The following is a 57671-nucleotide window of genomic DNA, read 5'->3' as shown; positions in this document are numbered from 1 at the left end:
GACGAGCTCGAGGAGCACCTGAACGACCCCGTACGCGTCGTAATCGCGGGTCTTCGCACCACGTACACGTTCGGCGCGGGGAGCAAGGCGGCCGAGCTGACCCCGGGGCAGCTACTCGAACGGATGGGATTTTCGGCGGCGCAACTGTCGACGCCCGTGAAGGATCTGTCCGGCGGGCAGAAGCGACGGCTGCAACTGCTGCTGATCCTGCTCGAGCAGCCCAACGTCCTGATTCTCGATGAGCCCACGAACGACCTCGACACCGACATGCTCGCCGCGATGGAAGACCTGCTCGACACGTGGCCCGGCACACTCTTGGTGGTCTCGCACGACAGATACTTCCTCGAGCGGGTCACCGACCAACAGTTCGCCATCCTGTCAGGACACGTCCGTCATCTCCCCGGTGGCGTCGACGAGTATCTGCGCCTCCGAGAGCGTGAACGGTCAGCCGATGCTGCGCCGCCGCGCGACGATGCGTCACCTGGTCCGCGGTCGACGTCCACTCTTGCCGGCGCCGATTTGCGCGCGGCGCAGAAAGAGCTCGCATCCTTGGAGCGACGACTGGAGAAGCTCGAACAGCAGATCGCCGCGGCGCGCATCGCGCTGGCAGATCATGATCAGTCCGACTACGTCGGACTCGGTGCCGAGATGGCGCGCATCGGCGAGCTCGAATCTGAGCGTGACGGCGTGGAAGAACGCTGGTTCGTGGTGGGGGAGCAGGTGGGCTGAGCCGCTGAGCCGTGATGCTCAGGCGTCGAAGCCGACGCTCAGCTTGCGCAGCAGCGCCGCAAGTCGTTCACTCTCGGCCCGAGAGAGGGCATCGAGGATGAGTGCCTCAGCATCGACGAGCCGGGTGATGGCGGCATCCACCCGCGTGCGACCCTCGTCGGTCATCGTCACCAGGACGCTGCGGCCGTCACCCGGGTCGGCTTCGCGCCGCACCAAACGGCGTCCCACGAGACGGTCGATGCGGTTGGTCATGGTGCCGCTGGAGACGAGCGTCTGCTGCAGCAACTGTTTCGGGCTGAGCTGAAACGGCTCGCCCGCGCGGCGAAGCGCGGACAGGACGTCCCACTCCCAGGGCTCGAGTTCGCTCCGGCGGAACGCGTCGCGACGTGCGCGATCGAGGTGCCGTGACAGCCGGTCGACGCGAGACAACACCCCCAGGGGCGAGAAGTCGAGGTCGGGGCGCTGGGAACCCCACGCCTCGACGATCCGGTCGACTTCGTCTGCTTCTGGCCGCATGCGTCCATTATCGGCGTTGGCATGGCGGCCGCGTCACGGGGACCCCGGTGGGATCTGGCAGACTAAGAGGCGGTCACCGTTCGGTGGCGGTCCGCCGTAGTGTAATGGCAGCACGACAGCCTTTGGAGCTGTGAAGTCTAGGTTCGAGTCCTGGCGGCGGAGCATGACTGGTACGCCGCTTGCCGTGATTGTCCTCGCTGCCGGACAGGGCACGCGCATGAAGTCGACGTTGCCGAAGATGCTGCATCAGATCGGCGGACGACCGCTGATCGGCCATGTGCTCGCCACCGCAGGCGAACTTTCGCCCGAGAGCATCACCGTGGTCGTGCGTCACGAGCGCGATCTCGTGGCGGCGTCGGTTGTCGCAGCGGTGCCCGACGCCCGCGTGGTGGATCAGGATGACATCCCCGGCACCGGTCGCGCCGTCCAGGTCGCCCTCGACGCCCTCGGCGCATTCGAGGGCGACGTACTGGTGCTCAGTGGAGACGTCCCCCTGCTCGAGACTGATGCACTGCACGATCTCCTCGCCACGCATCGACAGACGGCGGCCGGAGCGACGCTCCTCAGCGCGCTGCTCGACGACGCGACCGGATATGGCCGGGTGGTTCGGGGCGAGGATGGATCCGTTTCCCGCATTGTCGAACAGAAGGATGCCACACCAGACGAGGCTGCTGTTCGCGAAATCAACGCGGGCGTCTACGTCTTCCACGCGCCCGCTCTGCGCGCGCACTTGGCACAAGTGGGCACGAACAACGCACAGGGTGAGATGTACCTCACCGATGTCGTCGGGCTGATGCGTGAGGCATCGCTGACGGTGAGTGCGACGCTCGCGCCCGATGCATCGACGGCGCTCGGCGTCAACGATCGCGTCCAGTTGGCTGAGGCCGCACGCATCCTCAACGCGCGCATTGTGCGTCACTGGCAGCTCGAGGGAGCCACGATTCTCGATCCGGCGACGACGTGGATCGATGCGGACGCGAGCCTCGCCGCAGACGTGACGGTGTTGCCGGGTAGCCACATTCTGCGTGCTACCACCGTGGCATCCGGCGCAATCATCGGCCCCGACACGAGCCTGGTCGACTGTGAAGTCGGCGAAGGCGCCACCGTTCGACGCACGGACGCCACGCTCGCCGTCATCGGGGCGGGCGCCACGGTCGGGCCGTTCGCCTACCTGCGACCGGGAACCGAATTGGGTGCCGCGGGCAAGATCGGGACGTTCGTCGAAACCAAGAACTCGGTGATCGGCGAGCGCAGTAAGGTGCCGCACTTGTCGTACATCGGAGACACGACCATCGGCACCGGCGTGAATCTCGGAGCCGGTGCGATCACCGCGAACTACGACGACGTGACCAAGCACCGCACTGTGATCGGGGACGAGGTGCACTCGGGATCCCACAACGTGTTCGTTGCTCCCGTTAGGATTGGTGACGGCGCGAAGACCGGCGCGGGGGCGGTCATCCGTAAAGATGTCCCCCCTGGTGCGTTGGCCATCAGCGTGGCTCCTCAGCGAAACGTCGAGGGGTGGGTCGAGCAGAACAGACCGGGAACCGGGGCGGCAGCAGCCGTAGCCAAGGCTCGGTCCGCACAGAAAGCGGACGATGGCGCGCAAGAAGAAGAAGACCGTTGACCTCGATCGCGACAACGACATCGCTCCTGGCCTCGAGGCCAAGACGAAGAAGCGGCTCGTTGTCGCACGCGGAAGCTCGCACCCTGAGCTCGCTTCTGAGGTAGCGAACGCGCTCGGCACCGAACTCGTCCCCACGGAATACCGCACCTTCGCGTCGGGCGAGATTCTGACGCGCTTCGAGGTTTCGATCCGCGGGTGCGACCTGTTTCTGATCCAGAGCTTCGGGCCCCCCGTCAACGAGTGGCTCATGGAGACACTGATCATGCTCGATGCCGCCAAGCGCGCGTCGGCGAAGCGAATCACGGTCGTGGCGCCCTACTACCCGTATTCCCGGCAGGACAAGAAGGGCCGTGGTCGTGAGCCGATCAGCGCCCGCCTGGTTGCTGATCTGCTGAAGACCGCCGGTGCAGACCGGGTCATGAGCGTCGATCTGCACGCTGCGCAGATCCAGGGATTCTTCGACGGCCCCGTGGACCACCTTTTTGCCAAGCCCGTGCTGTTGGAGTACTTCCAGCGCACGCTCAGCGCGGACGACCGGGCGGCTCTCACCGTGGTGTCGCCCGACACCGGTCGCGTCCGAGTGGCCGACACCTGGTCGGACAGCCTCGGAGCACCGCTGGCGATCATCCACAAGCGGCGCGACCCGAACGTGGCCAACCAGATCACCGTCAACGAGATCGTCGGTGACGTCGACGGTCGTGTATGTCTGCTCGTCGACGACATGATCGACACGGGCGGAACGATTGTGAAGGCGGCCGAAGCGCTCAAGAAGAACGGCGCCAAGCGGGTCATCGTCGCCGCCACCCACGCGATCTTCAGCCACCCGGCTGCCGAGCGTTTGCAGAGCGAGGCGATCGACGAGGTCGTCGTGACCGACAGCGTGCCGATTCCCGACGAGAAGCGCTTCCCGGCGCTGACGATCCTGCCGATCGCACCCCTTCTCGCACGCGCCATCGAAGAGGTCTTCCAAGATGGCTCGGTCACCAGCATGTTCGACGGGGCCGCGTGACCGCGCGGACTGCCGCGGCGTTCGCTGCCATTGCGGGAGTTGCCGTGCTCGCGGGGTGCGGGGCCACCGACAGTTCAACCGAGTCGGTGGGGACGGACACAGGGTCGAGCACGTCGGATTCGACGAGCTCGGGGAGCGGTTCGTACGTTGACGGCACGTACACGGCGGAGGGCTCGTACGCGACACCCGAATCCGTCGAGACGATCGAGGTGACGGTGACGCTCGTCGACGACGTGGTCACCGACGTCGCTGTCACGGGGGACCCGCAGAAGCGCGAGTCCGAGCAGTACCAGGCGGAGTTCATCGGCGGGATCGCCGACGTCGTGGTCGGGCAAGACATCGACGAACTCTCGGTGAGTCGGGTCGCCGGTTCATCCCTGACCAGCGCGGGCTTCAACCAGGCGATCGAGGCCATCAAGTCCGACGCGGCGCAGTGAGCGCAGAGGTCTGGTAACTCGAGCTGAGAACACATGGGTCTTCGACGCGATCGGAACCCGCTGGACGATCGACAGTGATGTTCGGGTCTCTGACAGTAACCGCGCGCACATCCTGGCGCTCATCGACGACTTCGACCTGACGTGGTCTCGCTTCCGCGACGACTCGGTCGTCTCGGCTCTCTCGCGCGCCGCCGGGCAGTTGCGTGCCGGGGAGGACGTCGACGCGATGTTCACGGCTTACACAGCGCTGTCGGCCGCGACGAACGGGGCGGTGAATCCGCTCGTCGGTGAGAGTATCGCTCGCCGCGGGTACGACGCGGTGCTGTCCTTTGTCGACAGGGGAGCAATACCGGCACCGCATGATTGGGGCAATCTGCTGTCGTGGTGCGACGGAGTGCTTCGAGCGACTCAGCCCGTGAGCGTCGACGTGGGCGCCCTCGGCAAGGGTCGCCTGGTTGATCTCGTCAGTGCTGCGCTTGCGCGGCATCCGGGCGCGGTCACTGTCGACGCCAGTGGCGACGTGCGCGTTCGTGGGTGCGCCGAGCGCATCGCTCTCGAGCATCCGTATGACGCCGGGCGCGCGATCGGAGTGTGGACGGTAGCGGATGCCGCGCTGTGCGCGTCCGCGGTGAACCGCCGCGCGTGGGGTCACGGCTTGCATCACGTTCTTGATGCACGCACGGGTGAGCCGGTGGATAAAGTGGCAGCTACATGGGCGATGGGCCGCGACGCGATGCACGCGGACGGGGCCGCGACGGCGCTGTTCTTCGACGGCGGGCCGGCACTCGCCCACGAGTGGGGGATTTCGTGGGTGAGGATGCTGACGGACGGGCGTCTTCAGTGGTCGCCCGGGTGTGATGCCGAACTCTTCATTCGGGCCTGACGCATTCATCCAGCGCTAGCGTGGGAGGGTGACCCACACGCATGCCTCGACCCTCGGATCTTCTCGACCGCTTGCGTCGATGAGCGTGCGGAGAAACATCTGATGCTGAGCACACTGACAGCACTCTGGTCGCGCGTGTTCGGACTGCTCGGCCGAGTGTCGATGTACCGCCTGGTCTACACACTTCTCGCCTCTCTTGCAGTGATCGCCTTCCTGCTCTCGTTCGCGGGTTTGGTCGTACCTGAACCGCTCGAACTGGTTGTGACTTTGGCGGTGCTGTGCGCCGTGTGCGCGGGGGTGGATGCCGCGTCTCAGCGTCTTCTCGGCTTGCCGTGGCGCATCGAGTCGTCGCTCATCACCGCCCACATTCTGCTGTTCATCCTGCGCCCGACTCTCGATGTTGTCGCGCTGGTGGGTATCGCGATCGCTGCGGTGGCGGCATCCGCTTCGAAGTATCTCTTGGCCTGGCGCGGTCGCCACATCTTCAACCCGGCGGCGGTCGGGGCGACCGTGCTGACGTTGCTCTCCATCTTGTGGCCAGCTCTGGGTGCCACCTCGTGGTGGGTGGGCACGCCAGCCCTCGCCGTCCCTGTCATCGCGTTCGGACTTGCCGTGTTGTGGCGCACGGAGAAGATACGAGTGGTATCGCTGTTCCTCGCCATCGCGGTGGTCGTGGCGACTGTGAGAACGGTGCTGCAGTATCAGGCGGCCGGACTCGACGTCGAGCTCGGCACGATCATTCCCGCGATGCTCTGGTCGTCGCCGTTCCTGTTCCTGGGAGCGTTCATGCTCTCCGAGCCGCTGACGCTGCCGCCTCGACGCTGGCAGCAACTCGTGGTTGCCGCGGTCGTCGGCGTTCTCGCGGGCTGGCCAATCGACGTCGGGGCGATCTCGCTCGGACAAGAGCGCGCCCTCCTGGTGGGCAACGCCGTCGCATTTGCGCTGGCCGTGCGCACGGCCGTGACACTGACCTTGGATTCGCGCGCGCGCCTCACGCCCACCGTGACCCAGGTGACTTTTCGTGCGCGGCACGAGTTCCGGTTCACCGCGGGGCAGTACCTTGAACTCGAAGTTCCGCACCGGCATCCCGATGCTCGCGGTACGCGACGGGAGTTTTCGATCGTCTCTTCGCCCGAGGAGTTGCCGGCCGTGCGCGTCGCATTCAAAGAGGGATCGCAGAGTTCGTACAAGCGTGCCCTCGCCCAGGTCGAACCGGGGACGGCTCTGCCGGTGACCGGGGTGTGGGGCGACTTTGTGCTGCCGGGCCACCGGGATGCCCCCATTTTGCTTGTCGCGGCAGGCATCGGCGTGACGCCTTTCGTATCGCAACTGAACCACCTTCGGCGCAGTGGAGACGAGCGGGACATCGTGCTCGTCTATGTGGCATCGGAAGCGGCAGAACTGGCGTTTCGAGACGAGATCGAGGCTGCGGGCGTTCGTGTCGTCGTTTTCACGCGCGACGAACCCGCCGGCCTCACGCCGCAATGGACGTGGGCCGACGGGGTGCGGCTGGACGCCGAGGGGCTGCTGCGGGTTGTTCCCGACATCGCGCGCCGTCACGCATACGCGTCGGGGCCGCCGGGATTGATCGCCGACCTCGCGCCCGCACTCGAGCGCGCAGCGTCGATCACGACCGACGCGTTCAGCGGCTACTGAGTGCTGTCCTCGGCGCGGGGACCGTCGCCCTCGGTGCGCGGCGGTTGTGCGGGCAGCGTGACTTCGAAGGTCGTGTCGCCGGGGCGGCTGTCCACGTGGATGCGCCCGTGATGCGCATCCACGATGGCTCGCACGATCGACAGCCCGAGGCCCGTCCCACCGGTTTGGCGAGCGCGTGATCGGTCTGCGCGGGCAAATCGCTCGAACAGCTCATCGCGAAGCGACGGATCAACGCCGGGCCCGTCATCGTGCACGCGCAGGGTTGCGCCCTTCTCGTCGCTCTCGACGCTGAGCGTCACGGTGGTGCCAGCGGGCGTGTGGGTGCGCGCGTTCGCGAGCAGGTTCGCCACAACCTGATGGAGCCGCGCTGCGTCGCCGGTGATGGAGACGGGTTCGTCGGGCACGTCGACATGCCACGTGTGGTCCGGCCCCGCTGGGCGTGCATCACCGACGGCTTCGAGGGCGAGTCGCGTGAGATCGACAGAGCCGTTTACGAGCTCTTGGCCTTCGTCGAGACGCGCGAGAAGCAGAAGATCTTCGACGAGCGCCGTCATCCGCAGAGACTGTGCCTGAATGCGATCGAGTGATTGCATGGTCGTTTCCGTTGCCCACGAAGGGTCGGCCGGCTGCGGATGCGTGAGCGCGCGCAACGACAGTTCGGAGTACCCGCGAATCGACGCGAGCGGCGTCCGCAACTCGTGACTGGCATCGGCGACGAATCGTCGCATCCGCTCTTCGTTCTGCTGGCGCGCGGTCAGCGAGTCATCCACATGGTCGAGGAGGACGTTGAGGGATGCACCGACGCGCCCGATCTCGGTGCGGGGGTCGGACTGCTCGCTGGGCACACGTTCGGTGATGCGAACTTCGCCCTGATCGAGGGGGAGCGTAGCCACACGCTCTGCGGTGTCGGCCACTGAGCGCAAGGGAGCAAGGCCCGCGCGAATCGTCCAGGCCGTGGCGGCAGCGAGCAGGATCAACCCGCCGGCCGTGAGCAGCCCGATCGTGATGAGCATCTGTCCCATCGTCGCGGTCACGTCCGACCGTGAAAGGCCGACCAACACCACAGATTGGCCGACCGGTACGCCCTTGACTCGGTACGTGTCGAGACCTTCGATGTCGATGACGAGCGGTCCGTCGCCGCGGAGACCTTCCACCAGCTCGTCGATCTGCTCATCGTTCAGCGAGACGACCACGCCATCGGCGTCCATCACTGCCGCAGAGGCCCCGCCGACGGGTGTCTCGACCGCCAGCAGGAGTCCGGGCTGCGAGGGCATCTGGGTCAGGATCTCGGCTGCCGACTGGCCGGTGAACAGCATGGGCTGAATTCGGCTGGCGGTCTGTTGCGTCGTCGCATCGAGCTGGCTGTTCAGCCGCCCCTCGAGCACTTGCCCGAGAATCGCGCTCATCGTGATTGCGACGAACACCAGGATCATCGAAACGATCGAGACAATTGTGACGATCAAGCGCCGCTGTAGCGTCCACGGCGGCCGCCCTCGCGTCTCGGGCGGGTTGGCAACAGCCTCCGCCGACGCGCGTGCCATCACTGCGGCGCCTTGATCATGTATCCGACGCCGCGCACGGTGTGGATGAGGGGCTCGTTGCCGTGATCGATCTTCTTTCGCAGGTATGAGATGTACAGCTCTACGACGCTGGACTTGCCGCCGAAGTCGTAATCCCACACGCGATCCAGAATCTGTGCCTTCGAGACCACCCGTCGCTGATTGCGCATGAGAAACCGCAGCAGTTCAAACTCGGTGGCTGTCAGCTCGATCTCGGTCTGGCCGCGCGTGACTTCGTGGCTGTCCTCGTCCAGCGTGAGGTCTGCAACCCGAAGAATGTGATCGGTGCCGCTCATTTGCGCGGTGCCGGCCCGCCGCATGAGGCCCCGCAGTCGCGCGACGACCTCTTCGAGACTGAAGGGCTTCGTGACGTAGTCATCACCACCGGCTGTCAGGCCCGCGACACGGTCGGACACCGAGTCCTTGGCTGTGAGAAAGAGCACGGGCACATCGTCGCCGGATTGGCGCAGCCGGTGCAGGACAGACATGCCATCGAGGTCGGGCATCATGATGTCGAGCACCATCGCGTCGGGCGCGAACTCTCGAGCAGCCTGGAGCGCTTCGAAGCCCGAGCTCGCCGTTTTCACGACCCATCCCTCCATGCGCAACGCCATGGATAGTAGATCCGTCAGCATCGCCTCGTCGTCGACGACGAGAACGCGCAGGGGTGAGCCATCGGCACGGGTGAGGGACGCAGCGGGGGTGGTCATAAGGCCATTCTGTGCAAGTTTCTATGAACTTTCTATGGTGCTGTCTATGTGGCACCTGTGAATCGGCTTTCCCTCGTGAGGAGAAGCATTCATAGGGTCCTCATAACCGGTTCTTCGCGTTCCCATCATCGGAGTTCGTACCGTCTGCCTGACGGCGATTCACGCCCATCAGGAGGAAGTATGTACGGCACCTATCTCCGGCGAGAACTCGCCGGACGCAAGAAACAGACAGCGATCGTGGCTGCGGGACTCGCGGTCGCCATCGCGCTGGTCATCATCGTCAATTCCCTGTCAGCGGGGGTGAAGGATGCCCAAGCCCAGGCACTCGAGTCGGTGTACGGGGTCGGTACCGACCTGACGGTGACAGGTGCAACTGCCGAGCCTGGCGAGGGCGGCGGACCGCGGTTTGAGTTCGACGACGAGGCTGGCGAGACAACCGATGGCACGACGTCGATCAGTCAGTCCCGGCTTTCTGCGGACTTTCTCCGCGGAACGCTGAGCTCGAGCGTCGTCGACAGTGTGGCCGCCACAGATGGAGTCGCGGCGACATCTGCTGCCCTGTCACTGACGAACACCACCTTCTCCGGCGAGATGCCCGACCGGTCGCAGATGCAACAGGGGGAACCGGGCGAGGGGCAGGCCCCACCCACCGGCGGCCCAGACGGCGCGGGGGGCAGTGCCTTCGATCTCGATTCGTTCACCGTCTTGGGTGTGGACACGACCACGACGGCCGTGGGCCCGTTGTCGGCTGTCGAGGTCACTGATGGTCGACTCTTGGATGCAAGCGATGCTGGCCAGCTCGTCGCTGTCGTCGACGCGACGTACGCGTCGACCGCGGAGCTCTCCGTCGGCGACTCGATCGACGTCGGGGGATCCACTGTCGAGGTCGTCGGCATCGTCGGTTCCACCTCGAACGAAGCCGACACCGCGGCCAACGTTTACCTTCCTCTCGATAGCGCACAGAACCTTGCAGGGCTCGAGGACGCCGTGTCGACTATCTACGTCCAGGCAGAGTCCGCTGACCAGATCGCCACGGTCCAGCAGGCGATCCAGGACGAGGTGCCGGATGCCACGGTCAGCTCGCAGTCGGATCTCGCCTCGACCGTGTCCGGATCGCTGTCTTCGGCATCCGCCCTCATCACCAACCTGGGCACGTGGCTGTCGATCATCGTCCTCGCCGTAGCGCTGGTGCTGGCGGTGCTGTTCACTATCTCGGGTGTGTCACGCCGTACTCGCGAATTCGGCACGCTCAAGGCCATCGGCTGGTCGAATTCGCGCGTGGTCGGACAGGTCGCCGGCGAGTCCGCAGCACAGGGCCTGATCGGTGGCGCGCTCGGTCTGCTTCTGGGCGTTGTGGGCATCGTCCTCATCAACGCACTGGCTCCCACGATCTCGGTCGCCCAGACGGCGAGTGAGATGCCCGCAGGGCCGGGCGGACAGTCAGGTCCCGGGGGAGGGGCTTTCGGTCAGGCTCTCGCCGAGAGCAGCTCCGACATCGTGCTCAGCGCGCCGTTCACTCCGGCCGTGATTGTGCTGGCCATAGGAATCGCCGTCGCAGGCGGTGCGCTCGCCGGCGTATTCGGCGGGTGGCGAGCGGCACGACTCAGTCCGGCCGAAGCACTGCGTTCGGTGGGCTGAGCGATGAACTCCGACACGCCCACCGCGACACCTCTCGCTACACCTGAAACAGGAGAAGACGACATGACCCTGCTCGCTGCAGATGAGTATCCGAAAGCGGATGCCGCGCCCGCGGCGCTTTACCGACTGAGCGGGGTCTCCCGCACCTACCAGCAGAAGGCGAGGGTGGTGAAGGCGCTCGCCGGAGTCGATCTTGAGATCGAGCAAGGCGATTTCGTCACCATCCAGGGGCCGACGGGTGGAGGTAAGTCCACCTTCCTTCAGCTATTGGGTGCGCTCGACCGCCCGACGAGCGGCTCGGTCATGCTGGGTGACACCGACCTCGCACGCGCCTCCAACGCACAGCTCACCCGCGTTCGGGCGGACGAGATCGGGTTCGTGTTTCAGGGTTTCAACCTGATCCCTACCCTGACAGCCGCGGAGAACGTGGACATGGCGCTCGAGCCGTTGTCGCTGCACCGTGATGAGCGGCGGCAGCGGGTCACGGAGGCGCTGGATCGCGTGGGTCTCGCTGAGCGGGCTGACCACCGACCGAGCGAACTATCCGGCGGTCAACAGCAGCGCGTGGCGATTGCGCGAGCGATCGTGAAGCGCCCGCGCGTTCTGCTCGCGGATGAACCCACGGGCAACCTGGACGAAAGCATGCGGGACGAGATCCTGGTGGTGCTCGAAGCACTGTGTGCGGAGGGACTGACGCTGATCGTCGTGACGCATGATTCGGCGGTTGCAAAACGTGCGAAGCGCCGCCTCCGGTTGGATCGCGGAAAGGTGACCGATATCACCCGCTGACCCTGAACCTGCGGCGTCGTGCGGCACCCTGTGCTCAGCGATGAGAACCCGCCCAAGTGACGGGGGCTCATCTTCTACTGCGAACCTCACATGAGGTCAGTGCGTGTCTTCTGCTTCGATCTCGGTGCGGTCGCCGGACCACAGTGTGTGGAACGTGCCTTCCTTGTCGATGCGCTTGTAGGTGTGAGCGCCAAAGAAATCACGCTGACCCTGCACGAGAGCCGCGGGGAGCCGTTCGGCGCGCAAGCCGTCGTAGTAGGCAAGCGACGATGCGAACGCGGGGGCAGGGATGCCCGAGCCAGCAGCGAGCTGCACGATACGACGCCACGACGCCTGAGCGCGGCCGAGAGCCTCGACGAAGTACGGCGCGGTGAGCAGGACGGGAAGGTCCGGGGTCTCGGCGTACGCATCGGCGATGCGGTTCAGGAACTGCGCACGGATGATGCAGCCGCCGCGCCAGATCTTCGACACCGCACCCAGATCGATCTGCCAGTCGTACTGTGCAGCACCGGCGCGGATCTCGTCGAAGCCCTGGCTGTATGCGACGATCTTCGATGCGTAGAGAGCCAGGCGAACGTCTTCGATGAACGCATCTGCATCGTCAACCGAAAGCTCGTCGGCCGGGCCCGGCAGTCCGCCGGATACGGCACGCTGTTCAGGGTGGCTCGATAGCGAGCGGGCGAAGACAGCCTCGGCGATGCCTGACACCGGAACCCCGAGGTCGAGTGCTGTCTGCACCGTCCACGCGCCCGTGCCCTTTGCGCCCGCCTGGTCGAGGATGACATCGACGAGCGGCTTGCCGGTCTCGGCATCCGTCTGACGCAGGACCTCTGCGGTGATCTCGATCAAGTAGCTGTCGAGCTCGCCGCTGTTCCACTCTGCGAAGACATCCGCGATTTCCGCGGGCGACTTTCCCGTCGCGCGGCGGATGAGGTCGTACGCCTCGGCGATGAGCTGCATGTCTGCGTACTCGATGCCGTTGTGCACCATTTTGACGAAGTGACCGGCGCCGTTGTGGCCCACGTGCGTGACACAGGGCTCGCCCTCGGCGACAGCGGCGATCGACTTGAGAATGGGGCCGAGGGTCACCCACGACTCATCCGAGCCGCCGGGCATGATCGACGGGCCCAGCAGTGCGCCTTCTTCACCGCCGGAGATACCGGCGCCAACGAAGTTGATACCCGTCTCGCGTACGGCCTTCTCGCGGCGGATGGTGTCGGTGAACAGCGCGTTCCCGCCATCGACGATGATGTCGCCGGGTTCGAATACCTCGACGAGGGAGTTGATCACGGCGTCGGTTGGTCCACCCGCCTTGACCATGATGATGGCGGTGCGCGGCTTCTGCAGGCTCGCGGCGAACTCGTCGTACGAGAACGCGGGAACGAATTCCGCTTCGGGGTGGTCGGCGACCAGCTCGTCGGTCTTCGACCGGGAGCGGTTGTACACCGCCACCGTGTTGCCCTCACGTGATGCGAGGTTGCGGGCGAGGTTCGACCCCATCACCGCGAGCCCCACCACGCCGATATTTGCTGCCTGCTCGGTCACTCAAACTCCTGTCGTCGGTCTGTTCCAGCCTAGAGTCTGGTGCGCTTGTGTTACACCGGATGGCGTGCTGCTCACGTGCCCGGGTATGACGATGTGAGGCGCAGAGGGCGCTCTAGTCGTTGCGATAGGCCTGGCGTCCAAGCGACCAGAAGGCCAACACCGTGCCGACCGCGCCGAGCGCGGCGACTCCGCCGATGATCCAGGTGAGTGCGTGCGTCCAGAAGCCGTAGTCCATGTGAATCCTCCGTGGCGGTAGCGGGCCGTCTCAATCGTAGCGGGGCGCCTGATAGACTCGGGTCTTGTACTTCGGCGAGGGATGCCGCTTGTCGGCCTTTCGAGGCGACGAGAGCATCCGTTATCGACGCGGTGAACGAGGCCCTTGGCTTTCCTCACGCGTTTGCGTTCGAGTCGAAACAGACCCCACACACCTGGGCCGTTCACCGGCCCGACATCAATCGGGCCTCGCGCCCGCAAGGAGCAATTATGTCGACTGAGCCCGACCACAAGGTCATTGCCGAGGTCCGCGAGAACTTCGGCAAGGGCTTCGCCCGCCGCCTTCGCGCTGCTGGCAAGATCCCCGCTGTCATCTACGGTCACGGCACCGCACCCGTCCACGTCGCGCTGCCCGGCCACCAGGTCGCCCTGCTGGTCCGCCGCGCGAACGCGCTGCTCGAGCTCGACGTCGATGGCGCTTCGCACCTCACGCTCGTCAAGGACGTGCAGAAGGACCCGGTTCGCCAGATCATCGAGCACATCGACCTGCTCGTGGTGAAGAAGGGCGAGAAGATCCTCGTCGACGTTCCGGTCACCGTCACCGGTGAGTCGGCTGCCGGCACGATCGTGAACCTCGACGCGACGTCGGTCTCGCTCGAGGTGGAGGCGACCCACATTCCCGAGCACGTCGAGGTCAGCGTCGAGGGCCTCGAAGAGGGCACGCACGTCACCGCCGCCGAGCTCACGCTGCCCAAGGGTGCCACCCTGGCCGCTGACCCCGAGCTACTCATCGTCGCTGTGTCGACGCCCGCGGTGTCGAGCGACGAGGACGAGGCTGCGGAGGGCGCAGACGAGGCCGAGGCCGAGGCTGAGGCAGCCGAGTAAGGATTCAGGCGCCCAGGCGCTGATCCGAATCGAGGGGGTGCATCTGCACCCCCTCGATTCGCTTAACGGCTTCCTGTTGCCGCAACGCGGGCAGGGAACGGCAGGATAGGGAACTATGGCAGACACATGGCTGATCGTGGGCCTGGGCAACCCGGGACCGCGCTATGAGATGACCAGGCACAACGTCGGACACCTTGTCATCGACGAGCTCGCCGCACGGCGGAGCGAGTCCTTTCGCGCGCACAAAGCCAACGCGCGCGTGGTCGAGACATGGTTGCGCCCCGGTGGTGACAAGCTCGTGCTCGCCAAACCGCAGACGTTCATGAATGTCTCGGGGGGGCCTGCGGCCGGGCTGGCGAAGTTCTACGGCATTGCTCCGGAGCGCGTGGTGGTCGTGCACGACGAACTCGACATTCCCTTCGACACGATCAAGGTCAAGATCGGTGGCGGACACGGAGGTCATAACGGCGTGCGCGACGTTGCCAAGGCTCTCTCCACGCCTGAGTTCGTGCGCGTGCGCGTGGGCATCGGTCGTCCACCGGGACGACAGGATGCCGCGGACTGGGTACTCGATCCGTTCAGCACCGCGGAGCGGAAGGTGCTGCCGATTCTCGTAGGTGACGCCGCCGACGCGGTTGAGCAGACGGTGGGCGAAGGACTCCTGGCCGCCCAGCAGAGGTTTCATGCGCCCAAGGTGTGAGGTGCTTACAGCGCAGCGATGCCCACTGCTGCCCCGATGACGATTCCGATCTGAACCGCCACGACGAAAATGACCGGGCCGTTCGCGGCGACGATGATCGCGGCAACCCCCATGCCGCGGCCTGTGCGCTTTACGGTGGCGACGATTCCCTGGACGACGGCCCACACGCCACACAGCGTGCCCACCCAGAACGCAATCTCCCCCAGGAGGACCCAATCGCGGACGGGTGTGAGGGTGCTCCAGTCGAACGTCGCAGCGGTCAGGGAGGAGTAGTTCATCGTCCCCCGACCGATCTCGAACGCGGCCACCGAGACAATCAGCGGCATGAGCACCGCTGCAACCAGGGCCAGCGTGAGAGCGATCGCCCCTGTGTGCCGGCGCGGTGACCCCTGAGTGGCAGGGGTGGGTGGCGGCGATGCCGGGAGTACCGTGGGAGCGGCAATTCCCGCGGGTCCGGCGTAGCCTGCGGGTGGGGCGTAGCGGGGCCCAGACGACGCCGGGGTGAACGGGCGATGGCCGGGTGGTGCCCAGGTGTTCCCCGGCGCCGGCGGATTGCCGGGCTCGGTCGAATGGGCTGGGGGACGGGCATCGCCATCGGTCACTCGTTCATCCTAGAAGCGACCGCTGACGTCCGAGGGGCGCCGTAGACTTCTGCGGTGACAGTTTCCGGGATCGTGCGCGCCCTCGAGCAGGCGGAGTCCTTCCGGGACGCCGTCGCCGCGGCGCCCGTAGACGCAGACTTCTCCATCGTCGAGGGCCTGTCGGCGCCACTGTTGGCGGCGCTGGTGGAGCGTCGGCGCAGCGCTGGCCAGCCGCCTGCCCTGCTGCTGATCGCGCCCACCGGGCGACGCGCGGAATCCATCGGCCCGGCCCTGAGTGCGCTCCTGCCCGACGCGGATATCATGCACTTTCCGGCGTGGGAAACCCTTCCTCACGAGCGGTTGAGCCCGAGTGTCGAGACGGTGGGTAAGCGACTCGAGATTCTCGCCCGCCTCGCCGCATGGGATGGGAAGACTCCTCTCGTGGTGACGGCCTCCGTCCGCGGAGCGATTCAGCCGATTGCTGCCGGACTGACGGACATCGCCTCCCTGCATCTTGCAGTGGGCAGCCGCGGGCACGACCTCGCACACGTCGTTCACGACCTTGTTGAGCGCGCCTACCACCGTGTCGATATGGTGTCTCGGCGAGGCGAGTTCGCTGTTCGAGGCGGCATTCTCGATGTCTTCCCCCCGACGGCCGCACATCCGGTGCGAGTGGAGTTCTTCGGCGATGAGGTCGATCAGATCCGCCAGTTCTCGGTGGCCGACCAGCGCTCGCTGCCCGGCGAGGTCTCGGACGTCACTCTGACGGCAAGTCGCGAGCTATTGCTCACCGAAACTGTGCGCCAACGTGCCGCGGAGCTCCACGAGACGTTCCCCGGGCTGCGCACGATGCTCGAGAAGATGAGCGAGGGCATTCCGGTCGAGGGGATGGAGTCTCTGCTTCCCGCCCTCGTCGATGATCTCGTGACTCTCGTCGACTACCTGCCACGGTCGGCGGCGGTCTCGCTCGTCGATCCCGAGCGTTCGATCACGCGGGCGATCACGCTGAGTGACACCAATCGCGAGTTTCTGGATGCCGCGTGGAGCGCCGCCACGGCGGGAGCTGACACACCCGTCGACCTCGGCACCGGTGATTTCGTGTCATTGCCGGCTCTGCGCGAGGCGGCGCACGCGCGGGGCGATGTGTGGTGGACGATCAGCGCGTTCGACTCCGGCGCGGCAGATGCCGCGGCGGACGGACTGCTCGACATCGATGCGGCGCTTGACGCCGCACGACTGATCAAAGTCCCGGCTGATGCTGTCCCATCGTTCCAGGGCAATGTCGACGGTGCGACGGCGCACATCGCTGAACGCCTTGCGGCCGGCTGGCACGTGGTTGTCGCCGCATCCGGCGTGGGACTCGTCGAGCGTGCGCGTGATGTTATGGCCGAGCGCGGGATCGCCGCACGAATGGTTGATCACGTGGATGCCGCGCCCGAGCCCGGTGTGGCGTACACCGTGGTCTCGCAGCTCGAGCGCGGATTCGAGCTCGCCGAGGCGCGCCTGGCGGTGCTGACCGAGTCCGAGTTCTATGGGCGCACGATCGGCGGCGACCAGCGGGTGGTGAAAAAACTCGCCTCCCGCAGACGCAACGTCGTCGATCCGCTGCAGCTGAAGCCGGGCGACATCGTCGTGCACGCCACCCACGGCATCGGCAAGTTCGTAGAACTCACGCAGCGCGTCGTCTCCAGCGGCGGCCGAAACGCCGTCAAGAGCACGCGAGAGTACCTCGTGATCGAGTACGCGCCCGCCAAGCGTGGGTACCCGGGGGACAAGCTGTTTGTTCCGACTGACCAGCTCGATCAACTGTCGCGCTACGTTGGTGGCGAAGCGCCGGTGCTGTCGAAGATGGGCGGCAGCGATTGGTCGCAGGCGAAGAGCAAGGCGCGCAAGGCTGTGCGCGACATCGCCGTGGAGCTCGTCAAACTCTATTCGGCGCGCATGGCGTCCAAGGGTCATGCGTTCGGCCCGGACACCCCCTGGCAACGCGAACTCGAAGAGGCCTTCCCGTTTGCGGAAACCCCGGACCAGCTGCAAACGATCGATGAGATCAAGGCCGACATGGAGAAGCCCATCCCCATGGATCGCCTGCTCTCGGGTGACGTGGGCTTCGGCAAGACTGAAGTGGCGGTACGCGCAGCCTTCAAGGCCATCCAGGACGGCAAGCAGGTCGCGATGCTCGTGCCGACGACGCTGCTGGTCAAGCAGCACATGGAGACGTTCGCCGAACGGTTCGCGGGATTCCCCGTCAAAGTGCGCGCGCTGTCGCGCTTTCAGACCGACAAAGAGGCGCGCGACACACTGGCCGGCATCACGGACGGCACCGTCGACATGGTGATCGGCACGCACCGCATCCTGACCGAGAAGGTGATTTTCAAGGATCTCGGGCTGATGATCATCGACGAGGAGCAGCGGTTCGGCGTCGAGCACAAGGATGCGCTGAAGAAGCTCAAGACGAACGTCGACATTCTGGCGATGAGCGCAACACCGATCCCGCGCACCCTCGAGATGGCCGTCACCGGCATCCGCGAGATGTCGACGTTGCAGACCCCGCCGGAGGACCGGCATCCGATCCTCTCCTACGTCGGCGCTCGCAGCGACAAGCAGATCGCCGCGGCGATCCGTCGCGAACTGCTGCGCGAGGGCCAGGTGTTCTACGTGCACAATCGCGTGCAGTCCATTCAGCGGGTGGCCGCCCACCTTGCCGAGCTGGTGCCCGAGGCGCGCATTGCGGTTGCGCACGGCCAGATGGGGGAGCACCAGCTCGAGCAGGTCGTCGACGACTTCTGGGAGCGCCGCGCCGATGTTCTGGTTTCGACGACGATCATCGAGACCGGACTCGACATCGCCAACGCCAACACCATCATCATCGACCGTGCGGACAAGTATGGGTTGTCTCAGCTGCATCAGCTGCGCGGACGCGTTGGTCGTGCGCGTGAACGTGCCTATGCGTACTTCCTATACGACGAGATGAAGCCGCTGAGTGAGACCGCGGCCGACCGCTTGGAGACCATCGCCGTCAACAACGACCTCGGATCCGGCATGCAGGTGGCGCTGAAGGACCTCGAGATCCGCGGGGCGGGAAACCTGCTGGGTGCCGAACAGGCCGGACACATCGCCGGCGTCGGCTTCGACCTCTACCTACGAATGATCGGGGAGGCCGTGTCGGCGTTCCGAGGCGAGGAAACCGAGGGACCGGTGGAGCTTCGGCTCGAACTCCCGGTTCAGGCTCGGATTCCGGAGGACTACATCGACAGCGAGCGCCTGCGACTCGAGGCGTACCAGAAGCTCTCGGCCGCTTCTGCCGCGCAGGCGGCTGACGATGCTCTGGATGCCGTCACCGAAGAACTGACCGATCGATACGGCGAACCGCCTGCGGACGTTGCGGGGCTGCTCGCGGTCGCTCGTTTGCGCCGCCGTGCCGCGCAGGCCGGTCTGAGCGATGTTGTCGCAATGGGACCGAACCTTCGCATCGCCCCGGCTCACTTGCCCGATTCGATGCGCGTCCGACTGCAGCGACTGTACCCAGCGGCGAAGCTTCTCTCGGGCGGTGATGCGCTGGTCGTACCGATGCCCAAGGTCGGGGGAGCGCCGCTCGGCGACGCGGATCTGATCGCGTGGGTGGGTCAGTTGATCGAGCAGCTCTGGCCGCAGAAACCCCCTGTCGACAGCGCCTGAGCGACGCTACGCTGGCAGCGTCGAAGGAGCCGCATGCAGTTCGAACACCTCGGGGTTCGGCCCCGCATCCACCCCTCGGCCGTCATCGCGCCGACAGCCGTGATCAGCGGCGACGTGCACATCGGAGCGGACTGTCAGGTGCTCCACGGTGCCGTCATCACGTCCGAGGGCGGCGCGATCACCCTCGGCCAGAGCGTCATCGTGATGGAGAACGCACTGATCCGGGCAACCGCGACGAACCCGGTGCATATCGGTGACCATGTGCTGGTAGGCCCCATGGCGAGCGTGTCGGGGGCCACGGTCGGGGACGAAACGTTCCTCGCGACGGGGACGCGTGTGTTCAACGGCGCCACGATCGGCGAGCGAAGCGAGGTGCGCATCAACGCGGTCGTCCACCTACGCACGGTGCTGCCGCCGGAATCCACTGTCCCGATCGGTTGGGTCGCCGTCGGCGACCCGGTGTGCATCCTTTCGCCCGACCGCCACGAAGAGATCTGGGCGGCGCAGCGCGAGCTCGACTTCCCCGGCTACGTGTTCGGGCTCGACCGTGACACTCCTGACCTCATGGCGCAACTGACGGAGCGATATGGGCGCTCGCTCGCCCGGCACGCCGACGACATGCCCGTCGACTAGGCATCTGCGCTCGCGCTACTCCCAACGGGTGCCACAGGAACGGCATCCGAATTCGACGACGAGCGGACTCTCGAGCCAGTCACGCCGATCGAGTTCGATGTCGAACCACCGAGGCTCCACCGCGGTGACATCGAGCGAGCCGCACGTCGGGCAGATCTCGGCGATGACCACACGTTTTCGGTCCATGCGCCCACGGTAACCCCGGTCACCGACATGGCCCCCGAACACGCCGCGTGTCGTCGGGCGCGGGTCTCGACGCGAGGATGCGCCGAGAACGATCACCCGGTGTTCTGAAGGCCGGCTGCGACGCCGCTCACCGAGAGTAACAGCAGGCGTTGCTGTTCGACGTCGACGGGTGCCGACTCGTCCGCGTCACGCAGGGCACGCAGTGCGCGCAGCTGCAGCAGCGACAACGCGTCAACGTACGGGCTGCGCATCTTCACGGCCCGCTGCAGCACGGGCTTGTTGCCCAATAGCTCTGTTCCGCCGGTCACGCGGATCACCCACGCCCGAGTGAGTTCCATCTCTTCTCGGACCAGATCCGCGAGATCGTCGCGATCACCCAGGGCGAGATAGCGACGTGCGATGCGATCGTCGGCCTTCGCGAGGCTCATTGCCACGTTGTCGATCAGGGTGCGCAACAGCGGCCACTCTTGATAAGCCTGCTGCAGCACCGCTTCGTCACCGACGGCCTGCAATGCCGTGCCGAGGCCGAACCATCCCGCAAGATTGATGCGGGCCTGAGTCCAGGCGAACACCCACGGAATCGCCCGCAGGTCCTCAAGCGACTCCACCGAAAGTCCACGGCGCGCGGGCCGGGATCCGAGCGCGAGCAATCCGATTTCTTCCATTGGCGTGACGGTTGCGAACCAGGGGGCGAAGCCCGGCGCCTTCACGAGTGAGTAGAAGCGCTTCCGCGACGATTCGTCCATGACGGCCGCGATGTCGGCGTACTTCTCAGCTGCCGCGCGGTTGCGTTCCTCGTTCGACGGCGACGACGCGAGAAGGATCGCGGCGGCCACCTGATCGATGTGGCGCATCGCAATCGCGGGGTCGCCGTAGCGAGCGAAGATGACTTCACCCTGCTCGGTGAGCTTGAACCGTCCGTCCACCGAGTGAGGCGGTTGCGCGAGGATCGCGGAGTTGGCGGGTCCGCCACCGCGGCCGAGCGCACCGCCGCGCCCATGGAACAGCGTGAGTTCGATCTTCTCCGATTGCGCCCACGCCGAAATCTTCGCCTGCGCTTCGTAGAGCGCCAGGTTCGCGGCGACCGGCCCCACGTCCTTGGAAGAGTCCGAGTAGCCGAGCATGACTTCCAAGCGGCGGCCGGTGGATTCCAGGCGGGCCGCGAATGCAGGATGGTCGACGATCTCGGCGAGGATGCCCGGGGCTGCCTGCAGGTCCGCGAAGGTTTCGAACAGCGGGATCACGTCGAGGACCGGGATCGTGCCATCGGGGCCGGCTGCGTAGGCCGCGAGACGGTGGACGTTCGCCAAATCCTCGGCGGACTGTGTGAAGGAGACAATGTAACGACCGGCGGCACGGGGGCCGAAGCGCTCCTGCAGGAACGCCACGGCGCGGAAGACATCGAGCACCTCTTCGGCCTGATCGCTAAGCGAGTCCCCGGCATCGAGCTCAGCGAGGACCTTGCGGTGGACGGCGGAGTGCTGGCGCACTTCGAGTTCGGTGAGGTGGAATCCGTACGTCTCGACCTGCCAGATCAGCTGTTGCAGGTGGCCGTAGGCCTGTCGAGCCGCGCCGGATGCGACGAGCGAGTCCTGCACGATGCGAAGATCCGCCAGCAGGTGCTCGGGCTGGGCATAGGCGAGGTCTGCGTCGCGTTCCCGGGTGGCCGTGAGCTTGCGTCCGATCAGCAGCAGGATACGCCGGTACGGCTCGTTGGGGGAGCGCTCCGCGATCTCGGCGGCAGCCTCTTCGTCGGCCGACTTCAAGCGGCGCCACAGGGCTTTGGCGGCGTCGCTAGGGGGAGTCGACGTGCTGTCGAGTGTGAGGTTGCGTCCGATGCGATCGGTTGCGCGCTCGAGACCTCGCAGCACGTGTTCGCTGGCGATCGCCGCCGCCTTGCGAGTGACGGATGCCGTGACAAACGGGTTTCCGTCGCGGTCGCCACCCACCCACGAGCCCACGCGGACGAAGGGGCGCACGACGGGCGCACGGCCGCCAGCGGCCGGGCCTTGCAGTGCGTCGTCGACGCGTCGGTATACGTGAGGAACCGCCGTGAAGAGAGTCTCGTCGAAAACCGACATGACGGCGCGCACTTCGTCCGTGGGCGACGGTTTCTGGGGGCGCAGCGGCGCGGTGCGCCATAGCGTGTCGATCTCCTCCAGCATGCGCCTCTCGGCTCGTCGCTCATCAGCGCCGTTTCGCAACGCCTGGTCGTGCTGTTCCAAGAGTTCTGACAGTCGACGGATACTCTGTGACACCGCGCGGCGACGCGCTTCGGTGGGGTGCGCCGTGAACACGGGGTGGAAGCGGAGATCCTGTAGACGGCTGAGCGCGGAGTCGTCTCCGATCTCTTCGGCCAGCCGGACGAAGGCAGCCGCGACGGAGTCAGTGGCGTTCTCGCGCGCGGGGCGGCCATCACGCTCACGCAACACGCGCACGCGCTGGTGCTCCTCGGCGAGATTCACGAGGTGGAAGTACGCCGTGAATGCACGAGCAACCTCGTCGGCCCGAGCCACAGTGAAGGAATCCGCGATCGCCGCCGCACGCTCGAACGCCTCGGGCGACTCATCGGTGTACGCCTGAATTGTCGCCGTCCGCAGTCGTTCGACGTCTTCGTAGAGTCCGGGTGTACCGCTCTCGCGCAGAATCTTGCCGAGCAACGAGCCCAGCAACCTGACGTCCGAGCGCATCTGCTCCGGGATTTCCTGACCGGCCTCAAAGCGTCCGACGAGATCGATCGCCTCGGTCTGGGTGAGTTCACGCATCCCTCCACGCTACCGTCGGTGTGTTTCGTTCCCGTCACGGCGGCGAGGCATGTGACGTTGAACGTCGTTAGACTCGGTGGCGGAGTGCCGGGAAGTCTGGTCGGCGTCGGTGGAGCACGCCGACTGCACTCTGAAAGGACCCCATGTCCCTGCTTCGCTCTGCACGCTTTCCCGCGATCATGCTGCTCTGCGCGGCAGCGCTCGGGCTGATTGTCGCCAATTCGGCCCTCGGCCCCGCTGCCGATGACGTGATGCACGCCTACGTCGGCATTCCCGGGTTCTTCGAACTCTCGGTCGATCACTGGATCAAGGACGGCCTGCTCGCTCTCTTCTTTTTCGTCGTGGCTGTCGAGCTGCAGTTCGAGCTGACCAACGGGCAGCTCAACTCAACGAAGAAAGCGCTCCAGCCGGCTATCGCTGCCGCCGGTGGCGTGCTCGTGCCGATCGCTGTCTACCTCGCGTTCGCGTGGGGCACGGAGTCTGCAAACGGCTGGCCGATCCCGACGGCGACAGATATCGCATTCGCCCTCGGTGTTCTTGCGGTGTTCGGGCGCGGCCTGCCCTCGGCCCTCCGCGTCTTCCTTCTCGCGCTCGCGATCCTCGATGACATCGTCGGCATTGTCTTCATCGCCGTCCTGTTCACTGCGGATGTCGACTTCGCGATGCTGGGAGCCGCTGCCGTTGCGGTGATCGCCTTCGGGATCCTCAGTCGGCGACTCGACACGAAGGCACGCATCCCGATCACGATCGTGCTCGTGCTCCTCGGCATCCTCGCCTGGGCGCTGACATACCTCTCCGGTGTGCACGCGACGATTGCGGGTGTCGCCCTCGGTCTCGCCATGTCGCAGCAGCCCGCCCTGCACGCGCGGCACGTGCTGGAGCCCTGGGTCAACGGACTCGTTCTGCCGATCTTCGCTTTCGCGGCGGCGCTGGTTGCCATTCCCCAGGTCGGGTTCAGCGAGCTCACGCCGGCATTCTTCGGCGTGCTCATCGCGCTGCCCGTGGGAAAGATCGTCGGCATCTCGCTGTTCGGGTGGATTTCGCTGCGCGTCGGCCGCACCGCGGGACCGCCGCCGCTCGCGTTCACCGACCTTCTCGCCGCGGGAGCACTCGGCGGCATCGGGTTCACCGTTTCGCTGCTGTTGTCTGAGCTCGCGTTCGCAGGGAACAGCGAATTGCGCGACGAGGCCACGCTCGGTGTGCTCGCCGGATCGATGATCTCGCTGCTCTTGGCGGGCATCCTTGTGTCGTGGCGTGCGCGGCATCACCGGGCGGTGGCTGCCGTCACCGCGGCGGAATCATCTGCCGCCGACGCGAGCTGAGCATGACGAACATCCCGGCTCACGGTGCTGGCACCGAGGACGCGCTTCGCGAAGCCGCGAACACGATGCGCGCCGTGCGGGAGAGGTGCGTGTGGTCGCAACAGATCGACCATCGCGCTCTCGTGCCGTACCTCGTCGAAGAAAGTGCCGAGGTGATCGATGCCGTTGAGGCCGGGACGCGAGACGACCTTCGTGAAGAGCTCGGCGACCTGCTCTGGCAGGTGCTCTTCCACGCTGAGATCGCATCCCGCGATGACGATGATCCCTTCGACATCGATGATGTTGCCCGGGGGCTGACCGAGAAGATGGTGCGTCGTCATCCGCACGTGTTCGCGGATGCTGTCGCGAACACACCGGAAGAAGTGCTCGTGCATTGGAACGCGGCGAAAGCCGCCGAGAAGAGCACCCGCACCAGCGTGCTCGACGGAGTGAGTGAGCGGATGCCGTCACTCGCGCTCGCGCAGAAAGTGGCATCCAAAGCCCGCCTCGTGGGTGTCGAGTTGAACCGCGCGCTGGCAGAGCCAGCCTCGGAAGCGGAACTCGGCGACAGTTTGTTGGCGCTCGTTGTTCGCGCGAGAGAGAACGGATGGGACGCGGAGCGGGCGCTCCGAGAGCAGGTGCGCTTTGTCGAGAGCCAGATTCGCAACGCCGAGCGCTCCGGCGAACACCCCGCGTCTGGGTGAGTCGCCGGGCACCTGCCCGCGACCTGGAAAGATAGAGCACGTGGCAACTGTGAACCCGCCGCGCGGCATGCGCGACTTCCTCCCTGCAGACAAGGCGCGCCGCGAGCGCGTGCTCGCCGTCATCCGAGAGCGCTATCGCGCCCACGGATTCGACGAGATCGAGACTCCGGTCATGGAGGAGTACTCACGCCTACACGCCGGGATCGGCGGCGACAACGAGAAGCTCGCATATAACGTGCTCAAGCGGGGGCTCGACGCCGACGCGATCGTGCGCGCGGCAGACTCGCCCGCCGACCTTACCGACCTCGGGCTGCGCTACGACCTGACCGTTCCTCTTGCCCGGTTCTACGCCACTCATCGGGGCGAGCTGCCGACGGTGTTCCGTTCGATCCAGATAGCCCCCGTATGGCGGGCAGAGCGCCCCCAGAAGGGCCGTTATCGCCAGTTCATGCAGTGCGACATCGACATCATGGGCGATGCGACGGCCAGGGCCGAGGCGGAACTGATCGTGGCGAGCCTCGACACCCTGGATGCGCTCGGCCTCGAGGGCGCGAGCGTGCGGATCAACGATCGGCGCGTACTCGATTGGATGCTTGAGCACTTCGGTTTCGAACTCACCGAGCGCCCCGGCGTGCTCATCACGCTCGACAAGTTGGACAAAGTCGGCCCGTCCGGCGTTGTCGCCGAGCTGCGCGAGCGCGGTGCAACGGCTCCCGCGGTCGACGCGCTCGAGGGGTTCCTCACCCGGCCTATGACTCTCGAGTACGTCCCGTACGGCGAGCGCCAGCTGCGAAAGCTCTTGCCCGAAGGGGTACCCGGCAACGTGGTGGAGCACCTGGTCGGCATTGGCGACGCCGTGCGCGCGGCACGCGGGACTGACGAGATTCCGCTCACCTTCGACCCGTTCCTGGTGCGGGGCATGGGGTACTACACCGGCACCATTTTTGAACTGGCGCATCCCTCGGTCGACTATTCGCTCGGCGGCGGCGGACGATACGACGGCATGATCGGACGCTTCTTGGGTCAGGATGTGCCGGCGGTCGGGTTCTCCATCGGGTTCGAGCGGATCGTCGACCTCATCTCGGACGCGCAAGATGCGGCATCCGACGCGCTTGTCGTCGTCCACGATGCGAATGTGCCGCTCGGCGAACTGCTGGCGGCGAAGGCGTACTTCGTCTCGCAGGGTCGTCGCGCGCGCCTGGAGACCCGGACAAAGAATCTCAAGGCCTTGCTTGAACGCGCTGCGGGGCAGGGGTACACCTCGTTCGCCGTGCTTTCGGCGGGCTTGGATCCTTCCGAGCTTGAGGTCAAGACTTTGGCGTGATGCCCATGTCTCGCCCGCGGCTTGCGGGAGGAGCAGGGCGGTAACCCCCGGTTTTCCCGTCATTCATTTCGGCAGGGTGCACTTCGTTCATGGCACGCACCCTCGAAAGCCGAAGCGGGGCTCATGTCACGGTGGCGGTGACCGCAGGCACAGCGGCCGTGCTCGTGGTTGCCTCGTTCGTTGCCCGTGCCGTGTTGCAGCAACAAGCGGCGATCGCCCGGCGCCGCATTGGAAAGCCCCTCGGTGAGGACGCCCTCGATGCGGATCGCGTGTGGCGACGCTCGCTGCCCGGTGAGCCCATCGAGTTGCTGCTGCTCGGCGATTCGATCGCGGCGGGGCTCGGCGCGAGCCGACGAAAAGACACCCTCGGGGGCCGACTGGCGAAGTCGACAGCGAAGCAGGCCCACCGACCGGTGCGGCTGACGACCGCGGCGGTGGTGGGCTCGGAGTCTTCCGAACTGGGTCGTCAGCTCGATCAGCTGCCCGCAGGCTATCGGGCCGACGTCGCGGTCATCGTGGTCGGCGGCAACGACGTGACACACCGCGTTCCGGTGGCCGATTCCGTCGGCCACCTCGCGGAGGCGATCGAGCGGTTGCATCGGCAGTCCAGCGCGGTGATCGTGGGTACATGCCCGGACCTCGGCGCACTGCGCCCCGTCCCGCAGCCGCTCCGCGCTCTCGGCTCGCGCCTGTCTCGCCAACTGGCGGCGCAGCAAGCTCTGGTTGCCGAGCGCCTGGGTGCACATGCGGTATCTCTCGGTCGGGCGGTGGGACCATTCTTCATCTCGGAGCCCGATGAAATGTTCTCGCTCGATCGATTCCACCCCAGCGCGTTGGGCTATCGGCGCACCGCAGAGGCCCTGACGCCGGCCGTGATGCGCGCGCTGGGTGGCGCGCAACGCTGACGCCGAAATCTCTCTCGGGCTGGGCCTATGCGCTGGTAGCGTGCGAGTCATCCATCCGATCTCAGAAGGAGTCACAGATGGCTGAACATCAGACGACGACGGGCTCGAACGCTGCTCCCCAGCGGGAGGAGTGGACCGGCCAGGTCGGGTTCATCCTCGCCGCGATCGGATCGGCTGTGGGATTGGGGAACATCTGGCGTTTCCCCGGGGTGGCCTACGAGAACGGCGGGGGAGCGTTCCTGATTCCGTACCTGGTGGCGCTCGTCACGGCGGGTATCCCGATCCTGTTCCTCGACTATGCGATCGGACATCGCTTTCGGGGCGCGGCGCCACTGGCGTTTCGGCGGTTGGGCGGTCCCCGTCATGGGAAGTGGCTCGAGGGGCTCGGCTGGTTCCAGGTGGCGATCGCGTTCGTGATCGGGCTGTACTACACGGCGGTCATCGCATGGGCGCTGAGCTATTTCGTCTTCTCGTTCGATTTGCGCTGGGGCGATGACCCCGCAGGGTTCCTGATCGGGGAGTACTTGCAGGTGGGCGAGCCCGGGCTCAGTCTCGAGTTCGTTCCCGGTGTGCTCATTCCGCTCGCAATCGTCTGGATCGTGGTCATCGCCGTGCTCGCCAGCGGTGTTGCCCGCGGCATCCAGCGCGCAAATTTCATCTTCTTGCCGCTGCTGGTGGCCGCATTCCTCATCCTCGTCGTACGCGCGCTCTTCCTGGACGGCGCCGCCGACGGTCTCAACGCCCTGTTCACGCCTGACTGGGCAGCTCTCGCGAACCCGGATGTCTGGATCGCCGCCTACAGCCAGATCTTCTTTTCGCTGTCGATCGCGTTCGGCATCATGATCACGTACGCGTCGTATCGCAAGCGTCGTTCGAACCTCACCGGCCCAGGGTTGGTTGTGGCCTTCTCGAACTCCTCGTTCGAGATCCTCGCCGGGATCGGTGTGTTCGCCACTCTCGGATTCTTCGCATTCGAGCAGGGGATCGCCGTCAGCGACCTCGACGGTCTCACCGGGGTCACGCTCTCGTTCATCACGTTCCCCGCGATCGTCTCGCAGATGCCCGGGGGCCCGATCTTCGGCATCCTCTTCTTCGGATCACTCGTGATGGCCGGGTTCACGTCCTTGCTGTCGGTGCTGCAAGTCGTCTCGGCGGCCTTCCAAGACAAGTTCGGGATTTCGCCGCGGCGCGCGGCGGCATCCATCGGCGTCGTCTCTGCGGTGCTGTCGATCTTGTTGTTCTCCACGACCACGGGGCTCATCGCCCTCGACACTGCTGACCAATGGGCGAACAACGTCGGCATCGTGGCATCCGCGATTCTCACGTCCGTGCTCGTGATCTGGGTGCTGAGGAAGGGGGCAGAACTACGCTTCCATCTGAACAGCGTGTCCACGTTCCGGGTCGGTCGTACGTGGATCTTCTTCGTCGGGTTGCTCGCCCCGGTGGTGCTTGCCTACATGCTGATCAGTCGCATCATCTCGCTGATCGGTGAAGGCTATGCGGGTTATCCCACGGCGTATCTGATTGCCGTCGGATGGGGTTCGGTGCTGTTCATGGTGATCATGGCCATCGTGATGCCGCTCACGCGGTGGAAGCGCTCGCCGGATGAGTTCCCCGTGTGGCCCGCGTTCGAGAAGGAGGTCGCCCGATGACCGCGATCGCCGTGGTGTTCCTGTTGCTCGCCCTGGTGGTGGTCTGGGGCGGGCTGTTCGCCAGCATCCTGTTCGTGCGCGCGCGGCCCGAGACGGCTGAATACCCGCCGGGAGGCGCCGACGATCACCGCGAAGACGACGCGCCGGTAGAGCGAGACACCTGATGACGTCGGGCCTTGATCCCAAGAGTCGCGGGTGTGAGTTGTTCTAGTTGTTGTAGAGTAACTGTGTGTTAATCCGCCTCGATCCTGACAGTGATACTGCGCTGTTCGTTCAGGTCGCTGATTCGATCAGAATGGATGCCGCCGCCGGCCGCCTTCGCCCCGGTGAGCGCCTGCCCGCGGCGCGAGAGGTCGCAGCGCTCCTCGAGATCAACGTGCACACCGTGCTCCACGCCTACCAGGAGCTTCGCGACGAGGGTCTCATCGAACTTCGGCGCGGACGCGGCGCGGTGGTGACACCGCAGGCGGATGCACTCGTCGCACTGACGCACGACATCCGTGCCGTCGTTTCTCGTGCGAGGGCGTCCGGCCTGCCGGCCGAAGCTCTTGCCTCCCTCGTGAAGGAGATCGCCCGTGAAAACCGCTGAGAACATGCCGCTCGCCACTGGCGCCGCCCGAGTGCCTTGGCTGGCCGTGGTGACATTCGTCGCGTTGGCGTGCGGCACCGCCTGGCTGGTGACGTTGCCGCTGTGGCTCGAGGGCGGACTCGCGTCGCCGTGGGCTGCAGCGTTGCTTCCGCTCATGATGATGACTCCCGCGGTGGCGACCGTGATCGTCCTCTTTGTGTTCCGCGTTCCGGGTCACGAGCGGGCCGCGTTCCTGGGCCTGTGGCCGCTTCGCCCCGTGGGCCGGCTGCTGTTGTTTCTCGCGCTGGGACTGTTCCTGCCGATGATCGTCGTGATCGCCGCCGCACTCGTGGCAGGCGCGCTGGGGCTTGTGCGGCTGGATCTGATCTCGTTCTCAGGGTTCGCTGACCAGCTTGCTGCTGCGGCGCCGGGTGCGGCACCCGCTCTGCCCATCCAGGTCTTGGTCATCGTTCAGATGGTCGCGCTGCCGATCGGCGCGATCATCAACAGCGTGTTCGCCCTCGGCGAGGAACTCGGTTGGCGGGGCTGGCTCCACTCCGCGCTGCTACCCCTGGGCGTGTGGCCGACGCTGCTCATCACGGGCGTCATCTGGGGGCTATGGCACGCGCCGCTGATCCTTCTCGGATACAACTTCGGAAGGCCTGACCTCGGCGGTCTCGCCTTCATGGTCGGCGGGTGCGTGGCCTGGGGAGTCCTGTTGGGTTGGCTTCGCCTGCGCAGCGCCTCGCTGTGGCCCGCGGTCCTCGCCCATGGATCGCTCAACGCGGTGGGCGGTGTCGTGCTCGTGTTCATCGCGTCCGGTGAGGTGGCTGACATGGCAATCGTCGGTCCGCTCGGTGTGGTGGTCTGGGTCATGCTCGCTGTCTGTGTTGCGGTGATCGCGCTCGTGGGGCAGTTCCGTCGAGGGGCGCCTGCGACTGTGGCTCGAGTCGACACGGGGGCAGCCCGCTGATGGACGTCCGCACGCTCGCACTCCGACGATTCATCCTCGTCGCCCTCGTCATCCCTGCCGTCGTCGCCGGGGTGGGCACAGCGGTGCAGGTGATCGCTGTTCCCGGTCTCGGCGAGACCGTCGCCGTCCATTGGAATGCCGCTGGCGATCCGGATGGGTTCGCACCTGCATGGACTCAGCCGCTAATGACCGTCGGCATCGGGTTTGGTGTTCCTGCTCTCATCGCGCTCCCCGCGTTGCCCGGGCTGCGACGGGGAGCGGGCGGCCCGACGTACCGACTCTTGGGCGCGACGGCAACGTGGACGAGCATCTTCGTGGTCACGATCTTCACGTGGACCACGCTGGCGCAGACCGGGGGAGCGTCAGCAGATGCCGTGGCGATCGGGCGCATCCTCGTCAGCGCACTTCTGATTGCACTGGCCGCTGGCATCGGCGCGTGGTTCGCCCAGCCAGCCGTCGCAGCACGTCCGTTGCATGCCCGCTCGGTCGCGCCGCTGCCGATCGAGGCCCACGAACATGCGGTGTGGGTGAAAGTCAGCACCATGACACCGGTGGCGATGTGGGCCCTGTGGGCAAGCGCCGCGCTCCTGTTGCTCGCCGGCGGCCTGATGGTCATTCAACAGGCCGAAGCGGGGTGGATCGTCGCCATCGTCGGTGTCGTGATGGTTGTTGCGGTAGGCGCGACCACCACATTCCGCGTAGCTGTGACCGAAGCCGGGATGCGCGTGCGGTCGGTGTGGGGCGTTCCGCGCTTTGGCGTCGCCGCGGCGGACGTGCAGCAGGTGCAGGTGATCGAGGTTAATCCGATGGGCGAGTTCGGCGGGTGGGGCGTTCGTGCCGCGCCGGGCCGGCTTGGCGTCGTCCTGCGCTCGGGGGAGGCGATCAAAGTGACCCGACGCGGCGGCAAAAGCCTCCTGGTGACGGTTGACGATGCCGCGACGGGCGCTGCCTTGCTCGAGTCGTACGCGCGGCGCGCGGCATCGGATCTCGATGCTTGACGGCTGTGCCGCTCCCGGGTTTGCTGGAGGCATGTCCGAACCCACGCCCGACCTGTGGCAGCGCGTCGATCACTATCTGACGAGGACTCTCGTCGGTGAGGATGCCGCGCTCAGCGCAGCTGTGGACGATCAGAACGCGGCGGGCTTGCCGGCGATCGAGGTCGCCCCGGTGAACGGCAAGTTCTTGAACCTCTTGACGCGGATCAGTGGGGCGCGCCGGGTTCTCGAGATTGGAACGCTCGGCGCGTACTCGACGATCTGGATGGCTCGCGGGCTCCCTGAGAACGGGCGCATCGTCACCATCGAGGCCGAACCGGACAATGCGCGCGTCGCGCAGCGAAATCTCGAACGTGCACACGTCGCGCACATGGTCGAGATTCGGGTCGGGCGCGCAGCCGAGGTGCTCCCAGAACTCACGTCTGAAGAGCCCTTCGACCTGGTATTCATCGATGCCGACAAGGAATCGAACACCATCTATCTCGACTGGGCCGCGCGACTGGGCCGCCCGGGCACCGTCGTCGTCGTCGATAACATCGGCCGCGCGGGCGAGATCGCCGACCCCGCCTCTACGAACTCGCAGGTCATCGGCACGCAGCGCGGACTCGAGATGCTCGCGCGAGATCCGAGGTTCGATGCCACCGCGCTGCAGACCCTCGATCGCAAGGGCTACGACGGCGTCGCGCTCGCAGTCGTGGTGTGAGCTCTCGCGGCATCCGATCCCCTCGACACTGGCGCGCGCGTTCACGGTCACTAGACTCAGAGGCGGACCGACGACGCTCCCTGATCCACCCTCCACAACACAAGGAGTTCCCCAGTGGCACTTATCGAGGCAGTAGGCGCACGCGAGATTCTGGATTCACGCGGCAACCCGACCGTCGAGGTGGAGGTGCTGCTCGACGATGGGATCGTCCAGCGCGCCGCCGTCCCGTCGGGGGCATCCACCGGAGCATTCGAGGCGTATGAGCTTCGCGACGGCGACAAGAGTCGGTACGGCGGCAAGGGCGTTCTGAAGGCCGTTGCCGCGGTGATCGACGAGCTCGGCCCGGCGATTGAGGGTGTGGATGCTAGTGAGCAGCGCATCATCGACGAGATCTTGATCGAGACCGACGGCACCGACAACAAGTCGCGCTGCGGCGCCAACGCCATCCTGGGCGTGTCGCTCGCGGTCGCCAAGGCTGCGGCAGACAGCGCGGATCTTCCGCTGTTCCGCTACCTGGGCGGGCCCAACGCACACGTCCTCCCCGTTCCGCTGTTCAACGTCATCAACGGCGGCGAGCACGCCGACAACGGCATCGACATGCAGGAATTCTTCCTCGCACCCATCGGCGCGGAGAGCTTCTCGGAGTCCCTGCGCTGGGGCACCGAGGTCTACCACGTCCTGAAGGGTGAGTTGAAGGCGGCCGGCTTCGCCACCGGCCTCGGTGACGAAGGCGGTTTCGCCCCCGACCTGCCTAGCAACCGTGAGGGTCTCGACTTCTTGGTCAAGGCGATCGAGAAGGCGGGCTTCACCCCCGGCACCGACATCGCGCTCGGACTCGACGTCGCCGCCACCGAGTTCTTCAACGACGGCGTCTACCGCCTCGACAACAAGGACTGGTCGGCCGCCGAGCTCACCGAGTACTACGTCGGGCTCGTCAACGACTACCCGATCGTCACCATCGAGGACGCCCTCGCCGAGGATGACTGGGACAACTGGAAGGCCCTGACCGACGCGCTGGGCAGCAAGACGCAGCTGGTCGGTGACGACCTGTTCGTGACGAACCCGACGCGTCTGGCCGACGGAATCGCACGCGGCGTGGCGAACTCGCTGCTCGTGAAGGTCAACCAGATCGGAACGCTGTCGGAGACTCTGGATGCCGTGGACATGGCACACCGCGCGGGGTACACCGCGATGTTGTCCCACCGTTCGGGCGAGACCGAAGACACCACGATCGCCGACCTCGTCGTCGCGACCGGAGCAGGTCAGATTAAGAGCGGCGCGCCCGCGCGCAGCGAGCGCGTAGCGAAATACAATCAGCTTCTGCGCATCGAAGAGGAGCTGGGCGATGCGGCGTCCTTCATCGGGCGCGCAGCATTCCCGCGCTTCACGGCGTGATGCGACGCTGATGACCATCTGAAAGACTCCCGCGCGACGCGGGGTCTTCGAACGACGAGAGGAGGAGCCGTGGCAGCAAAGACGGCTCCTCCTTCTCGTTCCCGCGCGACAGGCACGGCGGCGCCGTCCACGCGCCGACTGGACGTACGCGGTTGGTTGGGAGGCATCCGACTGTCGGGATTCATGATCATCATGTTCGGACTCGTCGTTCTCGCCACGTTCGTCCTCGTCCCGACCATCGGCACGTATGTCGACCAGCGTCAGCAAGTCGACGCCCTCGCTGACGCCGTGGAAGTGAGCCGCGACGAGGTCGCGCAACTCGAACAAGAGCGTCAGCGATGGAGCGACCCGGCCTACATCACTTCCCAGGCGCGGGAGCGGCTGTACTACGTGAACCCAGGCGAGGTCGTCTACCTGGTCGACAACGATCTGGCGCCCGAGGACGTACCTGTGGAGCAACGGCCGGTCAGCGATGAGTTGAGCGAGACCCGACGCGACTGGATGGGGCAGTTCGTCTCGTCGCTTACGGAGGCCGGTCTTGCGCAACCCGTCGTCGCGCCGGTAACCATCGGCGTGCCTGACGAACCGACACCTTCGCCGTCGGCAACACCATCGGAGTGAGTCACCGATCCAGCGCCGTCACAGGAGCCGCCGGTAGCCTGAACGACGTGACGACGCCTCCCTTCGCCCCTGTCAGTGATGCTGATCTGGCTGTGCTGCACGCCCAACTCGGACGCCCCGCACGTGGCGTCGTCGGCGTGGCGGCGCGGTGCGTGTGCGGGAACCCCACGGTGGTGGCCACGCTACCGAGGTTGCCCGACGGCACACCGTTCCCCACCTTCTACTACTTGACCCACCCGGCGGCCACCGCGGCGATGTCGACTCTCGAAGCCGAGCACGTTATGCGCGACATGAACGACGTGCTCGCGGAAGATCCCGACGTGGCATCCGCCTACGGCGCCGCACACGATGCCTACCTTGCCGATCGAGCGCACTTCGGCGACGTGAGCGAGATCGCCGGGATTTCGGCCGGCGGCATGCCCACGCGAGTGAAGTGCCTGCACGCCCTCGCGGGGCACGCGCTGGCAGCGGGACCGGGGGTCAACCCGATGGGGGACCGCGCGCTGGAGATGTCTTCGTGGTCCCCTGAGCGCTGCGTATGCGCCGATCCTGGATCCGCGGCGCGCGTTTCTGACGAATGATGAGGGCCCTCTTCGCCAGCCTGGTCGTCATCGGCCTCCTCGCCGGGCTGACAGCTGCTCCGGCATCGGCATCGGCTGCCGTCTCTTTGGCGCCAGCGCCGTCGGCAGCAACGCCGGATGATGTCACGGCCCCGACTCCGACTCCCACGGCGGAAGTGGATGAAGGCGACCCGATTCGCAATGCCGAGTACTGGTTGGATGACTACGGCGTCGCCGAGGCATGGGAGACCACGCGCGGCGCGGGCGTGAGAATCGCGATCATCGACACGGGCATTGCCCGCGGCCCGGAGGAGTTCGCCGGTGCCGTCGTCGGCGGAACCGACGTTTCCGGGGTGGGCACACCCGATGGGCGCACACCGGTTGGCGCTGTGGACGCCGACCACGGCAGTTGGGTGGCCTCCCTTGCTGCGGCTCGTGGCACCGGTCCCGATGAAGGGATGATCGGTGTCGCGCCTGAGGCGGAGCTCTTGTCGATCTCAGTCGGGTTCGGGTCGACGGCGCAGGTGCCTTTCAGCCAGCAGATCGCCGAGGCGATCGTGTGGGCGGTGGACAACGGGGCGGACGTCATCAATCTGTCGTTCACCACGAACGGCACCACATGGGACGAGTCGTGGGACGACGCATTCATGTACGCGTTCGATCACGACGTCGTCATGATTGTGGCGGCCGGAAACCGGGGGAGTGGCACCACGAAAGTCGGTGCGCCCGCCACGATTCCCGGGGTGCTGACGGTCGGGGGCGTGGATCCCTATGGTCGTGCCAGCGTGGGTGCCTCAACTCAGGGCATCACCATCGGTGTCTCGGCGCCGAGTGAGCGGCTGATCGGTGTTTCGCCCGACGGCACTCTCGTGTGGTGGGACGGCACCAGCGGCGCCGCGCCGATCGTTGCCGGCATCGCTGCGCTCGTCCGCGCAGCTCACCCCGAGCTTGACGCGAACAACGTCATCAACCGGATCGTGAGCACGGCCACGCCGTCAACCTTCGCCACGGCGGACCCAGATCCGCTGTACGGATACGGATTGGTGGATGCCGCGCGCGCCGTTTCGGCACCCGTTGCCGAAGTGGATTCCAACCCCATGGGGAGCCTGTCGGACTGGATTCGGCTCTATCGTCGCGCCGACAGCAGCCCTGTGCCGAGCGAAGCAGCGCAGCCCGCGGTGGTGCCGGAGTTGCCGCCGATCGAGAACGTGACGACCGCGGCATCCCCGCTTCTGCCGACGTACGCGACAGTGCTCTACGGGACCGTCCCGCTCGTCCTGGTCACCGCCAGCGCTATACTGGTGGCGCTCGGCGTCACTGCAGCTGTCCGACGCATCCGATCGGCGAACTCTTCGCCGCGCCGCTGATACCCAGGAGTAATCCCCTCGTGACGAACACCGTGCCCAAGATCCTCATTGTCGGTGGCGGATACGCAGGCTTCTATACCGCTTGGAAGCTCGAGAAGCACCTCCGCAAGGGCGAAGCCGAGGTCACGATGGTTGACCCGCTGCCCTACATGACCTACCAGCCGTTCCTCCCCGAGGTGGCTGCCGGCGAGATCGAAGCCCGCCACGTCATTGTGGGGCACCGCCGCCACCTCTCGCGCACACGCGTCGTGACCGCGAAGGTCACCGGGATCGACCACGCGAACAAGGTCGCCACGATCACGCCGCCTGCGGGTGAGCCCTGGCAGGAAGAGTACGACCAGATCGTCGTCACCGCCGGCGCCGTCTCGCGCACCTTCCCCATCCCCGGAATCGCGGACAACGCCATTGGTCTGAAGACGATCGAAGAGGCGGTCGCGATTCGTGACCGTGTGCTGACGAACTTCGACCTGGCCGCGAACATGCCGCCCGGACCCGAACGTGACCGCCTGCTGACGGTGGTCGTGGTCGGCGGTGGGTTCGCCGGCATCGAAGTGTTCGCGGAACTGCGTGCGATGGCTTCATCGCTGGTGAAGGACTACCCCTCGATCTCGTTCGAAGACACGCACTTCCACCTCATCGAGGCGATGGGGCGCATCATGCCCGAAGTGTCGCTCAAGACCAGCGAATGGGTGCTGAAGAGCCTGGCCAAGCGCGGGGCGAACGTGCACCTGGACACCCAGGTCACCGGCGCTGTCGACGGAAACGTCGAGCTGTCCACCGGTGAGGTAATCCCGACCGACGTGATCGTCTGGACGGCGGGCGTCATGGCGAACCCCACCGTGGTGCGCGGTAGCGACCTGCTCGTCGAAGAGCGCGGACGCATCGCCACGCGCGCCGACCTGCGCGTGGGCACCGAGGACGAGATCATCGAAGGCGCGTGGGCGGCCGGTGACGTGTCTGCTGTTCCGGATCTGACCGGTGGCGGTGTCGGCGGCTACTGCGTGCCCAACGCTCAGCACGCTGTGCGTCAGGCAAAGTTGCTTGCCAAGAACCTGGTTGCAGTGCTTCGTGGCGAACTGCCGCGTGAGTACGTGCACAAGAACCTCGGTGCGGTGGCCGGTTTGGGGCTTTACAGCGGTGTCTTCCAGTCCGGAAACATCGCCATTAAGGGCTTCTTCGCGTGGGTTGCCCACCGTGGATACCACGGGCTGGCCATGCCGACCTGGGAGCGCAAGTGGCGCGTCATCTTCGACTGGTGGAATAACTTCTGGCTCGGTCGCGACAACGTGACGCTGCAGACCGTCCAGAACCCGCGCTACGTGTTCGAGGAGTTCGCTGCCCGTCCGCGCCCCGTTCAGCCCGCGGCGGCGGAGGCACCGGCGGCGAAGGCCGGCGACAAGGTGTCGGCCGCAGGCTGACCCCCACGCCCGTGCTCGACGTACCCTGAGAAGGTACGCGCGTGACGCGTGCCCCCGTAGCCCAATGGCAGAGGCAGGCGACTTAAAATCGCTCCAGTCTGGGTTCGAGTCCCAGCGGGGGTACCACTCGGTATCGCCAGATCGAGCGCGGGCTCTAGGCTGTACGACATGTGCGCGCACCCGAAGCGGGCCCAATGAGCCTCACTTTGATGTCGGCTGGCGACGCCGGCACACCCTGGAAGCATCCCGACCGCTATTGGCCGGCGATGAGCCATGCCGTTCGCGACGTCTCGGGCCCCCTGGCCGTCGTCAACGTTGCAGCGTTGCGGTACAACGCGTTGGACATGCTTGTGCGATCGGCGGGTGTGCCGATCCGCGTGGCGAGTAAATCGGTGCGCGTGCGCGAGGTCGTCGATGCTGCCCTAGGAGTACCGGGGTACCGCGGCATCCTGGCCTTCACGTTACCGGAAGCGCTCTGGCTGTCTGAGACCTGCGAGGATGTCGTCGTCGGGTACCCGAGTGTGGACCGTGGCGCGATCGCAGAGCTGTTGCGCGACGAGCGCGCCACGTCGCGTGTGACGCTCATGGTCGATGACGTGGCGCAACTCGATGCCGTCGATGCGGTGATTCCGGCACGCAACCGACCGGTCGTCCGTGTCGCGATCGAGGCGGATGCCTCGTGGCGTGCACCAGCCCTCGGCCATATCGGTGTCCGTCGGTCCCCGCTCCACGAGCCGGGTGAAGTCGCGACACTCGCGCGAGCGATTGCCGCTCGCCCGGGCTTCCGGCTCGTGGGCGTGATGATGTATGAGGCGCAGATCGCAGGTCAGGGCGACGACACCGGCTCGGGCGACGCCGTTATTCGGTGGATGCAGTCGCGGTCCGGGCACGAGCTCCGCGCGCGCCGCGCGGCGATCGTCGCGGCGCTGCGCGATATCGCACCGCTGGAGTTTGTCAACGCGGGCGGAACCGGCTCGTTGGAGCTGTCGGCCGCGGATCAGTCGGTGACCGAAGTCACCGCGGGAAGCGGCTTCTTCGCGGGTCATCTGTTCGACGGGTACCGTGCGTTCGACCCCGCACCCGCCGCCGCATTCTCCCTCGAGGTTGTCCGAAAACCGGCCGCGGACATCGCGACTGTCCTCGGGGGAGGGTGGGTTGCATCGGGGCCGCCGGTCGCCTCACGCCAAGCGAAGCCGGTGTGGCCGTTGGGACTTCGCACACTCGCCCGTGAAGGAACGGGCGAAGTGCAGACCCCCTTGCAAGGGGAGGCGGCCCGCAGTCTCTCGATCGGCGACCGCGTGTGGTTCCGGCACGCCAAGAGCGGCGAACTCGCCGAGCGCGTAAACCAGTACCACCTCATCGATGGCGACAACGTTGTTGCGACGGTACCCACGTATCGCGGGGAAGGCCGGGCATTCCTATGACCCGCATGGGCGGTACGTGGCAGAACTGGGGGCGTTCCGAGCAGGTGCGGCCACAGGCTGTCGAGATGCCGCGAACTGCCGAGGCCGTGCAACGCTCGGTGTCGGCGGCCGCCAGCAAAGGCATGCGCATCAAGGCTGTTGGTGCCGGCCACAGCTTCACGGGGATCGCGGTCGCGACGGATGTGCTGCTTGATCTTTCGCATTTGACCGGGCTGATCGCAGTTGACCGCGAGCGGGGCTACGCCACGTTCCGCGCGGGTACGCGGTTGCATCAGATCCCGGCGTTGTTGGCCCCATATGGGTTGGCGATGGAAAACCTGGGCGACATCGATCGCCAGTCGATTTCCGGAGCGATCTCGACGGGCACGCATGGCACGGGGGAGCGATTCGGTGGCATCGCCACACAGGTCGTGGCCGTTCGCATGGTCACTGCGGACGGCGAGATGCTGCTCATCGACGAAGAACATCATCCCGAGTTGCTGCCGGCCGTGGTCGTCGGACTCGGTGCCCTGGGCATCTTGGTCGAGGTGACGGTGCGGTGTGTCCCACGCTTCGTCCTGCACGCGCTCGAGCAGCCGGAAGACCTCGGAGATGTTCTCGACGAACTCGCAAATCGAGTGACTGCGAGCGACCACTTTGAGTTCTACTGGTTTCCGCACACCGACATGGCGATGACCAAGACGAACACGCGGCTACCCGGTTCAGCGCCACGGCATCCGCTTCCCCGTGTCGGAAAGTGGATCGACGATGTGCTGGTGGGCAACGGACTGCACCAACTCGCGTGCGATGTGACCCATGTTGTTCCCGCGGCGATCCCGAGCGTGAATCGTGTCTCGGTGAAACTGTGGGGAGACCGCGAGTTCACCGATGTCTCAGATCGGGTATTCGCCACAGAGCGCACGGTGCGTTTTCGGGAGATGGAGTATGCCATTCCCGCGGAGCATGTCCGCGAGGCTTTCGACGCGGTGCGTGCGCTCATCGACGAGCGCGGGTGGCGCGTGTCGTTCCCCATCGAGGTGCGCTTTGCGCGCGCCGACGACCTATGGTTGTCGACCGCGTCCGGTCGTGCGAGTGCGTACATTGCGGTGCATCGCTACTGGCGGGATGACCCGACGGAGTACTTCGCTGCGGTGGAAGAGATCATGCAGCGTTTCGGTGGTCGCCCGCACTGGGGCAAGATGCACTCGCTGGATGCCGCAGCGCTCCGCACGCGCTACCCGAAGTTCGACGACTTCGTGGCGTTGCGTGACCGCCTTGATCCAACGCGAATGTTCCAAAACGCTTACCTTGAGCGGGTGCTGGGCGAGTAACCGCTGAGAGTGTGCCATCGAGCGAGGATGTGCGCGAGGCCCGTGGCTAGGATGAGGGGGGCAATCAGAACGGAGTCGCGCACATGGAATGGCTGGTCCCAGTCCTTATCGTCGTCGTCTTGGCGGTGGTCGTTGGTATCTACCTGTGGGCGACGTACAACTCGCTGGTGCAATTGAATGTGCGCGTCGACGAGGCGTGGAGTGACATCACCGTGCAACTCAAGCGACGGGCCGACCTCCTGCCCAACTTGATTGAGACGGTCAAAGGGTACGCCGCCCACGAGAAGGCCGTGTTCGAGAACGTGACGAGGGCACGGGCAGAGACGCTGTCTGCCACTGGACCCGCGGAGGCAGGCGTCGCGGAAGGGCATCTGCAGCAGGCGCTGAAATCGTTGTTCGCTGTGGCCGAAGCGTATCCGCAATTGCAAGCCAGTCAGAATTACCTGCAGTTGCAGCATTCGATCGTTGACACTGAGGACAAGATCCAGGCATCCCGCCGGTTCTACAACGGTGGTGTCCGTGAGCTGAACACGAAGATCAAGGTGTTCCCGAACAATCTGTTCGCGCGCAACCTCGGGTTCCACGAGCGTGAGTTCTTCGAGGTTGTCGACGGTGCGGGGATCGCCGAACCGCCTCGCGTGCAGTTCTGACGGTTCAGAACACCACCAATCGCATCTCGTTGCCTTCCAGGTCGTACGTTCCCTGCAAAGACCAGTCGTCGGTGAGGTAGCGCGCGGTCTCGGTCGTTCCTGATCGCTTCCGCCCGCTTACGGTAACTTCCAGCGTGCCACCGGTTGCGAAGAATCGTCCGTCGTCGGAGAGGGCGAGGACGGGGTAGTCGGTGATCGTCATCGAGACGCCGTCCATGGCTGCGAAGTCGGCGGCCCACGGGACTCGGATGCCGCAGTGACGGGGAATCGTGTCCGCGGGCACCACGCAGGCGTTCGCGTACTCGTCGAGGGTCTCCTGCGCTCGGGCTTCTGCCGTATCGGTCAGCTCCGGCTCGAGGAGCACCTCAGTCACATTGCCGGGCACCAGGGTCGCGGCGGATGACGCCGCCAGAATCTCAGCCGGGGCCGCGTCGATCTCATACTCCGCGGGGAGTGCGACCGCCTCATCGTTGGTCGAGATTAGCGATCCGGACAACCAGACGGAGTCGCCACGTGTGGTGCCCACTCGGAGTGTCCCGAGCGCATCGGGAGCGACGCGCCACCCTTGCGAGCCATCGACGAGAGTGAATTCGCCGCGCGTGGTCGAGCCTGCGAGCGTGAACGTGAACCGGGCTGTGGCCGTTCCGCCAGCCGCTCCTACATGGTCTACCCGCACATCGGAGATTGTCTCGGTGGCGGACTCCAACGTGATGTCGGGGGACAGGGATGCCAGAGCGTCGTCGCCGAGCAGCGCACGCGCTGCGTCGCTCTCTCCCGCGGCCAGCGCCTCCAGATACTCGGTTGCCACTTGTTCAGCGCTCGGCGGCCGGGTGACAGCCCACGCGGCAATCGCCCCGCCGAGGATCACTACTCCCGCCGAGGCGGCGAGGGTGATCACGACGCTGCGTCTCATTCCTCCAGGTTATCGGCCGGGGCCCCCAGAACCGGAGTGCTGCCGTGGCGCTGGGCCTCCACAAGTTCGGCCGCGAGCGGCCCTGTGGCGTCGCCCCAGCTCGACACTGAGATCGTCTCCAATCCCTGCCACCGTGCGGCGCGGCGGATTTCGGCAGCAAGCCTGGCTGCGGCGTCCTCGGGCACAGCAGATTCCCACCAGGCTGACTGCACCAGAAGCGTTGAGGTGGCTCTGTCTGCTTTCAGGTCCACTCGGGCGACGACATCGTCGCCGATGATGACGGGGAGCGAGTAGTAGCCGTACACCCGGGCCGAGGCAGGCGTATAGATCTCGATGCGGTACTCGAAGTCGAAGAGTCTCACCGCGCGATCGCGAAACCACACCATGGGATCGAACGGGGTGAGGAGGGCTGCGGCATCCACTCTTCTCGGGAGGCGCGCATCCTTGTGCACCCATGTCGGGACCGAGCGCCCGTTGCTTCCCCAACCGTCCACAGAGACGGGTTGGAGCTCGCCGGCGTCGACGAGATCGGCGATGGCCGCGAGAACCGCACGACGATCGCGGATGCGCCAGTAGTCGGCAAGATCGGCGGCGGTGGCGACGCCATATGCGCGGGCTGCGCGGTACACGAGCTCGCGGATCGCGTCAGTTCGTGGAACCGGCTCGGCGAGGATCGAGTCCGGGATGACGTCCTCGGCGAGTGCGTACGTGCGCTCGAACCCGCGTCTCCCGGCGATCGCTACTTCACCGAACAGCCACAGATACTCGAGCGATCGCTTCACCGCATCCCAGTCCCACCACGGGCCGCGAGGAGCCGTGCGACTGTCATGCTCGATCTCAGCCGGACGCAGAGGCCCGCGATCTCGCAGTTCCCGCCGCACCCAATCCACTGTCGCGGCGTGGGCGTGAAACCAACCGTCGACAGCGCCATACTTGGCGCGCAGTTCTTGCATACGGAAGTCGAACAGCCCCCAATCCTCCATGGGGACGAACGAGGCGACGTGGGCCCAGTATTCGACGTATCGCCCTGGGCCCCGGAAGAGGTGGTCGTCGAGTGTGGCAACCTCGTACTCGCCCAGGCGAGAGAAGAACGGCATGTAGTGCGAGCGTGCGAAGACGTTCACCGAGTCGATTTGCAGGGTTGCCATGCGGCCGAAAGTGGCATGCAGATTCCGGGCGTTGACTCGCTGGGGCTGCGGCAAAGAGAACCCTTGCGCAGCCAGAGCGATGCGGCGCGCCTCGGCGCGGCTGAGTGAAGGTTTCACCCGAGCGACACTACGCGTCCCTACCGACACGCGGAGCCGTGGAGCGACCATGGGTCGAACATCCCGGACACGGCATACACCGGGCCTAAACTATCGGGGTGAGCGGATCACCGTCCGCTTGTCGGAAAGGCGCATTCATGACCACTGCCCCTGGGCCAGATCTCACCGCGGATCCCAAGGTGGGAGGTGCGCCTCGCCTGTCGGACTTTGCCGACGCGGCAGCCACCTTGCAAGGGGTGATTCGGCGTACGCCGATGGATGTCTCCGACCACCTCTCCGACTTGCTGGGCGTTCCGGTGCATCTGAAGCTGGAGAACCTGCAGCGAACCGGATCGTTCAAAATCCGTGGGGCGACCTACCGACTTTCGCGTCTCACGGCCGACGAGCGGGCACGTGGTGTTGTGGCGGCTTCCGCGGGCAACCACGCGCAAGGTGTCGCACTCGCGGCGAAGACCCTCGGCATCCCGGCAACGATCTTCATGCCCTTGGGCGTTCCCGTGCCGAAACTCTTGGCGACGCGCGGTTATGGGGCGGACGTCGTTCTCGAAGGTGCAACGGTTGAGACGCCGCTGCGGCTCGCAGCGGAATTCGCCGAGCGCACCGGAGCGGTGTTCATCCACCCGTTCGACCATGCGGACGTGATTGCCGGCCAGGGAACCCTCGGGCTCGAGCTGATGGAGGAGCTCCCCGACGTGGAAACCGTCGTGCTGGGGATCGGGGGAGGCGGTCTCATCGCCGGTGTTGCCGCCGCCATTAAGGCCACGGCTGCCGCACAGGGACGCACGGTGCGCGTGATCGGCGTGCAAGCGGAGAACTCTGCCGCGTATCCGGCCTCTCTCGCAGCGGGCATGCCTCTGGACGTCGCCACGCGGCACACGATCGCGGACGGAATCGCGGTGGCGCGACCCGGAGACCTGCCGTTCGAGATGATCCAACGGTACGTCGATGAGGTCGTCACGGTGAGCGAGGATGACATCGCGCGCGCCCTGTTGGTCTTGCTTGAGCGCGCAAAGCAGGTCGTCGAGCCCGCGGGCGCCGTGGGCGTCGCGGCCATCCTCGCCGGCAAGGTGGCCGCGGAAGGGCCTACCGTCACCGTACTGTCCGGCGGAAACATCGACCCGCTCCTGCTTCAGCGGGTCGTCGCCCATGGACTCGCGGCATCCGGTCGATACATGACCTTGCAGATCCCGCTTCCCGATCGCCCGGGTCAGCTTTCGCGCGTGTCGGAGTTGTTGGCGCAGGCGGGCGCGAATGTGATTGAGGTGCTCCACACGCGGCACGGCCAAGGGATCCAGATCAGCGAAGTGATTCTGCAACTCAGTGTGGAGACGCGCGGTCAGGAGCACCGGGCACGCGTGATCGAGATCCTCGAACAGGCCGGCTTCGCGCCCAAGATCGTGAACGACTGAGCGCGAAGCCGCGTGCTCGTTACTGCCCGGTGTAGGTGGTGACCTTGATGATCTCGACCGAGATCGAGCGGCCGTTCGGCGCGGTGTAGGTCGTGCTGTCGCCTTCGTTCAGTCCGAGAATCGCCGCTCCGAGAGGAGAGGCCTCGCTGTAGACGTCGAGCTCAGATCCGGAGGCGATCTCGCGGTTGCCAAGCAGGAAGGTCTCTTCGCCGCCGGCGATGTTGGCGGTGACCACGGTTCCGGATTCGACAACGCCGGTGCTTTCCGGCGCCTCGCCGACCTTCGCGTTCTTCAGCAGGTGCTGGAGGGTGCGGATGCGCGCCTCCTGCTTACCCTGCTCATCCTTGGCGGCGTGGTAGCCGCCGTTCTCCTTGAGATCGCCCTCTTCACGTGCGGCCTCGATGCGCTTCGCGATCTCTTCGCGCCCTGTCGTGGACAGGTGCTCGAGCTCGGTCGCGAGCCGGTCGTAGGCATCCTGGGTGAGGAACGTCTCGGGGGCATCGTTGGACACGGGTGACTCCTTCAGTGGGGTGTCCGTCATACATCAAACGCCCTGGCTCTCGGCCAGGGCGCACGGTGACGGCAGTCGAGCCAGACTACGACACCCAGCAGGAGTTGACAAACCCGGTGGTGGCTTCTGCCGTGGTGGGCAGCGTCACCGTGAACTCACGCGTGGGGGAGTCCCCAGCGGGGATGTCGACGACCTTCCAGCCCACGACACCGTGGTTGGTGTCCTGCGCTTCGACAGCGCACGTGACGTCGCGTCCGGGTGCGGTCGTGATCTGCATGCGGACAGAAACTTCATGTTCGTCGAACACTTCGAAGCCGGTGGCATCGGCATCCACGTCGTCGAGGGTGCCCGCCACAACACCCCAGCCGATGAATCCGACCACCACAGCACCCGCAGCGATCGCGGCGATCAGGTATCGCCGCCGACGTGCGGGGGAGACGCGACCGTAGCGCAGGTCGAGCTCGTGCGGGGTAGTCATGAGTGGCGGGGTCCGTCCCTGTCGAAGATTAGGCTGTACTCCAGGCTATGCGCTGTTCGGGCGTACCCGTGCACCCCCGCCCCTCGACTCGAAGGACACCATGCAGGACGCGCTCATGTGGAGTCTCACATCCGCCTCGACGAGTACGCCGAGTCCGACTCCCACCATCGACCCCGACACCGTCACGCCCGGCCCCGAGGGGTTCTTCGTTATCGCCATCATTGCTGTCGCGGTGATCCTGCTCGTCGCGGACATGATGCGACGCATCCGTCGTGGTCGTGTGCGAGCCGACGTGAATGAACTTCTGGATGCGGAAGCGGCGGCCCGCGCGGAAGACTCCGATGCCGAGGGCGACCAGCGGGCCAGCACCACCTCGCCGGAAGACGACGAACCGAGCGAGTCGAACTCGCGTTAGGTCAACCGTTGTACGGCGGGTTGAGCGCGATCAGCAGGCACGCCGTCCAGTGGCAGAGGAACGCCAGTACGGTGCACACGTGGAAGATCTCGTGGAAGCCGAAGTGGCCGGGCCACGGGTTGGGTCGCTTGATCGCGTAGACGATGGCGCCGACCGTGTAGAGCAGTCCGCCAGCGATCACGAGCCACATCATCGCGGCATTGGCTCGGAAGAGATCGGGCATGTACATCACTGCGGCCCAGCCGAGAACAAGATAGAGCGCGACATACAGCCATCGCGGCGCGTGGATCCAGAACACGCGGAACAGGATGCCGAGGATTGCGCCGCTCCATACGAGCGACAGCAGGATGATGCCCTGGGTCGGCTCGAGGGCGAGAACCGCGATGGGCGTGTACGTGCCGGCGATCAGCAGAAGGATGTTCGCGTGATCGATGCGCTTGAGTACCGCCTTGGTCGTCGGGCCCCAGTTGAAGCGGTGGTACAACGCGGAATTGCCGAAGAGCAGCAGTGATGTCGCCATGAAGACTGCGCACGCCCATTTTGCCGCGCTGCCCTGGGCCAGAACGACGAGCACGATGCCGGCCGCAATAGCGACCGGGAACGTGCCAGCGTGAATCCAACCGCGCCACGAGGGCTTGATCTCGGGGGATGCAGCATCGACGGTCGCTGCATCCAGGAGCGGGAGCACGGGAACCTCGGGCGCGGGGATTGCTCTGCTGCGGCGGCTCATGACCCCAGGGTAGGCCCCGCCACATTCCGCCGGGCGTACATACTCGGTCTCACGTGGAGTGCGACTGGATGCCACGTGCGGCGCGTGAGCGCAGGCGGTAGCGTAGAGATGTGACGCGCGGTTCGGGGAACGCGGGGCGGGGGCCGCTCTATCGGTTGTACATTCAGCGACTCCGCCGTCAGCTGGACCCCCAGCGTGTGCCGCACCATGTGGCCATGATGATCGACGGAAACCGCCGGTGGGCCAAGCAGCTTGGTCTCGAAACGGTGGCGCACGGTCATCGTGCGGGCGCAGAGAAGATGCGCGAGTTTCTCCGCTGGTGCGACGACGTGGGTGTGAAGGTCGTCTCGCTGTATCTCTTGTCGACGGACAACGTGCGCAAGCGCGACCGCGCCGAGATCGCCGATCTGATCGAGATCATCGCCGACCTCGCCGATGGCCTCTCGCGGGAACCGAACTGGCGAGTGCATCCCGTGGGGCGCGCCGAACTGCTTCCGGCGGAACTCGCGCGAGTCCTCGCCGATGCCGAGGAGCGTACGCGGGGCAACACCGGTCTGCATGTCAACCTCGCCGTGGGCTACGGCGGACGCGGTGAGATCGTCGACGCCGTTCGCAGCATCATCGCTCAACACGACAAAGACGGTGGCTCCCTTGAGGAGTTGGCCGCGAGTCTCACACCCGAGCAGATTGGCGAGCATCTCTACACCGGTGGCCAGCCCGACCCGGATCTCGTGATCCGCACATCGGGGGAGCAACGTCTGAGTGACTTCCTGCTCTGGCAGTCCGCTCACAGCGAGTTCTACTTCGTCGAGGCCCTCGGGCCCGACCTGCGAGAAGTGGATTTTCTGCGCGCGATTCGAGACTTCGCCAAGCGGGATCGCCGGTTCGGCAGCTGACCTTTGCGCCGTGCCAGAATGACATCGTGACGGATGTTGATGGCTACATCGCCTCGTTCGACGGAGAACCGGGCTATCTGGACTGGGCGGCCTTCGGACCGTTGTCGCCGTCGGTGCGATCAGAAGCGCATGCAGATACTGAACTCCTCGGTTCGGGTAGACGCAGCAGCATCGACCTCGTGGCTGATCACGCGACACGCGCACGCGACCTGGCAGCCAGTGTGATGGGCGTTGATGACTCTGCGGTTGTGCTTCAGCCGTCTACCACCTACGGACTGATGCACGCGCTCTACGGAGTCGCTGGCGGCGTCATGATGGGGAGAGGGGAGTTCCCCTCGCTGACAATCGCAGCCTCGCGTGCGGTCGATGCTCTTGCATCAGCTCACGTGCAGTGGGTCGAGCCGGTCGACGGCTTCATGTCCCCTGACTTCGTGCGAGCCAACCTCACCGACGACACGCGCGCTGTCGCGGTCAGCCTGGTCGATTTTCGGACCGGCTACCGCACAGATTTGTCCGCGTTGCGGGACGTGATCGGTGACCGGCTTCTGATCGTCGATGCCATCCAAGGCTTCGGCGTCGTTGAGGCCGACTACAGCGCCGCCGACGTCGTGTGCTCGAACGGGTACAAGTGGCTGCGGGCGGGCCGTGGAACAGGGTTCGCGTACTTCAGCGATCGTGCGCTCGAGCGCATCCGTCCGGTGCTGTCGGGATTCGCGGGGACCGATGGTGATTTGCCCCTGGATGTCGTACCGCTGCCGGCAAGCTCCGCACGCGCCTTCACCGTCACGGCGCCGGACGCTCTTGCCGCGGCGCGGCTGGCGACAGCGTTGGCAGAAACGGCTGCGGTCGGGGTGGGGGTCATCGAGGCAGAGATCGCGCAGCGCGCCGCAGATGTGATGTTCGTGGCTGATCGCTACGACGTTCCGGTAGTGACTCCTCGCGATCCTGCGCGACGCGCAGGTATTGTCACGCTCGCTCCTGCTCCCCAGGATGCGGCAGCGCTCGCGGCGTCGTTGGCCAATCACGGTCTCACTGTGACAAGCCGGTCGGGGCAGGTGCGCATTTCTGCGCACGCAGGCACAGCAGCCGACACTTTGCGCCTGCTGGGCGACGCGCTCGCTGAGTTTTCTTCTGCGCGTGTGTGGTGAACCCGGATGCCGGGTGCGGCATCCGGAATTTACTCAGCCGTAACCTCGAATCTGCGTGTCGCCCGGGCGTGTCGCTCGTGAGAAGTCGTACGGTCATCACAACGGGCAAGGCGCCCGTTCGAGTCGGCCAGTAGGTTCACGACTCGTGACCCAGGTCGACTCGTGACTGCCGGGTGACATACCCGGGGCGGGAGTGGGTTGTGACCACACGAGCACCACACAAGCAGCACAGTCAGACCGTCGACGGGATCGACGATCAGGACCAGGATCTACGCACATACGTGCTGGATACTTCGGTTCTGCTGAGCGATCCGCGGGCGTTCTTCCGTTTTGCCGAGCACAACGTCGTGATCCCCGTCGTGGTGATCACCGAACTCGAAGGCAAACGGCACGACCCCGAGATCGGCTACTTCGCGCGGCAAGCATTGCGTCATCTGGATGAACTGCGCGTCGAGCACGGTCGACTGGACTTTCCCGTCTCGGTAGGAGACGGCGGAACGTTGCGTGTGGAACTGACGAACACGGACGCCACACTTCTGCCCGCGGGTATGCGACTCGGTGACAACGACACCCGCATCCTCGCGGTCGCGATGAACCTCGCTCACGAGGGACAAGAAGTCACGGTCGTGTCGAAAGACCTTCCGATGCGCGTCAAGGCGGCCTCGCTCGGCATCAGCGCCGAGGAGTATCTCGCTGAGCAGGCCGTGGACTCCGGCTGGACCGGCATCGCGGACATCAACCTCGCTGGCGACGAAGTCAGTGACCTCTACGAAAGCGAAGTCGCCACGGCCGAGGATGTGCGTGGTCTGCCGGTGAACACTGGCCTCATCATCCACTCCGAACGCGGATCCGCGCTGGGGCGGGTGACCGGCGACGGCTCGTTCAAGCTCGTGCGAGGCGACCGCGACGTGTTCGGCCTGCACGGCCGGTCTGCCGAGCAGCGCATCGCGATCGACCTTCTCTCCGACCCCGACGTGGGAATTGTGTCGCTCGGCGGGCGCGCCGGTACCGGCAAGTCCGCCCTGGCGCTGTGCGCTGGCCTCGATGCGGTGCTCGAGCGTCAGCAGCAGAAGAAGATCATCGTCTTCCGCCCGCTGTTCGCCGTCGGTGGTCAGGAACTCGGGTATCTGCCCGGGGACCAGTCCGAGAAGATGAACCCGTGGGGACAGGCGGTCTTCGACACGCTCGGTTCCGTCGTATCGGGAAATGTGCTCGACGAGGTGATCGAGCGAGGGATGCTCGAGGTGTTGCCGTTGACTCACATCCGTGGCCGTTCTCTGCACGACGCGTTCGTCATCGTTGATGAGGCTCAGTCGCTCGAGCGCAATGTGCTGCTCACCGTGCTGAGCCGAATGGGTCAGAACTCGAAGGTGGTACTCACGCATGACGTGGGGCAGCGCGACAACCTGCGCGTGGGTCGACACGATGGTGTCGCTTCAGTGATTGAGACGCTCAAGGGCCACGATCTGTTCGGACACGTCACGCTGGTGCGCTCAGAGCGTTCCGCGATTGCAGCTCTCGTCACGGACCTGCTCGAGCAGGGTGAACTCGCCTGAGACGACAGAACAAAAGCGGGGTCGGATGCCACATCCGACCCCGCTTTTTTATGCCGTGGAATGAGAAATGTCTCATGCGCAGAACGCGCGCATCGCCGGAGTCCCGTGCGACGATTGATGAAGCGAGCAGCTCGGATGGGGAACGGGATCATGGACACACGCGTGAAGTATGCGGTCGGCGGCGTGGCCGTCGTCTCCGCGAGCGTGTCGATGCTTCTCGCAGTGGCAATGACCACCGCGACCACGTTGGCCGATTCGGCCGGCATGGCGATCGCCTCGGAGCCTGTCATCATCGACGGTGCGAATCCCGAAGCACAAGGTTTCCTGTCGGCCGATGCCGCACCTGTAGCCCCATCCGCGAACGCCGAGTCCGTGCGCGTGGATGTTGTTGAGAAGCAGGATCCACAGCTCGTTACTCCACACTCAGTGTCGACCACCGAGCCCGCATCGACGAGACCGGCGGCTGCTGTGAACTCGCCAGAGTCAACGGCGGGTGCCCAGTCGAACACCGCGTCGAGCTGGGCGCCGACGGCGAAGCCCGCGCGAGATGACGACAGCAGCGCGAAGCGTGACTCGCGCGACCGAGACAGCGCGGACACGCGTCGCGAGCGTGATCGGTCAGACGAGCCGCGCACGACGAAACCACAAGACTCGAAGGCCACTCCTTCCTCCACGCGTCGCGACAAGGATCGGTCACCTCGATCCACGGACGTCGCGAACCAGACCCGATCGCACGATTCCCCAGACCGTCGCGATCGGTGACAGGCCGGCATCCCCAGCCCGGCCTTATAGCCCCCGGTGTCCCCCAGCACCGGGGGCTTCTCTCTGTCTACTCCCAGCGGTACCCGGTGCCGCGAACGGTGACGATGTGCTCGATGCCGAGTTTGCCCCGCAGATAACGGACGTACACATCGACGACGTTGGATCCCGGATCGAAATCCAATCCCCACACTTGACTGAGCAAGACCTCGCGGCTGAGAACGCGGCCAGGATTGCGCAGAAACTGCTCGGCAAGTGCGAATTCGCGCGCCGACAACTCGACTTCACGACCATCGACGGTGGCGCGCCTGGCCAGAACGTCCAAAGACACGTTTCCGTGGCTCAGCACCACGGAAACCGCGCCCGAAGATTCCCGAAGGCGCGAGCGAACACGAGCCAGCAGCTCTTCGAAGGTGAACGGTTTCGGAACGTAGTCGCTGGCACCGGCATCCAGCCCTGAGACCGTGTCTCGTGTGCTGGTGCGTGCCGTGAGCATGATGATCGGCACGCTCACCCCCTGCGCGCGGGCGTTGTGCAGCACCTCGAAGCCATCCATCGTCGGCAGACCAACATCCAACAGGACGAGATCGGCGTCGCCTCTGACAATGGCGGTCAGCGCCTGCGCGCCGTCATCGATGATCGAGGTGGTGTACCCCGCCGTGCTGAGGCCCCGCGCGACGAAGGACGCGATCTGCGGTTCGTCCTCGACGATCAGGATGTGGGTCATTCGACGGCCTCTCGTTGTAGAACGACATCGCCCGCGCGTACCGGCGCCGGGAGGGCGGCGGACCCCGGCGGTAGGTGGATAGTGAACGTGGCCCCGCCGCCGACGGTGTCGGTGACGGCGCAACTGCCCTGGTGCCCCTTGGTGATGGCGTCCACGATCGCCAGACCGAGCCCGGAGCCGCCGACGGAGCGCTTTCCTCCCGCGCGGTCGAATCGCCGGAAAATTCGATGTCGGGCAGCGGGCGGAATCCCCGGTCCGTGGTCACGCACCCAGAATCGCGCGCCTTCGGGAGTGACCGCGCTGCCGATCTCGATCGGAGCACCCGATGGGGTGTACTTCGCCGCGTTGTCGGCAAGCTGCAGCCACGCTTGAAGAAGACGGTCCTCGTCCCCGATGATCACTCCCGTGCCGGTCTGCTCGACGCTCCACTCGTGGTCGGGAATCATCGCGACAAGCTCGAAGATCCGTGCAGTGAAGGCACCGACGTTGATGTCACGCATCACATAACTCTCGCCTTCGACGGCGGCGAGGAGGTCGATGTCTTCGACGAGCCGTGCGAGTCTGTCCAGCTCGGTGATACCGATTTGGCGGGCCAACTCTACGTCGTTCGCGTCGTGGGCGTCCATGAGTTCGAGGTGGCCGCGCACGATCGTGAGGGGGGTCTTCAACTCGTGCCTGACATCGTCGAGCAACTGCTGCTGCACCGAGACGGATCCTTGGATGCGGTCGAGCATCGAGTTCACCGTGCGCGACATGGCTGCGATTTCGTCGTCTCCTTGTGGGGTGAGTCGTGGAGACAGATCGGCGAGAGTGATGGCATCCGCTGTCAGTCGCATGTCCCGAATGGGGCGAAGAAGGCGCCCGGTGACGAACCAGCCCACGACCCCGGTGGCCACGAGCACCGCGATCGCCGCGATGATGTACGTCGTCAGCGACGCCGTCACCGGTTGGAGCTCGGCGCCGAGGTCGCTGGCGCGCACGTAGATCCCTTCGCTGTCATCGCCGCCGACAGACGTGGGAATGGCGACGTAGCGAATCGTTCTGTCCCCGCTGGTCGCCGTGCCCTGGGTAATGACCCCACCGGCCGTTTCGGCGACGATCCGCTCGATGAGGGCAGGGTCATCGGCCATGTTGAAGCCGGAAAGCGTTGCGGGAACGAACGCGACCTCGCCGTCAATGATCGCCATCGATGCTTCGTTTCGTGCGGGCACTAGCCGCGCGACGACAGACCGCAGGTACGAGCGGAGGTCAGCGAAGGCTTCCGAGGTGAAACTCTCGTCTGCGGGCTCAGCGTCGTCGGATTCGTCGGTTGCCGTGGGCGTTGCCCGCGGATCGGGTACCGCCTCTTCAGCGACGGTGCGCAGGCGCTCGATCTGACTTGTCAGGCGCGAGTCCACCTCGTCGAGCACGCGTTCGCGCTGAACGATGAACGTCACGCTGCCCACGAGCGCGAGCCCGACGCACGCCACTCCGAGGATCGCTCCCAGGATCCTGACGCGCGCCGAGATCGGCCGTGGTGGACGGCTCACGAGGTGATTATCCCGGGTGCGTCATGGAGAGAAGATCGAGCCGCTCGTCCAGCTGCTCGATCGTCAGCTCGCCGCGCTCGATGAAGCCCAGCTCGATCACGGCTTCACGCACCGTGATTCCTTGAGCGACCGAGTGCTTGGCGATCTTCGCGGCCGCCTCATAGCCGATCAGCTTATTGAGCGGGGTCACGATGGACGGTGACATTCCGGCGTACGCCGCGGCGCGTTCGACATTGGCCTGCAAGCCCGAGATGGTCTTGTCGGCCAGTACCCGCGACGCGTTCGCGAGGAGGGTGATCGACTCGAGCACGGCCGTGCCCATGACGGGAATCGCGACGTTCAGCTCAAACGCTCCCGATGCTCCGGCCCACGCAACGGTGGCATCGTTGCCGATGACGCGTGCGCACACCATGAGGGTGGCCTCGGGGATCACCGGGTTGACCTTGCCCGGCATGATCGACGAGCCCGGCTGCAGGTCGGGGATGTGCAGTTCACCGAGGCCCGTGTTCGGCCCCGAACCCATCCAGCGAATGTCGTTGTTGATCTTCGTCAGCGACACAGCGACCGTACGGAGGGCGCCGGATGCTTCGACAAGTCCGTCGCGGTTCGCCTGTGCCTCGAAGTGGTCCTTCGCCTCAGTGATGGGCAATTCGGTGTCCGCCGCGATCAGCTCGATGACCTTCTGAGGGAATCCGAGGGGAGTGTTGATGCCGGTGCCAACAGCGGTGCCGCCGAGCGGTACCTCCGAGACCCGGGGGAGGACTGCCTGGACGCGCTCGATACCGAGGCGGATCTGGCGGGCATAGCCGCCGAACTCCTGTCCGAGCGTCACGGGCGTGGCATCCATCAGGTGCGTACGCCCCGACTTCACAACGGACTTCCACTCGTCCGCCTTCTCTTCGAGCGCCACAGCCAGGTGGTCGAGCGCGGGGATGAGGTCGTCGATGAGTTCCTGCGTGACGGCGATGTGGACCGACGTTGGGAACACATCGTTGGAGGACTGAGAGGCGTTGACATGATCGTTGGGATGCACGGTCGCGCCCAAGTCCTGCGAGGCGAGAGTGGCGAGCACCTCGTTCATGTTCATGTTCGAGGACGTGCCCGAACCGGTCTGGTACACGTCGATGGGGAACTGGTCGGCGTACTCGCCCGAGATGATGTGGTCCGCCGCTCGTGAGATCGCGTCAGCGATCGGCGCATCGAGAGTGCCGAGCTCCTTGTTGGCAAGGGCTGCCGCCTTCTTGATGCGCGCCAGCGCAACGATCTGTGCGGGCTCGAGGCGGTCACCCGAGATCGGGAAGTTCTCGACGGCGCGCTGGGTCTGGGCGGCGTAGAGGGCATCCTTGGGCACGCGCACCTCGCCCATGGTGTCGTGTTCGATGCGGTACTCGATGTCAGTCACGTCATTGTTCCTTTGGTGTGGGGTGTGTTCAGGATGTCTCAAAGCCGGCGCCGACCATGGCGTCGGGTACCGCCTTGCCCTCGGCGAGCCGATAGTTTGCGCCAACGATTGCCACGCGTCCTTCGGCGACCGCGTCGCTGATGAGTTCGGACGAGTGCAGGATTTCAGCCACAGTGTCGCGCAAGTGTTCGCGGCCGACGTGCTCGGCATCGACCGTCGAGGGAGCCACTCCATCCACGCTGGTGCTGCGGATAACGCGACGCACGGCAGGCACGATGGGTGCGATCAGTCGCCAAATGTTCGCCGGGAGCGGGGCCGCGTCCAGATCGGTGCTGTCGATTGCCGCTTTGACCGCGCCGCAGGCATCATGCCCGAGAACGACAATGAGGGGCACCTCAAGCACTGCGACCGCGTACTCCAGGCTGCCGATGACGGAGTCACTGGTGACCTGGCCGGCGTTGCGGATTACGAAGAGGTCTCCGAGGCCCTGATCGAAGATGATCTCCGCGGCAAGTCGAGAATCACTGCATCCGAACAGCGCTGCGCGCGGACGCTGCCCCGCGGCCAGCTCGTGGCGCCTCTCGACGTTTTGGTGAGGGTGCAGAGGCTCACCCGCGATGAAGCGCTCGTTGCCGCGCACCATCTCGTTCCATACGCTGACGGGGGTTTGGGTGTCGCTCACTGACTCTCCTGTCGAAGCTCGTCGATGGATGAAGATACGGATGCCGCGGCTTGAGCCATCAGGTCGTCGTCGGCGACGCCGTAGATGAGCACGGTGTCATCGCCCACCTGGGTCGAAATCGCCGCTGTGATGCCGCCGGCTCGGTCGGGATCGTCGATCGCGTAGACGGACCATTCGATGCCGTCGACCGTCATGGTGCCGTCGACATCCGCACCGCCCAGGACGCGTGTCGTCCAGGCGGGATCCGCATCGAAGCCCTGCGCGATTCGAACGAAGCCGACTTCGGGCGCGTACACGACCGTCCACGCGCTGAGGTCGTCGCGGTCGATGTATGCGCGGTTGACGCGCCAGTCGGCCGGAGCATCAGGCACGATGAGGGCGCGGCCTTCCGCGGCCGCGACATCGGCGGCGACGGCGGCGACGTCGATCGGCTCTGCTTCGGGCGGAGTGCCGCGGGGAACACCGAAGATCACGACGCCCACGATGATCAGTGTGGCGATGAGCGCGGCAATAAGGTTTCGCGCCGTCTGACTCGACCGATAGACGCGTGAAGACTCTGCCTTGCGGTCGGCGGTCTCCTGAGGAGTTTCGGGTCGTCCGAGTTCGGCGACCACACGGGGTTCGCGCGACATCAGCTCTCCGTGTTCGTGGCGTCGTTTCGTGCGGCGTCCAGCCGTTGTTTGGCGCCCACGAGCCACTCTTCGCATCGTGCGGCTAGTGCTTCACCGCGTTCCCAGAGTGCGAGGGAGTGCTCGAGGGTTGGTGCACCCTGCTCGAGTTCCGCAACGACCCGCACGAGCTCGTCGCGTGCTTGCTCGAACGACAACTGGCCGACGTCAGCGACGGGTGCGGGCTGATCGGTCATGGCCACCATCTTAGTTCGGTGTGCCGACATGCCCCGTGCCGTCGGCGGCTGGGACGGTGGCGGTTTCGTCGATTTCGCCCTCTGAGCGGGCGGCGAGCGATCCACGACCCACGGTGATGATCAGCGGCGTCGATGCGGGCGCATCTGAGGCATCGCGCACAATCATGCCGTCCTGACGATGGGCGATCGCGTATCCCCGCTCGAGAGTGGCCGCGGGTGAGAGCGCGCGCAGCGATGCGCGAAGTTCTGAGGTGCGCCGCGATGCATGATCGATCGCGCGCGCGATGCGCTCGCGGCCGCGCGATGTGAGGACGTCGAGATCCTGTGCGCGGGAGTGGATCATGCCTTCCGGCGCGCGAAGTACGGGCCGCGAACGCAACTGTTCCAACTGCGCGATGTCGTGCGTCACGCGATGCGTCAAGCGGGTGGTCAGACGCGAACGCAACTGTGCCACGAGGGCGCGCTGCTCGGCGACATCGGGCACGATGCGCTTGGCTGCATCGGTGGGAGTGGAGGCGCGTAGATCGGCGACGTCATCGAGCAACGGCCGATCGTTGTCGTGGCCGATCGCGCTGACGATGGGCGTGCCCGCTGCCGCGACGGCGCGAAGCAGGCGTTCATCGCTGAACCCCAGCAAAGTCTGCGGGTCGCCGCCTCCACGAGCGATGATGATCACGTCGACGTCGGGGTCGGCGTCCAGCGCTTCCAGCGCCCGCAGTGTCTCCGGGACGCAGCGGTCTCCCTGCACGGCGGCGTGCACGGTGCGGAACCGTACGTGCGGCCATCGCAACTGTGCGTTGCGGAGCACGTCTTTCTCTGCATCCGAATTTTGACCGGTGATGAGCCCGATCACGTGCGGCAGGAAGGGGATCGGACGCTTGCGCGAGGCATCGAAGAGTCCCTCCGCGCGTAGCTGGGCTCGCAGGCGTTCGAGTCGTTCGAGTTGATCGCCAATGCCCATGTGACGCATCGAGGCGACCGTGAAGCTGAAGTCTCCGCGTTTGACGAAATAGTCCGCCTTTACGCTCGCAACGACGTGATCGCCGACCTTGAGGTCGGCGGGGATGCGGGCAAGCGTACTGGACCAGATTCGTACGGAGATCTCGGCGTCACCGGCGAGATCTTTCAGTCGTGCGAAGACACCCCCGGATCGGGCGTTCCAGGACGTCAGTTCGCCCTCGACCCAGACGGATCCCCACGTGGAGATGAAGCCACGGATGGTGTCATTCAGGCGAGAGACTGATGTCGGGGCGTCGAGCGTCGAGTCGCGCGGGCGCACGGAGTCGGCGGGCGGTGGCTCGCCGGGGACCGGGGCGGACTGAAAGCTCGTCATGTCTGTTCTCCAGGCTCGTGCTCAGCACCGGCCGTAGAATCGTGGGGTGAGTATCAGCAGCGTGGGTCAGAGTCCGGTGAGCATGCCCATTCCTCGAGTTCCCCGGCGCCGTGAGCCACTTCAGGATATCGCCGTCCCCGGACGCAAGCGGATCCTGCTCGCCGCTCCGCGCGGGTACTGCGCAGGGGTCGACCGAGCCGTGATCGCCGTCGAGAAGGCACTGGAGCGCTTTGGGGCACCGGTGTACGTGCGCAAGCAGATCGTGCACAACATCCATGTCGTCACCGAACTCGAGCAGAAGGGTGCCATCTTCGTCGAGGAAGTCGATGAAGTCCCCGAGGGCGCTCACGTCGTCTTCAGCGCGCACGGAGTCTCACCTGCCGTGGTCGAGGGTGCGTCTGCGCGCGGATTGCGCGCCATTGACGCGACCTGCCCACTTGTCAC

At 65.7% G+C, this 57671-nt stretch carries 57 protein-coding genes and 2 tRNA genes (2 of these 59 running past the window's edge); 39 read left to right on the top strand and 20 right to left on the bottom strand.

The features are described from left to right. On the top strand, positions 1-729 hold the 3' portion of the coding sequence (locus tag ON062_RS03995) for an ABC-F family ATP-binding cassette domain-containing protein (protein ID WP_274645824.1). 1074 nt of this gene lie to the left of the window's left edge; 729 of the gene's 1803 nt are visible here — the last part of the coding sequence; the start codon falls outside the window, past its left edge; its stop codon occupies positions 727-729. A gap of 18 nt (positions 730-747) precedes the next feature. Here ON062_RS03995 and ON062_RS03990 read toward each other — a convergent pair whose 3' ends face one another. Further along, positions 748-1245, bottom strand: coding sequence for a MarR family winged helix-turn-helix transcriptional regulator (locus ON062_RS03990; RefSeq protein WP_274645823.1), 498 nt, complete (start codon positions 1243-1245; stop codon positions 748-750). Between the two features lie 90 nt (positions 1246-1335). Here ON062_RS03990 and ON062_RS03985 point away from each other — a divergent pair. The 6 genes from ON062_RS03985 (at position 1336) to ON062_RS03960 (ending at position 6857) form a co-directional block, all read left to right on the top strand. Beyond that, positions 1336-1407, top strand: a tRNA-Gln gene (locus ON062_RS03985). A gap of 1 nt (position 1408) precedes the next feature. After that, on the top strand, positions 1409-2872 hold the full coding sequence (glmU, locus tag ON062_RS03980) for a bifunctional UDP-N-acetylglucosamine diphosphorylase/glucosamine-1-phosphate N-acetyltransferase GlmU (RefSeq protein WP_274645822.1): 1464 nt from the start codon (positions 1409-1411) through the stop codon (positions 2870-2872). Beyond that, the gene (locus ON062_RS03975; RefSeq protein ID WP_274645821.1) at positions 2844-3881 is read left to right on the top strand and encodes a ribose-phosphate diphosphokinase; all 1038 of its coding nucleotides are present in this window, start codon (positions 2844-2846) and stop codon (positions 3879-3881) included. The genes glmU and ON062_RS03975 overlap by 29 nt, the downstream gene beginning before the upstream one ends. Beyond that, complete coding sequence (locus ON062_RS03970; protein WP_274645820.1) at positions 3878-4318, top strand: FMN-binding protein; 441 nt, start codon at positions 3878-3880, stop codon at positions 4316-4318. The genes ON062_RS03975 and ON062_RS03970 overlap by 4 nt, the downstream gene beginning before the upstream one ends. Before the next feature lie 10 nt (positions 4319-4328). Next, a complete protein-coding gene (locus ON062_RS03965; RefSeq protein ID WP_274645887.1) occupies positions 4329-5201 on the top strand; it encodes an FAD:protein FMN transferase in 873 nt (290 codons plus the stop codon). A gap of 102 nt (positions 5202-5303) precedes the next feature. Further along, complete coding sequence (locus ON062_RS03960) at positions 5304-6857, top strand: FAD-dependent oxidoreductase (protein ID WP_274645819.1); 1554 nt, start codon at positions 5304-5306, stop codon at positions 6855-6857. Here ON062_RS03960 and ON062_RS03955 read toward each other — a convergent pair. Further along, positions 6851-8398, bottom strand: a complete 1548-nt coding sequence (locus ON062_RS03955; RefSeq protein WP_274645818.1) for a cell wall metabolism sensor histidine kinase WalK — start codon at positions 8396-8398, stop codon at positions 6851-6853. The genes ON062_RS03960 and ON062_RS03955 overlap by 7 nt on opposite strands. Beyond that, on the bottom strand, positions 8398-9126 hold the full coding sequence (locus ON062_RS03950; RefSeq protein ID WP_274645817.1) for a response regulator transcription factor: 729 nt from the start codon (positions 9124-9126) through the stop codon (positions 8398-8400). Before ON062_RS03950 ends, ON062_RS03955 begins: the two co-directional genes overlap by 1 nt. A gap of 180 nt (positions 9127-9306) precedes the next feature. Here ON062_RS03950 and ON062_RS03945 point away from each other — a divergent pair, with 180 nt between their 5' ends. Together ON062_RS03945 and ON062_RS03940 are read left to right on the top strand one after the other, a co-directional pair. Continuing rightward, complete coding sequence (locus tag ON062_RS03945; RefSeq protein ID WP_274645816.1) at positions 9307-10764, top strand: ABC transporter permease; 1458 nt, start codon at positions 9307-9309, stop codon at positions 10762-10764. Between the two features lie 63 nt (positions 10765-10827). Continuing rightward, a complete protein-coding gene (locus ON062_RS03940; RefSeq protein WP_274645815.1) occupies positions 10828-11553 on the top strand; it encodes an ABC transporter ATP-binding protein in 726 nt (241 codons plus the stop codon). A gap of 96 nt (positions 11554-11649) precedes the next feature. Here the strand turns inward: ON062_RS03940 and gndA are convergent, their stop codons facing one another. Both gndA and ON062_RS03930 read right to left on the bottom strand, forming a co-directional pair. Beyond that, the gene (gndA, locus tag ON062_RS03935; RefSeq protein WP_274645814.1) at positions 11650-13098 is read right to left on the bottom strand and encodes an NADP-dependent phosphogluconate dehydrogenase; all 1449 of its coding nucleotides are present in this window, start codon (positions 13096-13098) and stop codon (positions 11650-11652) included. A 112-nt stretch (positions 13099-13210) separates the two neighbouring features. Beyond that, positions 13211-13333: a hypothetical protein gene (locus ON062_RS03930; protein ID WP_274645813.1), complete on the bottom strand. Its 123-nt coding sequence runs from the start codon at positions 13331-13333 to the stop codon at positions 13211-13213. Between the two features lie 248 nt (positions 13334-13581). On the opposite strand from ON062_RS03930, the gene ON062_RS03925 reads away from it, so the two are divergent. Together ON062_RS03925 and pth are read left to right on the top strand one after the other, a co-directional pair. Beyond that, positions 13582-14196: a 50S ribosomal protein L25/general stress protein Ctc gene (locus ON062_RS03925; protein WP_274645812.1), complete on the top strand. Its 615-nt coding sequence runs from the start codon at positions 13582-13584 to the stop codon at positions 14194-14196. A 115-nt stretch (positions 14197-14311) separates the two neighbouring features. Next, entirely contained in the window at positions 14312-14896 is a 585-nt protein-coding gene (pth, locus tag ON062_RS03920) for an aminoacyl-tRNA hydrolase (RefSeq protein ID WP_274645811.1), read from the top strand. A 5-nt stretch (positions 14897-14901) separates the two neighbouring features. Here the strand turns inward: pth and ON062_RS03915 are convergent, their stop codons facing one another. After that, the gene (locus ON062_RS03915) at positions 14902-15498 is read right to left on the bottom strand and encodes a hypothetical protein (RefSeq protein WP_274645810.1); all 597 of its coding nucleotides are present in this window, start codon (positions 15496-15498) and stop codon (positions 14902-14904) included. 54 nt (positions 15499-15552) lie between these two features. On the opposite strand from ON062_RS03915, the gene mfd reads away from it, so the two are divergent. Continuing rightward, the gene (gene mfd, locus ON062_RS03910; protein WP_274645809.1) at positions 15553-19155 is read left to right on the top strand and encodes a transcription-repair coupling factor; all 3603 of its coding nucleotides are present in this window, start codon (positions 15553-15555) and stop codon (positions 19153-19155) included. Positions 19156-19188: 33 nt separating this feature from the next. Then, positions 19189-19788 (top strand): gamma carbonic anhydrase family protein, encoded by a 600-nt coding sequence (locus tag ON062_RS03905; protein ID WP_274645808.1) that lies wholly within the window; start codon positions 19189-19191, stop codon positions 19786-19788. 15 nt (positions 19789-19803) lie between these two features. Here ON062_RS03905 and ON062_RS03900 read toward each other — a convergent pair whose 3' ends face one another. After that, on the bottom strand, positions 19804-19974 hold the full coding sequence (locus ON062_RS03900; protein ID WP_274645807.1) for a hypothetical protein: 171 nt from the start codon (positions 19972-19974) through the stop codon (positions 19804-19806). A gap of 92 nt (positions 19975-20066) precedes the next feature. Next, positions 20067-22739, bottom strand: coding sequence for a phosphoenolpyruvate carboxylase (locus ON062_RS03895; protein WP_274645806.1), 2673 nt, complete (start codon positions 22737-22739; stop codon positions 20067-20069). A 143-nt stretch (positions 22740-22882) separates the two neighbouring features. Between ON062_RS03895 and nhaA the strand changes: the two genes are divergently transcribed. From nhaA to ON062_RS03800, 19 genes are all read left to right on the top strand, one after another. Beyond that, entirely contained in the window at positions 22883-24061 is a 1179-nt protein-coding gene (nhaA, locus tag ON062_RS03890; protein ID WP_274645805.1) for a Na+/H+ antiporter NhaA, read from the top strand. Positions 24062-24063: 2 nt separating this feature from the next. Then, entirely contained in the window at positions 24064-24744 is a 681-nt protein-coding gene (locus tag ON062_RS03885; protein ID WP_274645804.1) for a MazG family protein, read from the top strand. Positions 24745-24811: 67 nt separating this feature from the next. Beyond that, positions 24812-26068, top strand: a complete 1257-nt coding sequence (hisS, locus tag ON062_RS03880; protein WP_274645886.1) for a histidine--tRNA ligase — start codon at positions 24812-24814, stop codon at positions 26066-26068. 89 nt (positions 26069-26157) lie between these two features. Further along, positions 26158-26973 (top strand): SGNH/GDSL hydrolase family protein, encoded by an 816-nt coding sequence (locus ON062_RS03875; protein WP_274645803.1) that lies wholly within the window; start codon positions 26158-26160, stop codon positions 26971-26973. Positions 26974-27050: 77 nt separating this feature from the next. Further along, a complete protein-coding gene (locus tag ON062_RS03870) occupies positions 27051-28625 on the top strand; it encodes a sodium-dependent transporter (protein WP_274645802.1) in 1575 nt (524 codons plus the stop codon). Next, on the top strand, positions 28622-28789 hold the full coding sequence (locus ON062_RS03865; RefSeq protein WP_274645801.1) for a MetS family NSS transporter small subunit: 168 nt from the start codon (positions 28622-28624) through the stop codon (positions 28787-28789). The genes ON062_RS03870 and ON062_RS03865 overlap by 4 nt, the downstream gene beginning before the upstream one ends. 65 nt (positions 28790-28854) lie before the next feature. Continuing rightward, positions 28855-29214, top strand: coding sequence for a GntR family transcriptional regulator (locus ON062_RS03860; protein WP_274645800.1), 360 nt, complete (start codon positions 28855-28857; stop codon positions 29212-29214). Further along, positions 29201-30166, top strand: a complete 966-nt coding sequence (locus ON062_RS03855) for a CPBP family intramembrane glutamic endopeptidase (protein WP_274645799.1) — start codon at positions 29201-29203, stop codon at positions 30164-30166. Before ON062_RS03860 ends, ON062_RS03855 begins: the two co-directional genes overlap by 14 nt. Then, positions 30166-31164: a DUF1648 domain-containing protein gene (locus tag ON062_RS03850; RefSeq protein ID WP_274645798.1), complete on the top strand. Its 999-nt coding sequence runs from the start codon at positions 30166-30168 to the stop codon at positions 31162-31164. Before ON062_RS03855 ends, ON062_RS03850 begins: the two co-directional genes overlap by 1 nt. 31 nt (positions 31165-31195) lie before the next feature. Beyond that, positions 31196-31864, top strand: coding sequence for an O-methyltransferase (locus ON062_RS03845; protein ID WP_274645797.1), 669 nt, complete (start codon positions 31196-31198; stop codon positions 31862-31864). Positions 31865-31978: 114 nt separating this feature from the next. Further along, complete coding sequence (eno, locus tag ON062_RS03840) at positions 31979-33259, top strand: phosphopyruvate hydratase (RefSeq protein WP_274645796.1); 1281 nt, start codon at positions 31979-31981, stop codon at positions 33257-33259. Positions 33260-33328: 69 nt separating this feature from the next. After that, a complete protein-coding gene (locus ON062_RS03835) occupies positions 33329-33880 on the top strand; it encodes a septum formation initiator family protein (RefSeq protein WP_274645795.1) in 552 nt (183 codons plus the stop codon). A 47-nt stretch (positions 33881-33927) separates the two neighbouring features. Next, positions 33928-34461 (top strand): DUF501 domain-containing protein, encoded by a 534-nt coding sequence (locus ON062_RS03830; RefSeq protein WP_274645794.1) that lies wholly within the window; start codon positions 33928-33930, stop codon positions 34459-34461. After that, the gene (locus ON062_RS03825) at positions 34461-35807 is read left to right on the top strand and encodes a S8 family serine peptidase (protein WP_306802184.1); all 1347 of its coding nucleotides are present in this window, start codon (positions 34461-34463) and stop codon (positions 35805-35807) included. Before ON062_RS03830 ends, ON062_RS03825 begins: the two co-directional genes overlap by 1 nt. 32 nt (positions 35808-35839) lie before the next feature. Then, entirely contained in the window at positions 35840-37225 is a 1386-nt protein-coding gene (locus ON062_RS03820) for an FAD-dependent oxidoreductase (RefSeq protein ID WP_274645885.1), read from the top strand. 50 nt (positions 37226-37275) lie between these two features. Continuing rightward, positions 37276-37351: transfer RNA gene (locus tag ON062_RS03815), tRNA-Leu, on the top strand. Positions 37352-37419: 68 nt separating this feature from the next. After that, positions 37420-38649, top strand: coding sequence for an alanine racemase (locus tag ON062_RS03810; RefSeq protein WP_274645792.1), 1230 nt, complete (start codon positions 37420-37422; stop codon positions 38647-38649). Further along, positions 38646-39959 carry a D-arabinono-1,4-lactone oxidase gene (locus ON062_RS03805; protein ID WP_274645791.1) on the top strand — a complete coding sequence of 438 codons (1314 nt, stop codon included), beginning with the start codon at positions 38646-38648 and terminating at the stop codon, positions 39957-39959. Before ON062_RS03810 ends, ON062_RS03805 begins: the two co-directional genes overlap by 4 nt. 83 nt (positions 39960-40042) lie before the next feature. Continuing rightward, positions 40043-40609: a LemA family protein gene (locus ON062_RS03800; RefSeq protein ID WP_274645790.1), complete on the top strand. Its 567-nt coding sequence runs from the start codon at positions 40043-40045 to the stop codon at positions 40607-40609. Positions 40610-40613: 4 nt separating this feature from the next. Here the strand turns inward: ON062_RS03800 and ON062_RS03795 are convergent, their stop codons facing one another. Beyond that, positions 40614-41522: a hypothetical protein gene (locus ON062_RS03795; protein WP_274645789.1), complete on the bottom strand. Its 909-nt coding sequence runs from the start codon at positions 41520-41522 to the stop codon at positions 40614-40616. Next, entirely contained in the window at positions 41519-42670 is a 1152-nt protein-coding gene (locus tag ON062_RS03790; protein ID WP_274645788.1) for a winged helix-turn-helix domain-containing protein, read from the bottom strand. The genes ON062_RS03795 and ON062_RS03790 overlap by 4 nt, the downstream gene beginning before the upstream one ends. A 254-nt stretch (positions 42671-42924) precedes the next feature. On the opposite strand from ON062_RS03790, the gene ilvA reads away from it, so the two are divergent. Next, positions 42925-44196, top strand: coding sequence for a threonine ammonia-lyase (ilvA, locus tag ON062_RS03785; RefSeq protein WP_274645787.1), 1272 nt, complete (start codon positions 42925-42927; stop codon positions 44194-44196). Positions 44197-44215: 19 nt separating this feature from the next. Here the strand turns inward: ilvA and greA are convergent, their stop codons facing one another. Then, complete coding sequence (greA, locus tag ON062_RS03780) at positions 44216-44707, bottom strand: transcription elongation factor GreA (RefSeq protein WP_274645786.1); 492 nt, start codon at positions 44705-44707, stop codon at positions 44216-44218. An 85-nt stretch (positions 44708-44792) separates the two neighbouring features. Continuing rightward, positions 44793-45185, bottom strand: a complete 393-nt coding sequence (locus ON062_RS03775; protein ID WP_274645785.1) for a DUF4307 domain-containing protein — start codon at positions 45183-45185, stop codon at positions 44793-44795. Between the two features lie 100 nt (positions 45186-45285). On the opposite strand from ON062_RS03775, the gene ON062_RS03770 reads away from it, so the two are divergent. Continuing rightward, entirely contained in the window at positions 45286-45600 is a 315-nt protein-coding gene (locus tag ON062_RS03770) for a hypothetical protein (RefSeq protein ID WP_274645784.1), read from the top strand. A gap of 1 nt (position 45601) precedes the next feature. Here ON062_RS03770 and ON062_RS03765 read toward each other — a convergent pair whose 3' ends face one another. Then, positions 45602-46330: a hemolysin III family protein gene (locus tag ON062_RS03765; RefSeq protein ID WP_274645783.1), complete on the bottom strand. Its 729-nt coding sequence runs from the start codon at positions 46328-46330 to the stop codon at positions 45602-45604. 110 nt (positions 46331-46440) lie between these two features. Here ON062_RS03765 and ON062_RS03760 point away from each other — a divergent pair, with 110 nt between their 5' ends. The 4 genes from ON062_RS03760 (at position 46441) to ON062_RS03745 (ending at position 50692) form a co-directional block, all read left to right on the top strand. Beyond that, on the top strand, positions 46441-47226 hold the full coding sequence (locus tag ON062_RS03760) for an isoprenyl transferase (protein WP_274645782.1): 786 nt from the start codon (positions 46441-46443) through the stop codon (positions 47224-47226). Positions 47227-47252: 26 nt separating this feature from the next. Further along, on the top strand, positions 47253-48374 hold the full coding sequence (locus ON062_RS03755) for an aminotransferase class V-fold PLP-dependent enzyme (RefSeq protein ID WP_274645781.1): 1122 nt from the start codon (positions 47253-47255) through the stop codon (positions 48372-48374). A 200-nt stretch (positions 48375-48574) separates the two neighbouring features. Further along, positions 48575-49930, top strand: a complete 1356-nt coding sequence (locus ON062_RS03750; protein WP_274645780.1) for a PhoH family protein — start codon at positions 48575-48577, stop codon at positions 49928-49930. Positions 49931-50080: 150 nt separating this feature from the next. Continuing rightward, complete coding sequence (locus tag ON062_RS03745; RefSeq protein WP_274645779.1) at positions 50081-50692, top strand: hypothetical protein; 612 nt, start codon at positions 50081-50083, stop codon at positions 50690-50692. A 67-nt stretch (positions 50693-50759) separates the two neighbouring features. Here ON062_RS03745 and ON062_RS03740 read toward each other — a convergent pair whose 3' ends face one another. Genes ON062_RS03740 through xseA form a run of 7 tightly spaced genes read right to left on the bottom strand, consistent with a single transcriptional unit; the run spans position 50760 to position 57227 of the window. Further along, positions 50760-51416, bottom strand: coding sequence for a response regulator transcription factor (locus ON062_RS03740; RefSeq protein WP_274645778.1), 657 nt, complete (start codon positions 51414-51416; stop codon positions 50760-50762). Then, positions 51413-52945: a cell wall metabolism sensor histidine kinase WalK gene (locus tag ON062_RS03735; RefSeq protein ID WP_274645777.1), complete on the bottom strand. Its 1533-nt coding sequence runs from the start codon at positions 52943-52945 to the stop codon at positions 51413-51415. The genes ON062_RS03740 and ON062_RS03735 overlap by 4 nt, the downstream gene beginning before the upstream one ends. Positions 52946-52952: 7 nt before the next feature. Then, entirely contained in the window at positions 52953-54347 is a 1395-nt protein-coding gene (locus ON062_RS03730) for an aspartate ammonia-lyase (RefSeq protein ID WP_274645776.1), read from the bottom strand. A 28-nt stretch (positions 54348-54375) separates the two neighbouring features. Continuing rightward, positions 54376-54990: a carbonic anhydrase gene (locus tag ON062_RS03725; RefSeq protein ID WP_274645884.1), complete on the bottom strand. Its 615-nt coding sequence runs from the start codon at positions 54988-54990 to the stop codon at positions 54376-54378. Between the two features lie 35 nt (positions 54991-55025). Then, complete coding sequence (locus ON062_RS03720; protein ID WP_274645775.1) at positions 55026-55661, bottom strand: DUF4245 family protein; 636 nt, start codon at positions 55659-55661, stop codon at positions 55026-55028. Continuing rightward, the gene (locus tag ON062_RS03715) at positions 55661-55894 is read right to left on the bottom strand and encodes an exodeoxyribonuclease VII small subunit (protein WP_274645774.1); all 234 of its coding nucleotides are present in this window, start codon (positions 55892-55894) and stop codon (positions 55661-55663) included. The genes ON062_RS03720 and ON062_RS03715 overlap by 1 nt, the downstream gene beginning before the upstream one ends. Before the next feature lie 10 nt (positions 55895-55904). Then, positions 55905-57227: an exodeoxyribonuclease VII large subunit gene (xseA, locus tag ON062_RS03710; RefSeq protein ID WP_274645773.1), complete on the bottom strand. Its 1323-nt coding sequence runs from the start codon at positions 57225-57227 to the stop codon at positions 55905-55907. 82 nt (positions 57228-57309) lie between these two features. Here xseA and ON062_RS03705 point away from each other — a divergent pair, with 82 nt between their 5' ends. Continuing rightward, positions 57310-57671, top strand: partial view of a 4-hydroxy-3-methylbut-2-enyl diphosphate reductase gene (locus ON062_RS03705; protein WP_274645883.1) — the 5' portion only. It continues 679 nt past the right edge of the window; 362 of the gene's 1041 nt are visible here — the first part of the coding sequence; its start codon is at positions 57310-57312; its stop codon lies off the right edge, out of view.

It is taken from the genome of Microbacterium sp. C7(2022), assembly GCF_028823665.1.
Classification (GTDB): domain Bacteria; phylum Actinomycetota; class Actinomycetes; order Actinomycetales; family Microbacteriaceae; genus Microbacterium.
The sequence above is the reverse complement of the archived record's forward strand: the minus strand, read 5'-3'. Positions and strand labels throughout refer to the sequence as shown.

Bases quoted from the DNA above. Each gene is read 5' to 3' on its own strand.
- ON062_RS03810 (WP_274645792.1), top strand. From the start codon at position 37,420: ATGAGCCTCACTTTGATGTCGGCTGGCGACGCCGGCACACCCTGGAAG.
- ON062_RS03740 (WP_274645778.1), bottom strand. From the start codon at position 51,416: ATGACCCACATCCTGATCGTCGAGGACGAACCGCAGATCGCGTCCTTC.
- ON062_RS03950 (WP_274645817.1), bottom strand. From the start codon at position 9,126: ATGACCACCCCCGCTGCGTCCCTCACCCGTGCCGATGGCTCACCCCTG.
- ON062_RS03930 (WP_274645813.1), bottom strand. From the start codon at position 13,333: ATGGACTACGGCTTCTGGACGCACGCACTCACCTGGATCATCGGCGGA.
- ilvA (WP_274645787.1), top strand. From the start codon at position 42,925: ATGACCACTGCCCCTGGGCCAGATCTCACCGCGGATCCCAAGGTGGGA.
- ON062_RS03895 (WP_274645806.1), bottom strand. From the start codon at position 22,739: ATGCGTGAACTCACCCAGACCGAGGCGATCGATCTCGTCGGACGCTTT.
- ON062_RS03865 (WP_274645801.1), top strand. From the start codon at position 28,622: ATGACCGCGATCGCCGTGGTGTTCCTGTTGCTCGCCCTGGTGGTGGTC.
- ON062_RS03800 (WP_274645790.1), top strand. From the start codon at position 40,043: ATGGAATGGCTGGTCCCAGTCCTTATCGTCGTCGTCTTGGCGGTGGTC.
- ON062_RS03900 (WP_274645807.1), bottom strand. From the start codon at position 19,974: ATGGACCGAAAACGTGTGGTCATCGCCGAGATCTGCCCGACGTGCGGC.
- ON062_RS03955 (WP_274645818.1), bottom strand. From the start codon at position 8,398: ATGGCACGCGCGTCGGCGGAGGCTGTTGCCAACCCGCCCGAGACGCGA.
- ON062_RS03715 (WP_274645774.1), bottom strand. From the start codon at position 55,894: ATGACCGATCAGCCCGCACCCGTCGCTGACGTCGGCCAGTTGTCGTTC.
- ON062_RS03960 (WP_274645819.1), top strand. From the start codon at position 5,304: ATGCTGAGCACACTGACAGCACTCTGGTCGCGCGTGTTCGGACTGCTC.
- ON062_RS03825 (WP_306802184.1), top strand. From the start codon at position 34,461: ATGAGGGCCCTCTTCGCCAGCCTGGTCGTCATCGGCCTCCTCGCCGGG.
- ON062_RS03975 (WP_274645821.1), top strand. From the start codon at position 2,844: ATGGCGCGCAAGAAGAAGAAGACCGTTGACCTCGATCGCGACAACGAC.
- ON062_RS03885 (WP_274645804.1), top strand. From the start codon at position 24,064: ATGACGAACATCCCGGCTCACGGTGCTGGCACCGAGGACGCGCTTCGC.
- ON062_RS03745 (WP_274645779.1), top strand. From the start codon at position 50,081: ATGGACACACGCGTGAAGTATGCGGTCGGCGGCGTGGCCGTCGTCTCC.
- xseA (WP_274645773.1), bottom strand. From the start codon at position 57,227: ATGACGAGCTTTCAGTCCGCCCCGGTCCCCGGCGAGCCACCGCCCGCC.
- ON062_RS03850 (WP_274645798.1), top strand. From the start codon at position 30,166: ATGGACGTCCGCACGCTCGCACTCCGACGATTCATCCTCGTCGCCCTC.
- glmU (WP_274645822.1), top strand. From the start codon at position 1,409: ATGACTGGTACGCCGCTTGCCGTGATTGTCCTCGCTGCCGGACAGGGC.
- ON062_RS03990 (WP_274645823.1), bottom strand. From the start codon at position 1,245: ATGCGGCCAGAAGCAGACGAAGTCGACCGGATCGTCGAGGCGTGGGGT.
- ON062_RS03870 (WP_274645802.1), top strand. From the start codon at position 27,051: ATGGCTGAACATCAGACGACGACGGGCTCGAACGCTGCTCCCCAGCGG.
- ON062_RS03765 (WP_274645783.1), bottom strand. From the start codon at position 46,330: ATGAGCCGCCGCAGCAGAGCAATCCCCGCGCCCGAGGTTCCCGTGCTC.
- pth (WP_274645811.1), top strand. From the start codon at position 14,312: ATGGCAGACACATGGCTGATCGTGGGCCTGGGCAACCCGGGACCGCGC.
- ON062_RS03805 (WP_274645791.1), top strand. From the start codon at position 38,646: ATGACCCGCATGGGCGGTACGTGGCAGAACTGGGGGCGTTCCGAGCAG.
- hisS (WP_274645886.1), top strand. From the start codon at position 24,812: ATGCGCGACTTCCTCCCTGCAGACAAGGCGCGCCGCGAGCGCGTGCTC.
- ON062_RS03945 (WP_274645816.1), top strand. From the start codon at position 9,307: ATGTACGGCACCTATCTCCGGCGAGAACTCGCCGGACGCAAGAAACAG.
- ON062_RS03940 (WP_274645815.1), top strand. From the start codon at position 10,828: ATGACCCTGCTCGCTGCAGATGAGTATCCGAAAGCGGATGCCGCGCCC.
- ON062_RS03790 (WP_274645788.1), bottom strand. From the start codon at position 42,670: ATGGCAACCCTGCAAATCGACTCGGTGAACGTCTTCGCACGCTCGCAC.
- ON062_RS03770 (WP_274645784.1), top strand. From the start codon at position 45,286: ATGCAGGACGCGCTCATGTGGAGTCTCACATCCGCCTCGACGAGTACG.
- ON062_RS03775 (WP_274645785.1), bottom strand. From the start codon at position 45,185: ATGACTACCCCGCACGAGCTCGACCTGCGCTACGGTCGCGTCTCCCCC.
- nhaA (WP_274645805.1), top strand. From the start codon at position 22,883: ATGTCCCTGCTTCGCTCTGCACGCTTTCCCGCGATCATGCTGCTCTGC.
- ON062_RS03845 (WP_274645797.1), top strand. From the start codon at position 31,196: ATGTCCGAACCCACGCCCGACCTGTGGCAGCGCGTCGATCACTATCTG.
- ON062_RS03925 (WP_274645812.1), top strand. From the start codon at position 13,582: ATGTCGACTGAGCCCGACCACAAGGTCATTGCCGAGGTCCGCGAGAAC.
- ON062_RS03875 (WP_274645803.1), top strand. From the start codon at position 26,158: ATGGCACGCACCCTCGAAAGCCGAAGCGGGGCTCATGTCACGGTGGCG.
- ON062_RS03725 (WP_274645884.1), bottom strand. From the start codon at position 54,990: ATGGTGCGCGGCAACGAGCGCTTCATCGCGGGTGAGCCTCTGCACCCT.
- ON062_RS03720 (WP_274645775.1), bottom strand. From the start codon at position 55,661: ATGTCGCGCGAACCCCGTGTGGTCGCCGAACTCGGACGACCCGAAACT.
- ON062_RS03795 (WP_274645789.1), bottom strand. From the start codon at position 41,522: ATGAGACGCAGCGTCGTGATCACCCTCGCCGCCTCGGCGGGAGTAGTG.
- ON062_RS03905 (WP_274645808.1), top strand. From the start codon at position 19,189: ATGCAGTTCGAACACCTCGGGGTTCGGCCCCGCATCCACCCCTCGGCC.